Source organism: Pseudomonas sp. SMN5, from assembly GCF_052041925.1.
Taxonomy (GTDB): domain Bacteria; phylum Pseudomonadota; class Gammaproteobacteria; order Pseudomonadales; family Pseudomonadaceae; genus Aquipseudomonas.
This window is the reverse complement of the sequence record NZ_JBKGGX010000003.1, coordinates 287,274-344,483: the sequence shown is the minus strand read 5'-3', so window position 1 is coordinate 344,483 and position 57,210 is coordinate 287,274. Positions and strand designations below refer to the sequence as shown.

49 protein-coding genes (1 of these 49 cut by a window edge) are annotated in these 57,210 nt (G+C 62.3%); 25 read left to right on the top strand and 24 right to left on the bottom strand.

The window, feature by feature from the left end; translation table 11 throughout:
* Positions 1-29: 29 nt before the first annotated feature.
* A complete protein-coding gene (locus ACLEJR_RS04885; protein WP_440812521.1) occupies positions 30-1,121 on the bottom strand; it encodes a calcium:proton antiporter in 1,092 nt (363 codons plus the stop codon).
* A gap of 192 nt (positions 1,122-1,313) precedes the next feature.
* On the opposite strand from ACLEJR_RS04885, the gene ACLEJR_RS04880 reads away from it, so the two are divergent.
* Positions 1,314-2,267: an adenosine deaminase gene (locus ACLEJR_RS04880; protein ID WP_440796616.1), complete on the top strand. Its 954-nt coding sequence runs from the start codon at positions 1,314-1,316 to the stop codon at positions 2,265-2,267.
* Positions 2,268-2,380: 113 nt separating this feature from the next.
* Here ACLEJR_RS04880 and ACLEJR_RS04875 read toward each other — a convergent pair whose 3' ends face one another.
* From ACLEJR_RS04875 to ACLEJR_RS04865, 3 genes are all read right to left on the bottom strand, one after another.
* Complete coding sequence (locus ACLEJR_RS04875; protein ID WP_440812491.1) at positions 2,381-3,763, bottom strand: MFS transporter; 1,383 nt, start codon at positions 3,761-3,763, stop codon at positions 2,381-2,383.
* 110 nt (positions 3,764-3,873) lie between these two features.
* Positions 3,874-4,611: an ArsR/SmtB family transcription factor gene (locus tag ACLEJR_RS04870; RefSeq protein WP_440796614.1), complete on the bottom strand. Its 738-nt coding sequence runs from the start codon at positions 4,609-4,611 to the stop codon at positions 3,874-3,876.
* A 190-nt stretch (positions 4,612-4,801) separates the two neighbouring features.
* Complete coding sequence (locus ACLEJR_RS04865; protein WP_440796613.1) at positions 4,802-5,731, bottom strand: LysR family transcriptional regulator; 930 nt, start codon at positions 5,729-5,731, stop codon at positions 4,802-4,804.
* 111 nt (positions 5,732-5,842) lie between these two features.
* Between ACLEJR_RS04865 and ACLEJR_RS04860 the strand changes: the two genes are divergently transcribed.
* Both ACLEJR_RS04860 and ACLEJR_RS04855 read left to right on the top strand, forming a co-directional pair.
* Complete coding sequence (locus ACLEJR_RS04860; protein ID WP_440812489.1) at positions 5,843-6,856, top strand: zinc-binding alcohol dehydrogenase family protein; 1,014 nt, start codon at positions 5,843-5,845, stop codon at positions 6,854-6,856.
* Between the two features lie 288 nt (positions 6,857-7,144).
* Positions 7,145-7,315 carry a hypothetical protein gene (locus tag ACLEJR_RS04855; RefSeq protein WP_440796611.1) on the top strand — a complete coding sequence of 57 codons (171 nt, stop codon included), beginning with the start codon at positions 7,145-7,147 and terminating at the stop codon, positions 7,313-7,315.
* 1 nt (position 7,316) lies between these two features.
* Here ACLEJR_RS04855 and ACLEJR_RS04850 read toward each other — a convergent pair whose 3' ends face one another.
* Positions 7,317-8,534, bottom strand: a complete 1,218-nt coding sequence (locus ACLEJR_RS04850; protein ID WP_440812488.1) for a multidrug effflux MFS transporter — start codon at positions 8,532-8,534, stop codon at positions 7,317-7,319.
* 96 nt (positions 8,535-8,630) lie between these two features.
* Positions 8,631-8,828, bottom strand: a complete 198-nt coding sequence (locus tag ACLEJR_RS04845) for a heavy-metal-associated domain-containing protein (protein ID WP_440796609.1) — start codon at positions 8,826-8,828, stop codon at positions 8,631-8,633.
* Between the two features lie 147 nt (positions 8,829-8,975).
* On the opposite strand from ACLEJR_RS04845, the gene ACLEJR_RS04840 reads away from it, so the two are divergent.
* The 3 genes from ACLEJR_RS04840 (at position 8,976) to cueR (ending at position 12,358) form a co-directional block, all read left to right on the top strand.
* Positions 8,976-9,359 carry a hypothetical protein gene (locus ACLEJR_RS04840; protein WP_440796608.1) on the top strand — a complete coding sequence of 128 codons (384 nt, stop codon included), beginning with the start codon at positions 8,976-8,978 and terminating at the stop codon, positions 9,357-9,359.
* 195 nt (positions 9,360-9,554) lie between these two features.
* On the top strand, positions 9,555-11,948 hold the full coding sequence (locus tag ACLEJR_RS04835) for a heavy metal translocating P-type ATPase (RefSeq protein WP_440812485.1): 2,394 nt from the start codon (positions 9,555-9,557) through the stop codon (positions 11,946-11,948).
* Complete coding sequence (gene cueR, locus ACLEJR_RS04830; RefSeq protein WP_440796606.1) at positions 11,945-12,358, top strand: Cu(I)-responsive transcriptional regulator; 414 nt, start codon at positions 11,945-11,947, stop codon at positions 12,356-12,358. The genes ACLEJR_RS04835 and cueR overlap by 4 nt, the downstream gene beginning before the upstream one ends.
* 295 nt (positions 12,359-12,653) lie before the next feature.
* Here the strand turns inward: cueR and ACLEJR_RS04825 are convergent, their stop codons facing one another.
* Positions 12,654-13,547, bottom strand: a complete 894-nt coding sequence (locus tag ACLEJR_RS04825) for a PA4780 family RIO1-like protein kinase (protein ID WP_440796605.1) — start codon at positions 13,545-13,547, stop codon at positions 12,654-12,656.
* Positions 13,548-13,797: 250 nt separating this feature from the next.
* Complete coding sequence (locus ACLEJR_RS04820) at positions 13,798-14,589, bottom strand: AraC family transcriptional regulator (protein WP_440812483.1); 792 nt, start codon at positions 14,587-14,589, stop codon at positions 13,798-13,800.
* Between the two features lie 79 nt (positions 14,590-14,668).
* Between ACLEJR_RS04820 and ACLEJR_RS04815 the strand changes: the two genes are divergently transcribed.
* The gene (locus ACLEJR_RS04815) at positions 14,669-15,697 is read left to right on the top strand and encodes a bile acid:sodium symporter family protein (RefSeq protein ID WP_440812480.1); all 1,029 of its coding nucleotides are present in this window, start codon (positions 14,669-14,671) and stop codon (positions 15,695-15,697) included.
* Here the strand turns inward: ACLEJR_RS04815 and ACLEJR_RS04810 are convergent.
* A complete protein-coding gene (locus tag ACLEJR_RS04810; RefSeq protein WP_440812478.1) occupies positions 15,684-16,961 on the bottom strand; it encodes an acetyl-CoA C-acetyltransferase in 1,278 nt (425 codons plus the stop codon). The genes ACLEJR_RS04815 and ACLEJR_RS04810 overlap by 14 nt on opposite strands.
* Positions 16,962-17,105: 144 nt before the next feature.
* Between ACLEJR_RS04810 and ACLEJR_RS04805 the strand changes: the two genes are divergently transcribed.
* Positions 17,106-18,458, top strand: coding sequence for a 3-oxoacyl-ACP reductase (locus ACLEJR_RS04805; RefSeq protein WP_440812475.1), 1,353 nt, complete (start codon positions 17,106-17,108; stop codon positions 18,456-18,458).
* Positions 18,459-18,460: 2 nt separating this feature from the next.
* Positions 18,461-19,315 (top strand): MaoC/PaaZ C-terminal domain-containing protein, encoded by an 855-nt coding sequence (locus ACLEJR_RS04800; protein ID WP_440812472.1) that lies wholly within the window; start codon positions 18,461-18,463, stop codon positions 19,313-19,315.
* A gap of 848 nt (positions 19,316-20,163) precedes the next feature.
* On the opposite strand, the gene ACLEJR_RS04795 is transcribed toward ACLEJR_RS04800, so the two are convergent.
* The 4 genes from ACLEJR_RS04795 to ACLEJR_RS04780 are packed head-to-tail and all read right to left on the bottom strand — an operon-like array spanning position 20,164 to position 22,436.
* Positions 20,164-20,721: a DUF4136 domain-containing protein gene (locus ACLEJR_RS04795; RefSeq protein WP_440812469.1), complete on the bottom strand. Its 558-nt coding sequence runs from the start codon at positions 20,719-20,721 to the stop codon at positions 20,164-20,166.
* Between the two features lie 21 nt (positions 20,722-20,742).
* The gene (locus tag ACLEJR_RS04790; RefSeq protein WP_440796599.1) at positions 20,743-21,360 is read right to left on the bottom strand and encodes a DUF4136 domain-containing protein; all 618 of its coding nucleotides are present in this window, start codon (positions 21,358-21,360) and stop codon (positions 20,743-20,745) included.
* 24 nt (positions 21,361-21,384) lie between these two features.
* Positions 21,385-22,134: a methyltransferase domain-containing protein gene (locus tag ACLEJR_RS04785; RefSeq protein WP_440796598.1), complete on the bottom strand. Its 750-nt coding sequence runs from the start codon at positions 22,132-22,134 to the stop codon at positions 21,385-21,387.
* Positions 22,131-22,436 carry a MazG-like family protein gene (locus tag ACLEJR_RS04780; RefSeq protein ID WP_024780720.1) on the bottom strand — a complete coding sequence of 102 codons (306 nt, stop codon included), beginning with the start codon at positions 22,434-22,436 and terminating at the stop codon, positions 22,131-22,133. Before ACLEJR_RS04780 ends, ACLEJR_RS04785 begins: the two co-directional genes overlap by 4 nt.
* Before the next feature lie 164 nt (positions 22,437-22,600).
* On the opposite strand from ACLEJR_RS04780, the gene ACLEJR_RS04775 reads away from it, so the two are divergent.
* The gene (locus ACLEJR_RS04775; RefSeq protein WP_440796597.1) at positions 22,601-22,894 is read left to right on the top strand and encodes a hypothetical protein; all 294 of its coding nucleotides are present in this window, start codon (positions 22,601-22,603) and stop codon (positions 22,892-22,894) included.
* A 232-nt stretch (positions 22,895-23,126) separates the two neighbouring features.
* Positions 23,127-24,476 carry an MATE family efflux transporter gene (locus ACLEJR_RS04770; protein ID WP_440796595.1) on the top strand — a complete coding sequence of 450 codons (1,350 nt, stop codon included), beginning with the start codon at positions 23,127-23,129 and terminating at the stop codon, positions 24,474-24,476.
* A gap of 4 nt (positions 24,477-24,480) precedes the next feature.
* Here the strand turns inward: ACLEJR_RS04770 and ACLEJR_RS04765 are convergent, their stop codons facing one another.
* The 6 genes from ACLEJR_RS04765 to ACLEJR_RS04740 form a co-directional block, all read right to left on the bottom strand.
* Positions 24,481-25,272, bottom strand: coding sequence for a DUF4123 domain-containing protein (locus ACLEJR_RS04765; RefSeq protein ID WP_440796594.1), 792 nt, complete (start codon positions 25,270-25,272; stop codon positions 24,481-24,483).
* The gene (locus ACLEJR_RS04760) at positions 25,269-26,561 is read right to left on the bottom strand and encodes a contractile injection system protein, VgrG/Pvc8 family (RefSeq protein ID WP_440812467.1); all 1,293 of its coding nucleotides are present in this window, start codon (positions 26,559-26,561) and stop codon (positions 25,269-25,271) included. Before ACLEJR_RS04760 ends, ACLEJR_RS04765 begins: the two co-directional genes overlap by 4 nt.
* A gap of 445 nt (positions 26,562-27,006) precedes the next feature.
* Complete coding sequence (speA, locus tag ACLEJR_RS04755) at positions 27,007-28,920, bottom strand: arginine decarboxylase (protein WP_440812464.1); 1,914 nt, start codon at positions 28,918-28,920, stop codon at positions 27,007-27,009.
* 211 nt (positions 28,921-29,131) lie between these two features.
* A complete protein-coding gene (locus ACLEJR_RS04750; RefSeq protein WP_440796591.1) occupies positions 29,132-29,503 on the bottom strand; it encodes a translation initiation factor Sui1 in 372 nt (123 codons plus the stop codon).
* 168 nt (positions 29,504-29,671) lie between these two features.
* Complete coding sequence (locus tag ACLEJR_RS04745) at positions 29,672-30,229, bottom strand: NUDIX hydrolase (RefSeq protein WP_440812461.1); 558 nt, start codon at positions 30,227-30,229, stop codon at positions 29,672-29,674.
* A 3-nt stretch (positions 30,230-30,232) separates the two neighbouring features.
* Entirely contained in the window at positions 30,233-31,300 is a 1,068-nt protein-coding gene (locus ACLEJR_RS04740; RefSeq protein ID WP_440796589.1) for a DUF2333 family protein, read from the bottom strand.
* A gap of 285 nt (positions 31,301-31,585) precedes the next feature.
* Between ACLEJR_RS04740 and gcbA the strand changes: the two genes are divergently transcribed.
* The 6 genes from gcbA to accC all read left to right on the top strand — a co-directional run bounded on the left by gcbA (position 31,586) and on the right by accC (position 38,627).
* Positions 31,586-33,256 (top strand): diguanylate cyclase GcbA, encoded by a 1,671-nt coding sequence (gcbA, locus tag ACLEJR_RS04735; protein ID WP_440796588.1) that lies wholly within the window; start codon positions 31,586-31,588, stop codon positions 33,254-33,256.
* Positions 33,257-33,308: 52 nt separating this feature from the next.
* Positions 33,309-35,255, top strand: a complete 1,947-nt coding sequence (locus tag ACLEJR_RS04730) for a methyl-accepting chemotaxis protein (RefSeq protein WP_440812458.1) — start codon at positions 33,309-33,311, stop codon at positions 35,253-35,255.
* Positions 35,256-35,597: 342 nt separating this feature from the next.
* Positions 35,598-35,834 (top strand): hypothetical protein, encoded by a 237-nt coding sequence (locus tag ACLEJR_RS04725; protein ID WP_440812456.1) that lies wholly within the window; start codon positions 35,598-35,600, stop codon positions 35,832-35,834.
* 451 nt (positions 35,835-36,285) lie between these two features.
* The gene (aroQ, locus tag ACLEJR_RS04720) at positions 36,286-36,738 is read left to right on the top strand and encodes a type II 3-dehydroquinate dehydratase (protein WP_440812454.1); all 453 of its coding nucleotides are present in this window, start codon (positions 36,286-36,288) and stop codon (positions 36,736-36,738) included.
* A 48-nt stretch (positions 36,739-36,786) separates the two neighbouring features.
* Positions 36,787-37,254, top strand: coding sequence for an acetyl-CoA carboxylase biotin carboxyl carrier protein (accB, locus tag ACLEJR_RS04715; protein WP_440796583.1), 468 nt, complete (start codon positions 36,787-36,789; stop codon positions 37,252-37,254).
* 17 nt (positions 37,255-37,271) lie between these two features.
* Complete coding sequence (accC, locus tag ACLEJR_RS04710; RefSeq protein ID WP_440796582.1) at positions 37,272-38,627, top strand: acetyl-CoA carboxylase biotin carboxylase subunit; 1,356 nt, start codon at positions 37,272-37,274, stop codon at positions 38,625-38,627.
* Positions 38,628-38,691: 64 nt separating this feature from the next.
* On the opposite strand, the gene ACLEJR_RS04705 is transcribed toward accC, so the two are convergent.
* Complete coding sequence (locus ACLEJR_RS04705; RefSeq protein ID WP_440812452.1) at positions 38,692-42,663, bottom strand: type III effector 1; 3,972 nt, start codon at positions 42,661-42,663, stop codon at positions 38,692-38,694.
* 189 nt (positions 42,664-42,852) lie between these two features.
* Between ACLEJR_RS04705 and prmA the strand changes: the two genes are divergently transcribed.
* The 7 genes from prmA (at position 42,853) to ACLEJR_RS04670 (ending at position 52,554) form a co-directional block, all read left to right on the top strand.
* Complete coding sequence (gene prmA, locus ACLEJR_RS04700) at positions 42,853-43,731, top strand: 50S ribosomal protein L11 methyltransferase (protein ID WP_440812449.1); 879 nt, start codon at positions 42,853-42,855, stop codon at positions 43,729-43,731.
* A 30-nt stretch (positions 43,732-43,761) separates the two neighbouring features.
* Positions 43,762-44,994: a DUF3426 domain-containing protein gene (locus ACLEJR_RS04695; RefSeq protein ID WP_440812447.1), complete on the top strand. Its 1,233-nt coding sequence runs from the start codon at positions 43,762-43,764 to the stop codon at positions 44,992-44,994.
* 185 nt (positions 44,995-45,179) lie between these two features.
* A complete protein-coding gene (gene dusB, locus ACLEJR_RS04690) occupies positions 45,180-46,187 on the top strand; it encodes a tRNA dihydrouridine synthase DusB (RefSeq protein ID WP_440812445.1) in 1,008 nt (335 codons plus the stop codon).
* Entirely contained in the window at positions 46,184-46,504 is a 321-nt protein-coding gene (gene fis / locus ACLEJR_RS04685; protein ID WP_003186237.1) for a DNA-binding transcriptional regulator Fis, read from the top strand. The genes dusB and fis overlap by 4 nt, the downstream gene beginning before the upstream one ends.
* Positions 46,505-46,587: 83 nt before the next feature.
* Positions 46,588-48,195 (top strand): bifunctional phosphoribosylaminoimidazolecarboxamide formyltransferase/IMP cyclohydrolase, encoded by a 1,608-nt coding sequence (purH, locus tag ACLEJR_RS04680; RefSeq protein ID WP_440812443.1) that lies wholly within the window; start codon positions 46,588-46,590, stop codon positions 48,193-48,195.
* Between the two features lie 189 nt (positions 48,196-48,384).
* On the top strand, positions 48,385-49,680 hold the full coding sequence (gene purD / locus ACLEJR_RS04675) for a phosphoribosylamine--glycine ligase (protein WP_440812440.1): 1,296 nt from the start codon (positions 48,385-48,387) through the stop codon (positions 49,678-49,680).
* Between the two features lie 99 nt (positions 49,681-49,779).
* Positions 49,780-52,554 carry a response regulator gene (locus tag ACLEJR_RS04670; protein WP_440812439.1) on the top strand — a complete coding sequence of 925 codons (2,775 nt, stop codon included), beginning with the start codon at positions 49,780-49,782 and terminating at the stop codon, positions 52,552-52,554.
* 40 nt (positions 52,555-52,594) lie between these two features.
* Here ACLEJR_RS04670 and ACLEJR_RS04665 read toward each other — a convergent pair whose 3' ends face one another.
* From ACLEJR_RS04665 to ACLEJR_RS04655, 3 genes are read right to left on the bottom strand one after another with little or no spacing between them, the layout of a single operon-like run.
* Complete coding sequence (locus ACLEJR_RS04665) at positions 52,595-53,275, bottom strand: hypothetical protein (RefSeq protein ID WP_440812437.1); 681 nt, start codon at positions 53,273-53,275, stop codon at positions 52,595-52,597.
* Positions 53,272-53,997: a hypothetical protein gene (locus ACLEJR_RS04660; RefSeq protein ID WP_440812434.1), complete on the bottom strand. Its 726-nt coding sequence runs from the start codon at positions 53,995-53,997 to the stop codon at positions 53,272-53,274. Before ACLEJR_RS04660 ends, ACLEJR_RS04665 begins: the two co-directional genes overlap by 4 nt.
* A 59-nt stretch (positions 53,998-54,056) precedes the next feature.
* Positions 54,057-54,866, bottom strand: a complete 810-nt coding sequence (locus tag ACLEJR_RS04655; protein WP_440796572.1) for a hypothetical protein — start codon at positions 54,864-54,866, stop codon at positions 54,057-54,059.
* 243 nt (positions 54,867-55,109) lie between these two features.
* On the opposite strand from ACLEJR_RS04655, the gene ACLEJR_RS04650 reads away from it, so the two are divergent.
* A complete protein-coding gene (locus tag ACLEJR_RS04650) occupies positions 55,110-55,706 on the top strand; it encodes a MarC family protein (protein ID WP_440796571.1) in 597 nt (198 codons plus the stop codon).
* Here the strand turns inward: ACLEJR_RS04650 and ACLEJR_RS04645 are convergent.
* Positions 55,703-57,210, bottom strand: the final stretch of a protein-coding gene (locus tag ACLEJR_RS04645; RefSeq protein WP_440812431.1) for a TcdA/TcdB pore-forming domain-containing protein. The gene runs 5,569 nt beyond the window's last position; only the last 1,508 of its 7,077 coding nucleotides appear in the window; its start codon lies beyond the right edge, outside the window; it ends in the stop codon at positions 55,703-55,705. The two genes, ACLEJR_RS04650 and ACLEJR_RS04645, sit on opposite strands and share 4 nt — an antisense overlap.

Sequence of the window (57,210 nt, the reverse complement as noted above, 5' to 3'; positions counted from 1 at the left end):
CCCGCTCCCACAAGGGTCATTTAACAAATTTAGAGCCCCAGCAACGACAACATGATAAACGTCGCAAACAACACGAAATGAGTCATGCCTTCGATGGCATTGGTTTCGCCATCGTTGAGGTTGATGGCACTGACGATCAGGGTAATGAAGATCATCACCGTCTGCACCGGGGTCATGGCCATCTGGAAGGGTTGGCCGGTATAGAGCGCCATGGCTTCCATCACCGGAACCGTCAGGATAACGGTGGACAACGAAGCCCCCAATGCGATGTTCACCACTGACTGCATGCGGTTCGCCAGGGCGGCACGCAAGGCCGTGAGAATTTCCGGGGCGGCGGAAATGGCCGCCACCAGGATCGCCGTGACCACCGGCGGCGCCCCCGAGCCTTCCAGCCCCAGGTCGATGGCCTTGGACATGACCTCGGCCAGCGCTCCGATCAGCACCACGCCAAACACCAGCGCACCGATGGAAAACGTCAGGCTGATGGGCGCCGGCTCATTCTCCACCGGCTCTTTCTTGCGGCGTTTTTCCGGGTAGCTGTAGCTGAAGAAATAACTGTGGGGCCCCACCTGCATACGCAGGAACAGGGTGTACAGCACGATCATCGCGCCGATGGTAAACGCCGAGTAGGTTTTCCAGCTCTGGGATGGTATGAACTCCGGCACCACCATCGACACGCCCATGGCGGTCAGGATCATCACGCTGTAGGTGCGCGCCGAGTCGTCGTTATAGACCTGCTCGCCATGCTTGATCCCACCCATCAGCGCCGCCAGCCCGAGAATGCCGTTGATGTCTAGCATCACCGCCGAGTAGATCGTGTCCCGCACCAGTGTCGGCGACGCTTCGTTGCTCATCATGATCGCCAGGATCACCACTTCCACCAGCACCGCCGACAGGGTCAGGATCATGGTGCCGTAAGGATCGCCAACCTTTTCCGCCAGCAGTTCGGCATGATGGGCCACGCGCATGGAGGCGGTGACGATGAAGCCGATCAGCGCCAGCCCGCCAACCAACGCCACCATCCGCCCGCTGCCCAACAGCCAGTGTTCCAACGGGTAGGCGACAAACGCGGCGATCAGCGCGAGCAACAGCAATTTTTCTTGCTTGATAAAAGTGAGCATCACGGGCCTGTCACGGTAGACGGGGTCATGAGCTACTAGACTGTGGTGGGCGGCGAACGTTTCGTCGGGCATGTCCCCTCTTCGCCAGCGCAGGCCACCCGAAGTTTAGTGGATCAGCCGGTCAGGTTTTACCAGACATTGCCGCCAGCCCCTGTAGAATGCCCGCCATCGATTCACTGATGAGAACAGACTATGTATGACTGGCTGAACGCCCTGCCCAAGGCTGAACTGCACCTGCACCTGGAGGGTTCGCTGGAACCCGAGCTGCTGTTCGCCCTGGCCGAGCGCAACAAGATCGCCCTGCCCTGGAGCGACGTGGACACCCTGCGCAAGGCCTACGCCTTCAACAACCTGCAGGAGTTTCTCGACCTGTATTACCAGGGCGCCGATGTCTTGCGTACCTCCCAGGATTTCTACGACCTGACCTGGGCGTACCTGTTGCGTTGCAAGGCGCAGAACGTCATTCACACCGAGCCGTTCTTCGATCCGCAGACCCACACCGACCGCGGCATCCCGTTCGAAGTGGTGCTCAACGGCATCGCCGCCGCGCTCAAGGACGGTGAACAGCAGCTGGGCATCACCAGCGGCCTGATCCTGAGCTTCCTGCGCCACCTGAGCGAAGAGCAGGCCCAGCAAACCCTCGACCAGGCCCTGCCGTTCCGTGATGCATTCGTGGCCGTGGGCCTGGACAGTTCGGAGATGGGGCATCCGCCGAGCAAATTCCAGCGAGTCTTCGACCGTGCGCGCAACGAGGGCTTCCTGACCGTCGCCCACGCCGGAGAAGAAGGCCCGCCCGAGTACATCTGGGAAGCCCTGGACCTGCTGAAGATTCAGCGCATCGACCACGGCGTGCGGGCCATCGAAGACGAGCGACTGATGCAGCGGATCATCGACGAGCAGATCCCATTGACGGTGTGTCCGTTGTCCAACACCAAGCTGTGCGTGTTCGACGACATGTCGCAGCACAACATTCTCGACATGCTCGAGCGGGGTGTGAAAGTCACGGTGAACTCCGATGACCCGGCGTACTTCGGCGGCTATGTCACGGAAAACTTCCATGCGCTGCACACCCACCTGGGCATGACCCAGGATCAGGCCAAGCGCCTGGCGCAGAACAGTCTGGATGCGCGGTTGGTGAAGCCGTAGATCAGCTGCCCCCTGTGGGAGCGAGCTTGCTCGCGATGACGGAATGACATTCAACATCGATGTCGATTGATACACCGATATCGCGAGCAAGCTCGCTCCCACAGGTAGAGTGCCTAATCGGCCGCCGTACCCTCACTCAACTCCTCCAACGTCTTGCCCCGCGTCTCCATCCCGAATAACCAGACCACCCCCGCCGCGACGGCAAAACACAGTGCGCCCAAGGCGAACACCCCGCCCTGTCCGGTAATGGGAAACACCAGCCCGGTCACTAAAGGCCCGAGCAGCGAACCGATGCGCCCGACCGCCGAGGCAAAGCCCGAGCCCGTGGCCCGTGCCGAGGTGGGATAAAGCTCTGGCGTGTAGGTGTAGAGCACGGCCCACATGCCGAACAGGAAAAACTGCATCAACAGCCCGGTGCCGACCAGTAGGCCGACGTTGCCACCGAACACCGCGCTCTGGCCATAAAGAAACGCCATCACCCCGCCGCCCAGCAGCGTGATGACGCATACCGGCTTGCGTCCCCAACGCTCCACCAACCAGGCCGCCATCAGGAAACCGGGAATCCCGCCCAGGGAAATCAGCACCGTGTAGTACACCGACTGAGTCACCGCGAAACCCGACTGCTGCAGCAATGCACTGAGCCAGGATGTCAGGCCATAGAAACCGAGCAAGGCAAAGAACCAGACGCTCCAGATCATCATCGTGCGCTGGCGGTACAGCGGCGACCATATCTGGGCCAGAGCGGAAAAGAAGTTGCCCGGCGCACTTGCCAACCTCGGCAAGCGGATCGGTTCCGGCAGATCCTGACGCCCCAGCGAGGCGCGAACCTTGTCCTCGATTCGGCTCAGCACCGCGTTCGCCTCATCTCCCCGCCCGGCCTGTTCCAGCCAGCGCGGCGACTCGGGTATGAAAAAACGGATCACCAGGACAAACACCGCCGGTATCGCCAGCACCAGGAAGATGTCCCGCCAGCCGATCACCGGCAGCAGAAAATACGACAGCACGCCTGCGGCGACGAAACCCAACGGCCAGAAGCCGTCCATCAGGGCAATGTAGCGGCCGCGGCGCCTGGCCGGGATCAGTTCCGAAAGCATCGACTGGGCAATCGGAAACTCCATGCCCATGCCGACGCCCAACAGGATGCGAAACAACGTCAATGTCTGCAGATCCTGGGCCGTGGAACACAAGTAACTGGCGACGCCCCACAACACGATGCTCCACTGGAACACCGGTTTACGCCCGAAGCGATCAGCCAGCATGCCCGACAACGATGCGCCCACCACCATGCCGAAAAAGCTGGAACTGGCCAGCAATCCGGCCTGGGCCGTGCTCAGGCCGAACTCGGCTTTGATCGACCCCAACAGGAACGTCATCATCGCCAGGTCCATGGAATCGAAGAAGAACGCCAGGGCGATGATGATGAAAATGACCCGGTGATACCCGCTGACGGGCAATCGCTCCAGGCGCTCTGCCGCGCTGTAACCGTGAGTGTCCATATCGCCTCCCCCAATCGGATAAATCCCCGGACCGAGTGTGCGCGAACCGCACAGGTGGCGATTGTTGAATGCGACCTGCCGACAGCCCTGGGCGACGCCGCCAGGGATATTTACGGGAGCGCCATCTCCAGGCTTTCCTGCCGGGCGAACCGATGGAGTTCCTGCTGGCCAAGCGCCGTCAACTGCAAGGCTCGCGAATCGCTGGGCAGGCTCAGCCAGCCGGATTGCATGAACAGTTGCAGCAAAGCCGCCCCCAACGCGCCGCCGAGGTGCGGACGACGTTCGCTCCAATCCGGGCAGGCACACGCAATGCGCGCGTTGCGATGAGCCAACGCCTGGATGAACAGACCGTGGCTGGCCAATTCATTGGCCCCTTTGAGGCTGACGACTACGCGCTGCTCGTACTGTTCGATCCAGCCGGCGTCCACCAGACGCTGATACAGGTCGGCGGCCAGGGTGCCTCCCAGGTGATCATCGCAAAGCCTGGCCCGTATCAACGAAGCGGGGGCGGTCGGTGCCTTGGCCCCCATGACTGCGCGCTTGAAGACCTCCGGAATCTGCCGCGGCGCACTGGCGAGCGTTGCACTGGCCAGGGCCTCCACGGCGGCGCCGATCTCGGGGGCTGCAAGGCGGAAAAACCGTTTGCGTCCCCGGGCTTCGACTTTCAACAGGCCACCGGCGGATAGGCGCCCAAGGTGCGCACTGGCCGAGGACGGCGAAAGTCCGGTAAGCAAGGCCAACTCTTCGGCCTGCCGGGCCGTGCCGTCCATCAGCGCCCACATCATTGCGCTGCGCTTGGGGTCAGCCAGCAGCGTGGCGATCTGGCTGATGCAAGGTGCATGTTCCATGTATTCACTCCCTGTTGAATCATTCTTCTACCGCTCTGGCGCATTGACCGGCGATGAGGCCGCCGGAGGCGGTTCGAAGCCGCGCCGACTCAGGCGGCCGCTAGTATAAGCATGACGATCGGGGTTGCCTGTCCTCCGGAAACCTTTGGAGGCGATTGTTCGTGAGGGAAAATTCTCTTTTTACCTGCGACTATTGACCGGCCCCCGGCGAGCGCGGGAATCGAGCCGTCAACTGAGCGCAGCGAACCTGGAGCATTTCCCGGAGCAGGTTGATCGGCTTGCTCAATTGCGCCCGGTGCGCGCAGAGCAGATTGAGCGGCGCGCGCTCGCATTGCAGGTGCGGCAAAAGGATCTTCAGGCGCCCGGCAAGCACATCGGTGGACACATCCAGCCACGACTTATAGGCAATCCCCGCCCCTGCCACGGCCCAGCGCCGCACCACATCGGCATCGTCGCTGAAGCGGTCACCGCTGACGGTCAGGCTCACTTCGCGCTTGCCGTCATGAAAACACCAGCGGTCATGCACCCGGCTACCGAGCATGTACAGCAGGCAATTGTGCTGAGCCAACTGCTCCAGTTGCCGGGGCTCGCCATGGCGGGCCAGGTACTCAGGGGATGCACATAGTACCCGGCGGTTATCGGCGGCGACGGGCAAGGCCACCAGGCTCGAGTCCTCGGGCTCGCCGTAACGCAAGGCAATGTCCACCGGTTGCTTGAACAGGTCGGCAATGCGGTCGCCCAGCAGCAGCCGCACCGTCAGCCCGGGATGCTCGCGCTGAAACTCATCCAGCCAGGGCAGCAGCAGGTTGCGGCCCAGGTCCGAGGGCGCGGACAGCTGCAACACGCCGCTGACCTGGTCCTGGCCGCTGGTCAACAACCGCCGCCCTTCGTCCAGGCTGCTCAATGCAGCCCGGGCATATTCGAGGAAGCTCTCGCCTTCGGCGGTCAGGCGCAGGCTGCGGGTGGAACGAGCGAGCAACCTTGCGCCCAGGTGCTGCTCGATCCGCTTCAAGGCGGCGCTGGCCACCGCCGCCGACAGGTCCATGACCCTGGCGGCGGCCGAGAGACTGCCCAGGTCCGCCGCCCGGACAAACAGTTGCAAGTCATCGAATCGAAGCATGCTCGTTCCATTTTCAAAATAATGTTGAAAGAGCCTGTTCTTTTAGCCGGTTTTATCGCGGCGATAAATAGCTAACCATGGCGCCATTGTATTCACTCACGGAGTCGCTTCATGAAAGCCATCGCCTACTATCATTCGTTGCCCATCAATGACCCACTCTCGCTGCAGGACATCGAACTGCCGGAACCTGTCGCCGGCCCCCGGGACTTGCTGGTGGAGGTGCGGGCCATCTCGGTCAACCCGGTGGATACCAAGGTGCGCCAGAACGTCCAGCCGGAAGATGGCGCCGCCAAGGTCCTGGGCTGGGACGTGGCCGGCGTGGTGAAAGCGGTGGGCAGCGAAGTGACCCTGTTCAAGGCCGGGGACAAGGTCTTCTACGCCGGCTCCATCGCCCGGGCCGGCGGCAATAGCGAACTGCACTTGGTGGACGAGCGCATCGTCGGCCACATGCCCAAGACCCTGGGTTTCGCCGAGGCCGCAGCACTGCCACTGACTGCCATTACCGCCTGGGAGTTGCTGTTCGAACGGCTGGGTATCGAGCAAGGCCACCAAGACCAGGGCCAGAGCCTGTTGATCGTCGGCGCTGCGGGTGGCGTGGGTTCGATCCTGACGCAACTGGCGCGCCAGCTCACCGGCTCGAAAGTGATAGGCAGCGCTTCCCGTCCACAGACCCAGGAGTGGGTGCGGGCGTTGGGCGCCGACCTGGTCATCGACCACAGCCAACCTTTGAGCGACATGCTCAAGGCCGCCGGCCAGCCCCAGGTAACCCACGTCGCCAGCCTGACCCAGACCGACCAGCATCTGGACCAGTTGGTGGAAGCCTTGGCCCCCCAAGGCAAACTGGCATTGATCGACGATCCCAAGATGCTGGACGTGACCAAGCTCAAGCGCAAGAGCCTGTCGCTGCATTGGGAATTCATGTACACCCGCTCGCTGTTCGAAACGCCTGACATGATCGAACAGCACAAGTTGCTCAATCGCGTGGCGCAGTTGATCGACGCCGGTACGTTGAAAACCACCGTCGGCGAGCATTTCGGCACCATCAACGCCGAGAACCTGCGCCGGGCTCATGCGCTGCTGGAAAGCGGCAAGGCCAAGGGCAAAATCGTGCTCGAAGGTTTCTGACCCACGATAAAGGCGTGGCTTCTTGAGATGTCCATTGTGGCGAGGGAGCTTGCTCCCGCTGGGCTGCGTAGCAGCCCCTAATGAGGGCGCTGCGCAGCTATATATGGGCGCTACGCACCCAAGCGGGAGCAAGCTCCCTCGCCACACAAGCGCCTTCATCTACAAGATGGTATTGAGCCGGACGGCCCAACCGTCAGTCCGAGAATTGACCCTTGTCACATTTGCGATCGCATTCGGGTCTACACTCGAGGCCTTTGCAACGCAATCTTTTACGTGAGGAGGTCAGCAATGAAGATCCTGATAAAAGAAGTGGCAAAATCCCAATGGCAAGTGCGCCTTGACCAGCACGTTGTCACGTTCCGCTCTGAGGCCGAGGCCCAAGCCTTTGCCACCACCCTGCAAGCGCGACTTCGCGCGCCCCATCCTATTCCCGAACATCAGCAGCGCGCGGCCGGCTGAATCAACCCTGGGCTGAATCAACCCTGTGAGCGGCCTGGGCCAACGCACGGGCGTTTTGCAGGCGGCGGGTCAGCATAGCCGCGCTCACCACCAGCAAGCCGCACAGGCTGATGACCAACGCCATCGGTACGGCGCTGCCGTCATGCAGCGCCGCCACCAAGGCGGCGGCCCCGGCGGCCACGGAAAATTGCAGGCATCCCATCAGCGCCGACGCACTGCCGGCCCGGGCGCCCTGCCCGTTCATCGCGCAGGCCGAGGCATTGGGAAGGATGCAACCCAAGCTGGCAATGCAGATGAACAGCGGGATCAATAATGGCCACAAATGCATGGGCTTCAGCGAGCAGGCCACCAGCAGACTCAACCCGGCCGCCAGGTAAATCCATACCGCCCGGGTCAACAGGAACGCCGGACCACGCTTGGACAACAACCGGGCATTGACCTGGGCAACCAGGATAAAGCCCGCCGCGTTGGTGCCGAACAACCAGCCAAAGTGCTCCGCCGGTACCCCGTAGAGTTTGATGAAGACGAACGGCGAGCCGGTGATGTAGGCAAACATCCCGGCGATGGCAATGCCCCCCGTCAGGGCATGGCCGAGGAAAACCCAGTCAGTCAACAGGCGACCGTACTGGCGCAGCGCACCGGACAACGGTTGCCGAGGTACATGGTCCGGCAGGCTTTCCGGCAGCCACAAGGCCACGCCCGCCGCTGCCAGTGCGCTGAACAGGGTCAGGGCAATGAAGATCGATTGCCAGCCGTGCAGGTTCACCAGCAACCCGCCCAGCATCGGTGCGAGGATCGGCGCCAGGCCCATCACCAGCATCAGTTGCGAGAAGACCTTGGCCGAACCCACCGCGTCGCATTTGTCGCTGACCACCGCCCGGGAAATCACCATCCCGGCACATCCGCCCAGAGCCTGGACGAAACGCATGCCGATCAGCCACTCCAGGCTCGGTGCGTAAGCGCAAGCCGCAGATGCCACGGTGAACAATCCGACACCGGTCAACAATGGAATACGTCGGCCGAAGCGATCCGCCACCGGCCCGTAGGCCAACTGCCCGATGGACAGTCCGAGAAAGTAGGCCGCCAGGGTCAGTTGGATGTGTTTCTCGTCAGTCCCGAAGGCGCTGGCCATGGCCGGGAAGGCCGGTAGGTAGAAATCGATCGCCAACGGACCGAAAGCGCTCAAGGCGCCGAGAATCAGAATGATACGAAGGTTCATCAGGCGTCCTGGTCAGGCGTCGTTCGACAGCCCGACAGTCTAGCTCTGCCGGACACCCTTGAACATTCCGATAGGTCGCTAACGATCAAAAAAACTTCAAGCCGGGCTGATGTCGTATCCCTCTTCCTTGATGACCTGCATCACGGCCTCGGCCGATAGCGAACTCTGGACCCGGACAGTGTGGGCACCGAGGTCGACCTGTACATCTGCCGCCGGATCCCTGGCCTGCACCGCCTGAGTAATGGCCTTGACGCAGTGACCGCAAGACATGCCCTGAACGTTGTAAGTCTGCATGAGATGACTCCCTGGATTGAGGTTGAAACCAGTTTCAAGCTTGCCCTCATGGCAAGGTCAAGTTCTGGCGAAAACTGCCGGGCTGGCAATCGGCATCGCGCTCAGCCAAGCTGCACACATCAAGGATTTAACACCGGAGGTTCAGCCATGCGCTGGTCAGCGTTCAGCCTGTTTTGCATGCTCGGTTTTTCAGCAGTGGTCCCCCACGCATCGGCCGCCGGCGAAGATTATGGCGTGCTGATCATTTCCCGCGAGCGCCTGGAAGTGGCGACGTCTTGCGAAATCGGCGTCTACATTCAAGACCAGCTCACGGCGCGCCTGTTCCAGGAAGGCAGCACCTCTTTCAACCTGCCGCCGGGGCAGTTTTCCTTGCGCCTGAAACTGCTGCCGGGCCAGGCGCCGGGATGCAACCCGGGCATGCTCGCACCGGGCTCCCAGAACATTACCCTCAGGGCAGGCGATATCCTCAAGTACCGCATCGCCATGAATGAACAAGGGATGTACCTGAAGCAGACTGGGCTGGGGTACTGACACACAACCGGATCCATGTGGGAGCGGGCTTGCTCGCGAAAGCGGTGGATCAGCTTGCATCGATGTCGAATGTGCCGACGCCTTCGCGAGCAAGCTCGCTCCCACAAAGGGTCCGCGCAACCTTTGGATTGGCACTTGACCTTGCCCGCATGGCAAGGTTGATCCTGTAGTCATCCACTACAGGGAGCCTGGCCGATGTCTGAATCCATCACTTTCGATCTGCCGATTGCCGGCATGACCTGCGCCAGCTGCGCCGGGCGGGTCGAGCGGGCGTTGAACAAAGTTACCGGGACCCGCAACGTCAGCGTCAACCTGGCGACCGAACAGGCGCGGGTCCAGGCGCCGGAAGATAGCCTCCCGGCCTTGATGCAGGCGGTCGAACAGGCTGGCTATAGCGTACCGGTGCACACCCTGGATTTGAGCATCCAAGGCATGACCTGCGCCTCGTGCGTCGGTCGGGTCGAACGCGCCCTGGGCAAGATCGGCGGCGTGCGCAGCGTCAACGTCAATCTTGCCAACGAGCGCGCCCACCTGGAGTTGCTCGGTCAGATCGATCCACGAATCCTGATCGATGCGGTCAAGCGGGCCGGCTATGACGCCGAGGTCTGGCAGACTGACCAGCCCCATTCTCCACAAGTCCACCTACTGCACCGCGAACGACTGGTGCCCATGCTAGCGATCCTGCTGTCCATACCGCTGGTGCTGCCCATGCTCCTGCAACCGCTGGGCGTGCACTGGATGTTGCCGGCCTGGGCGCAGTTCGCCCTGGCGACGCCGGTGCAGTTCATCTTCGGCGCACGCTTTTATGTCGCGGCCTTCAAAGCCGTGCGCGCCGGAGCCGGGAACATGGATCTACTGGTGGCCCTGGGCACCAGCGCCGGCTATGGCCTGAGTCTTTATGAATGGGCCATCGCCCGCCCCGGCAGCATGCCGCATTTGTATTTCGAAGCCTCGGCAGTGGTGATCGCCTTGGTGCTGTTGGGCAAATACCTGGAAAGCCGCGCCAAACGGCAGACCGCCGGCGCCATCCGGGCCCTAGAAGCGCTGCGGCCGGAGCGGGCGATCCAGGTGGTCGAAGGTCAAGAGCGGGAGGTTGCCATCAGTGCCTTGCGCTTGAATGACCTGGTGCTGGTCAAACCCGGCGAACGCTTTCCGGTGGATGGTGAAGTACTGGAAGGCCAGAGCCACGCCGACGAGGCGCTGATCAGTGGCGAAAGCCTGCCGATACCCAAGCAACCCGGCGACCGGGTCACCGGAGGCGCCATCAACGGCGAAGGTCGATTGTTGGTGCGCACCCAGGCGCTGGGTGCGGAAACCGTGCTGGCGCGCATCATCCGTCTGGTGGAAGACGCCCAGGCCGCCAAGGCGCCGATTCAGAAACTGGTGGATAAAGTCAGTCAGGTCTTCGTTCCCGTGGTCCTGCTGCTGGCCCTGGCGACGTTGGTGGGTTGGTGGCTATCCGGGGCGCCGCTGGAAAATGCATTGATCAATGCGGTCGCCGTATTGGTAATTGCCTGCCCTTGCGCCTTGGGCCTGGCGACACCCACGGCGATCATGGCCGGTACCGGCGTGGCCGCACGTCACGGCATTCTGATCAAGGATGCCGAGGCATTGGAACGCGCCCATGAAGTCGCGACGGTGGTGTTCGACAAGACCGGCACGCTGACTTCCGGCACGCCACGCATCGCGCACTTGCACGCAACGGACGGTGACGAAGACGCGCTGCTGCAAAAGGCCGGGGCGCTGCAACGCGGCAGTGAACATCCTCTCGCCAAAGCGGTGTCGGACGCCTGTGCCGAGCGCGGTCTGGACGTGCCGGACATCAGCGACAGCCAGTCCCTGACCGGGCGCGGCATAGCAGGCAGTCTCGACGGGCAGCGCCTGGCCCTGGGTAACCGGCGCTTGCTGGATGAACTGGGCTTGAGTCCGGGCCCACTGGACGCATCGGCCCAGGCCTGGGAAACCGAAGGCCGGACACTCTCGTGGCTGATCGAGCAAGACGCCCCGCCTCGGGTATTGGGGTTGTTCGCTTTTGGAGACACCCTCAAGCCCGGCGCCAGCGCCACCATAAAAGCGTTGAGTGAGCGGGATATCGCAAGCCATTTGCTCACCGGCGACAATCGCGGCAGCGCCCGGGTGGTCGCCGAGGCGCTGGGAATCGCCAACGTGCATGCCGAAGTGTTGCCAGCGGACAAGTCGGCCATCGTCCAACAATTGAAGCGCCATTCGGTGGTGGCAATGGTGGGTGACGGCATCAACGACGCCCCAGCCCTGGCCGCTGCGGACATTGGCATCGCCATGGGCGGCGGCACCGACGTGGCGATGCACGCCGCCGGTATTACCCTGATGCGCGGCGACCCGCGACTGGTCCCGGCGGCGCTGGACATCAGCCGCAAGACGTACGCCAAGATCCGCCAGAACCTGTTCTGGGCCTTCGTCTATAACCTGATCGGCATCCCATTGGCCGCCTTCGGCTTGCTCAACCCGGTGTTGGCCGGCGCAGCCATGGCGTTGTCGAGCGTCAGCGTGGTGAGCAATGCGTTATTGTTGAAATTCTGGACACCCGAACATTTGGAGGACAAGCGATGAACATCGGCCAAGCGGCCCGCCAGAGTGGCCTGAGCGCGAAGATGATCCGCTATTACGAATCCATCGGACTGCTCAAGGCCGCCCATCGCACCGAAAGCGGTTATCGGATCTACAGCGCCGATGACCTGCACACCCTGGCTTTCATCAAGCGCTCCAGGGACCTTGGTTTTTCCCTGGAAGAAGTCGGCAAGTTGCTGACCCTCTGGCAAGACCGCCAACGCGCCAGCGCTGACGTCAAGGCCCTGGCCCGACAGCACATCGACGAACTGAACCAGAGAATCCGCGAACTGGCCGAACTGCGCGACACCCTGCAAGACTTGGTGGACCACTGCCACGGCGACCACCGCCCAGACTGCCCGATCCTCAAGGAACTGGCGTCGGGCTGTTGCAAACAAGCCGCGCCAGCCTGACTAGTCAGCCACACCCCGGAAAAACTGTGGGATCGGCGCCGAACATCAAATCCGCCAGCCCCCCCGTAAGGTTGTGGCTCACAAAAACCGGCTTTGGCCGCAATACCGTTCACTCAGGATGTCACCGCCCCGTGGCGAGGGAGCTTGCTCCCGCTGGAGCGCGCAGCGGTCCCGAGCTTTTGGGGCTTCTACGCCCGAACGCGGACCGGCCCAGCGGGAGCAAGCTCCCTCGCCACGACAAGTCATAAACCTTAGAGAACAGCATCAGGCCTTGGCCGGTTTTTTTGTCACTTGATCACTGCATCCAGGGTGGAGGCGGTTCTTCGGTCTTGCCGGGAGGGGCGTCGTCCGCGGCGCGGATGGCCTGGCGGCGTTCCTCGTCCCGGCGGGCCGCTTCGATCTCGCGCATGACCCCGCCGACATCCGCCAGCTCATCGGGCTCGGCAAACTCACCGGTCAGCACGCTGCCCGGGTGCAGAGTCCCGGCCTCATACAGCGCCCACATTTCCTTCGCATAACGGGTGCGCTTGAGCTCTGGCGCAAAGCGGCCAAAGTAAGACGCCATATTGCCCACGTCCCGCTCCAGCATGCTGAAGGCGTGGTTGTTACCCGCCGCATCCACGGCTTGCGGCAGGTCGATGATCACCGGCCCCGTCGGCGTGAGCAAGACGTTGAACTCCGACAGGTCGCCGTGCACCAGACCGGTACACAGCATCAGCACGATCTGGGAAATCAGGAACGCATGATATTCACGGGCCTGCTCCGGCTCCAACACCACGTCATTCAAACGCGGCGCGGCGTCGCCGTACTCATCGGCCACCAGCTCCATCAACAGCACGCCTTCAAGGAAGTCGTACGGCTTGGGCACCCGCACACCGGCGTTGGCCAAGCGAAACAGCGCCGCCACTTCGGCGTTCTGCCAGGCGTCCTCGGCCTCCTTGCGTCCGAACTTCGAGCCCTTGGCCATGGCCCGGGCCTGACGGCTGTTACGCACCTTGCGACCTTCCTGATACTCGGCCGCCTGACGAAAACTTCGCTTGTTCGCCTCCTTGTAGACCTTGGCGCAACGTAGCTCGTTGCCGCAGCGCACCACATAAACAGCTGCTTCTTTACCACTCATGAGTGGGCGCAGCACCTCGTCGACCAGACCGTCCTCGATCAGGGGTTCAATGCGTTTTGGAGTCTTCATCAGCTTTTATTGAGGGTCCTTTATTACCAAACACGCGAATGACAGTCGTTATACGGCAATCCTCGCTCCACGGGGAGGGGTTACCGACCTATGAACCGGTGATGCACACAATGTGCCGGATTAGATCGACCGAGCCGAATCATAGCCGAGACCGGATAGGCCGTTGGTGACTGAATACGCGGGTATTTGCGACAAGAGCTGACAGTCGAGTCAGCCGCTGTCGTAGGCAACTTCGGCGACTGCGCCCAGCTCAAGCCTTGAACAATTCCCCCGGTGTAAAACCGAACATCACCTTGAACGCGGCGATAAAGGCTGACGTCGAGTCGTAGCCGCAGGACAACGCTGCATGAGTGACACTGTTGCCCTGTTCCAGCGGCCCCAGGGAAGACAACAGGCGCATACGCTGACGCCAGGCGCGAAAACTCAGGCCGGTCTCGCGCTGGAACAGACGCATCAAGGTTTTCTCCGAGGTGCCCAGGCGTTCGGCCCAGGCCTGCAACGTGACGTTCTGTTCGGGATGCTCGATCAACTCGTTGCACAGCGCCAGAAGCCGGGCATGCCGCGGCAATGGCAGGGAGAACCCGACTTCCGGCAACGTCGTCAACTGGTCCAACAGCACCTGCACCAAGCGTTCTTCTCGCGTATTGCCCTGTGGATAATCGGCCGGCAACTGGCAGAAGACCTTGATCAGCTCCCGGGCCAGCGGCGTGACTTCAAGCACCCGGCAGCGCTGGTCCGCCCAGGGGCAGGCCTGGCGATGCACGTAAAGGCTGCGCATTTCCGCCCGGGTCGACGTCACGACGTAGTGCTCCAAGTCGGCCGGAATCCAAATGCCCCGCTGCGGCGGCGCAAAAAAACTGCCCTCGGCGGTGTGCACACCCAGGACACCACTGATGGCGTAGGAAAACTGCACCCAGTCATGCCGATGGTTCTGGGTCCAGGAACCGGCACGCAAACTTTCGACACGGGCGTACAACGGCCTGGGCAATTCCGTCAGGTCGGGAATGGAGCGTTCGAGCTGTTGGTGTCCGTTAGTCGGCATTGAATGGCCTTATGTCGCAAGACGACTGTTGGGTACGACGTTAGGCTAAGTCGACTTTCCTGACAACTTGCGGTGCCCTATGCACATTTTCAGACACCTCAAACGCATGGCGACCGACTGGTTTCTCTGCGGCATGCTGCTCGCCACGTTGCTGGCCTATTTCTTCCCGACCTTTGGCGCCAGCGGCGGGGCGATGCATGCCGAGTGGGTGGTCAACATCGGGATCTTCGTGGTGTTCTTCCTGCACGGGGTCAACCTGTCCGGCGAGCAGATCCGCCATGGCCTGAAGAACACCCGACTGCACATGATGGTGCAAGGCTTTACCTTCGGCGTATTCCCGTTGATCTGGGTCTTGAGCAACTGGCTGCTGGCCAGTCATGTACCGGCGCTGCTGATGCTCGGCTTCTTCTACTTGTGCGCCCTGCCCTCGACCATTTCTTCCTCGGTGGCCCTGACCGGCAGCGCCGGTGGCAACGTGCCAGCGGCGATTCTCAACGCCAGCCTGTCCAGCGTGCTGGGGGTGGTCCTGACGCCACTGCTGGTCAGCCTGGTGGTCGGGCGCGGCGCCGGTGGCATCGACCTGGGCTCGACCCTGCTCGACCTGTGCCTGATGTTGCTGTTGCCGCTGGTGCTCGGGCAGTTCCTACGGCGCTGGCTGGCCGGCTTCTTCGGGCGCTACAAACGCTACACGAGCATCATCGACAAACTGGTGATCCTGCTGCTGGTCTACGCCGCGTTCTGCAATTCGATGGTTTCCGGCATCTGGCAACAGCAGGGCAACGGCGTGTTGTTCAGCGCAGTGATCGGCAGTGCGGTACTGCTGGCGATTATCCTGTGGACAACCACCCGCACCGCCCGGGCCTTGCACTTCAACAGCGCCGATGAAGTCGCAGCGGTGTTCTGCGCCAGCAAGAAATCCCTCGCGGCCGGCGTGCCGATGGCCGCGTTGATTTTCGGCAACAACCCAGGTCTTGGCTTGATCCTGCTGCCGATCATGATCTACCACCCGTTGCAGTTGATCGTCTGCTCGATCCTTGCCGAGCGTTACGCGAGCCGCCACCGGGCGCAAGCTGCTCGCCCAAGCGACGCACTGCTCAACGCTCGATAATCGCCGTCACCCCCTGGCCGGCAGCGGCGCAGATGGAAACCAGTCCTCGACCGCGCCCTGCGGCATCGAGCAGCTTGGCCAGGTTAGCGACGATTCGCCCGCCCGTGGCAGCGAACGGATGCCCGGCAGCCAAAGAGCTGCCCTTGATGTTCAAGCGGCTGCGGTCGATCGCTCCCAGCGGTGCATCGAGGCCCAGCCGGGTCCTGCAATAGTCCGGATCTTCCCAGGCCTTGAGGGTGCACAGCACCTGGGCCGCGAAGGCTTCGTGGATCTCGTAGTAATCAAAATCCTGCAAGCTCAGGCCATTGCGCGCCAGCAGCCGCGGCACGGCGTAGGCCGGGGCCATCAGCAGCCCTTCGGCGCCGTTGACGAAATCCACCGCCGCCGTTTCACCGTCGCGCAGATACGCCAGGATCGGCAAACCACGGGCCTGGGCCCATTCTTCGCTGCCCAACAGGACCAGCGAGGCGCCATCGGTCAGTGGCGTAGAGTTTCCAGCCGTCAGCGTGCCCTTGGCGCTTTTTTCGAAAGCGGGTTTGAGGGACGCGAGTTTTTCCAGGGTCAGGTCCGGGCGCAGGTTGTTATCCCGGGTCAGGCCTAGAAACGGAGTCATCAGGTCGTTATGCCAACCTTCGGCGTAGGCCGCGGCCATTTTCTGATGGCTTTCCAGGGCCAACTGATCCTGCTCCTGCCGGGGAATCTGCCAGGTCTGTGCCATCAACTCGCAGTGCTCGCCCATGCTCAGCCCGGTGCGCGGCTCGTTGATGCGCGGCAGGTCTGGCACCAGATGTTGCGGACGCAGTTGCAGGAACACCTTGATCTTCTCGGCGGTGGTCTTGGCGCGATTGGCTTGCAGGAAGATCTTGCGCAGCCCTTCATTGACCCCGATCGGTGCGTCCGAAGTGGTATCTACGCCGCCAGCAATAGCGCTATCGATCTGGCCCAGGGCGATCTTGTTGGCGACCAGCAGCACGGTTTCCAAGCCCGTGCCGCACGCCTGTTGGACGTCATAGGCCGGAGTGCTCGGGGACAGTCGCGAGCCGAGCACGCATTCACGGGTCAGGTTCATGTCACGGGAATGCTTGAGCACCGCGCCGGCCGCGACTTCGCCAATGTGCAGGCCATGCAGGTTGTAGCGCTCGATCAGCCCTTCGAGGGCGGCCGTCAGCATCGCTTTGTTGCTGGCAGTGGCATAAGGCCCGTTGGAGCGGGCGAAGGGAATGCGGTTACCGCCAATGATCGCGACGCGGCGTAGCTGAGCCATGTAGAACTCCTTGAGGGTTGCTGGTGCGCGGATGGGGCCCTAAAAGCGCCGTCCCTGCACAAGCTTAGGCTTTATCTGGTTGATCGAACGACTGATTGCCAATCGTGGTCCACACTTGGGATCTCATCAGCCGGAGTGTGTTCCATGTCTGACCGTTATATCGACTTCGCCAATTCACCCGTTGGCCTGCGCCTGGTCGGAGCCCTTGGCCTGCCCTCGCCGGTGCGCCTGGAGCGTTGGCAGGCCGGGCGGCTGCGTCCGGTGGAGGGCGCGCTACTGCTGGGCGGCGGTGCGCTGATCGAGCAGATTGGCACGTTCGCCAAACGCCTGACCGACGCTATCTACGTGTACGGCGGCGAACCGACTCTGGCGACTGAATGGATCCCCGGCCACGGCCCGAAAATCAAGGCCGTGGTGTACGACGCCAGCCACCTGGCGCAGGTCGATCAGCTCAAGCAGTTGCGCGAGTTCTTCCAGCCCTTGATGAAAAATCTCGACCGCAGCGCCCATGTCGTGATCCTTGGCCGCGCACCGGAACATCTTGCCGACCCGTTCGCGGCCAGTGCCCAGCGGGCGTTGGAGGGTTTCAGTCGATCCCTCGCCAAGGAGCTGCGCCACGGTGGGACATTGCAGTTGTTGTATGTCGGCGATGGCGCCGAAACCCAGCTGGAAGGCGCGCTGCGGTTTTTCCTGTCGCCCAAGAGCGCCTTTGTGTCGGGACAGGTCATTCGTCTCAATGCCTGCGCGACCCAGGTCCATGACTGGACCCGACCACTGACCGGGCTCAAGGCCCTGGTCACCGGCGCTGCACGGGGGATCGGCGCCGCCATCGCTGAAACCCTGGCCCGCGATGGTGCCGACGTGATCCTGCTGGATGTGCCTCAGGCCAAGACTGACCTTGATGCCTTGGCTGCGCGCTTGAGCGGGCGCAGCCTGACCCTGGACATTTGCGCCGAGGACGCGGCGGCGCAGTTGATCGAACATTTGCCCGATGGGGTCGACATCGTGGTGCACAACGCCGGGATCACCCGCGACAAAACCCTGGCCAACATGACGCCGGAGTTCTGGGACGCAGTGTTGGCGGTCAATCTCAATGCGCCGCAGGTGCTGACCAAGGCCCTGCTCGACAGCGGCACCCTGCGAGACAATGGCCGGGTGGTGTTGCTGGCGTCCATCAGCGGCATCGCCGGCAACCGTGGGCAGACCAACTACGCCGCGAGCAAGGCCGGCTTGATCGGGCTGGCCAAGGCCTGGGCTCCCGCTTTGCAGCCTAGAGGCATCAGTATCAATGCGGTGGCGCCGGGCTTCATTGAAACCCGGATGACGGCCGAAATTCCCTTCGCCCTGCGCGAAGCCGGACGGCGCATGAGTTCCCTCGGCCAGGGCGGCCTGCCCCAGGACGTCGCGGAAGCAGTGGCGTGGCTCGCCCAACCGGGCACCGGCGCCGTGACCGGCCAGGCGCTGCGCGTGTGTGGGCAAAGCCTTTTGGGAGCATGACAATGACGATCCAATGGCAAGAGGTCAGCGCCGCGCCTTCCATGTCGGCGCTGTACTCCAAGGCGGCGACTCGGCGCAAGGTCACTGGAAAGGTATTACCGGAGCAGGGATTGCGCCAGGTGCTTCAGGTCGATCAGCAGCGCCTGGCGGCCTATCGCAAGGTTTGTGGCTTCAGCGATAACGGATTGCTGCCCCCGACCTATCCCCACGTCATGGCGTTTGCCTTGCAAATGCAGTTGCTCACCGCTCGGGAATTTCCGTTCCCGCTGCTGGGGTTGATTCACTTGAGTAACCGCATCCGGGTGTTGCGGCCCATGGGCGGTGTCAGTCAGGTCCGGGGCAGTGTTCATGTGGAGAACCTGCAAGCCCACCCCAAAGGGGCGGTGTTCGAGCTGGTGACACGGATTGATGACCAACTGGGATTGCTGTGGGAAGCCAGCAGCCAGATGCTCTGCAAGGGCGTTAAGCTTGACGGTGCGCTGGTGGAAGATGCGCCTGCGGCCAGCCCGGTGTTGGTCGAAGTGGCGCGCTGGGCGGCACCGGCCGACATTGGCCGGCAATATGCCAAGGTGTCGGGGGACTACAACCCGATCCACTTGAGCGGCCTCAGCGCCCGACTGTTCGGCTTCCCCACCGCCATCGCCCATGGCTTGTGGAACAAGGCCAGGACCGTCGCGGCCCTGGACAGCCACCTGCCCGAGGCCAATGTGGAAATCGAGGTGACCTTCAAGAAACCGGTGCGTTTGCCCAGCGAGGTGACATTGCAGGCCAGCGCGGCGGGGTCCAGTGGGGATTTGCGCTTGATCGGGGCGGGGGAGCTTGAACATATGGTGGGGGGCTGGCGACCGGCAGGGTGAGCTGGGATCGGGGGGTCAGCTTGGAGCTATGTAGAATGTGCCGCCCTCATCGCGAGCAGGCTCGCTCCCACAGTCGATCTCGGGTGTCCATTGATTCAGCGCTCACCACCATTCCTCTGTGGGAGCGAGCCTGCTCGCGATAGCGGTGGGTCAGCTTGCCTCTGTGCTGAATGCTCCGCCGTCTTCGCGGGCAAGCCCGCTCCCACATTAGATCTCGGGTGTTCACAGATTCAGCGCTCACCACCATTCCCCTGTGGGAGCGAGCTTGCTCGCGATGGCGGTGGGTCAGCATGCCTCTGTGCTGAATGCGCCGCCGTCTTCGCGGGCAAGCCCGCTCCCACAGTCGATCTCGGGTGTTCATGGATTCAGCGCTCACCAACATTCCCCTGTGGGAGCGAGCTTGCTCGCGATAGCGGTGGGTCAGCTCGCCTCTGTGCTGAATGCGCCGCCGTCTTCGCGGGCAAGCCCGCTCCCACAGTGATCTCGGGTGTTCACAGATTCAGCGCTCACCACCATTCCCCTGTGGGAGCGAGCCTGCTCGCGATAGCGGTGGGTCAGCTTGCCTCTGTGCTGAATGCGCCGCCGTCTTCGCGGGCAAGCCCGCTCCCACAGTCGATCTCGGGTGTTCATGGATTCAGCGCTCACCACCATTCCCCTGTGGGAGCGAGCCTGCTCGCGATAGCGGTGGGTCAGCTTGCCTCTGTGCTGAATGCGCCGCCGTCTTCGCGGGCAAGCCCGCTCCCACAGTCGATCTCGGATGTTCATGGATTCAGCGCTCACCAACATTCCCCTGTGGGAGCGAGCTTGCTCGCGATGGCGGCGCGTCGGCTTGCATCAATGTTGGAGAGTCACCGCGGTGGATAATTGGCCAGGATCCGCCCCACAGTCTCGCGCACGGCGTTGCTGCGGTCGTTGGGGTTGGGGGAGTTGCTGAGCAGTTGTTCATCGCTGCCGCGCCACACCAGTTTGCCGTCCTTGCCGTCGAGCAGGTCGATCTGCACGGTGGCGACTTTGTAGCTGATGTTGCGGGTCTCGTTGTACATGGGCCCGCCCCAATAGCCATTCCAGGGTCCACCCCAACCGCCGCCATAGTTGGTGGTCACTTGCTGTTGGCGGTCCTCGACGATCAGATAGGCCTGGACCTGCACATCCCCTCGCCCGCCAGACGGCGCCGGACGCAGGCCGCGTTGGTCGAGCTGGTCGGCCACGGCCTGGCGGATCCGCTGTTCGGTCAGGTCGCTCTTGATCCGTGGATCATCGGGGCGGTATTGCAGCGCCGGCTCTTTCCAGCTCCAGCTGCGATACGCCGCAAAATCACGAGTGGTGTCGAAGTCATGGTTGAGCTGGTTGGAAGCGCAGGCTCCCAACAGCAGTGTGAAAGCCAGTACAGCAAGCCGGCGAAACATGATTTTTCTCCGTTGCGTTGATCAACTGGGTGGATAAGCCGCCATGGCTTTTTCCACCGCCTCACGAATGGCATCGGTACGCTCGCTCTGGTTGCCGCGCTGGCTGGTCTCGGCGCTGGCGCTCCACACCGGTTGGCCGTTGCGAGCGTCGAACAGATCGACCCGGACCACCACGACCTGCTCCTGATACGTGCGCACCATCGGCACCGTGTGGTACATGCCATAACCCGGGCCGTAGCGGTCATAGCGGTTATAGCCGCCGTAATAGCCGGCATCATAATCATCCCGGACCTGACGCACGCGGGTCTCCAGGCGCAGGTCGGCGCTGACGAACAGGTCGGCCGATCGGTTGTCGTGCAACGGCCGCAGGCCACGCTGGTCCAGGGCCTCGCTCACCGCTTCGGCCACCTGGGCCGAGTCCGCCCAGGCGGTGCCTGGCGGCAGGCGTCCATTGAGCCAGGCCCAACTGCGATAGCGCCCGTAGTCCCGAGGCGGCGCGGGATAGGCGCTGCGGTCGAACACCGTGGCCGCCTCGGGCGGTGCCGGTGGCAGTGGATTGGACGTGGCGACATAAGGGTTGCTGCCCTGACAGGCCGCAAGCCCCAGGCACAGTAGCAACAACCCTGAACGACTGCTCATTCCGCTCTCCCGATTACGCCCTGATCAACGGGGCCGACAGATCCAGTGCAGGTAACGCCCCAGCCCGGCAAACGCTGGATGGCGACGATGGGCCAGCTCCATTTCCAGCAACTGCGCCAGCTCCACGCGGCCCTGGAACTCCACCGGCATGTAGTCATGAAAAACCCGCACGCCACTCTGGCGTTCGACCTGCCACAGGCTTTCAAGTTGCGCCGCCAATTCCCTCGGATCAAGCGGTTGTTGCGGCGTCAGGCTCTGTTTTTCACCGGCCATGTCGTTTTTGCGCAACTTGCGGAAATGCCCCTTGAGCAGATTGCGATACACCAACGCGTCACGATTGTAGAACGCCAGCGACAGCCAGCCGCCAGGCGCCGTGAGCTGATGCAGCACTGGCAGGATCGCGTGGGGCTCGGCCAGCCATTCCAGCACCGCATGACACAGCACCAGGTCGTATGGCTCGGTCAATTGACCCAGCAGATCCTGCCACGGCGCCTGGATGAACGTGGCGTTCTGGCCGGCTTCGGCAAACCGCTGGCGAGCGCCTTCGAGCATCGGCTCGGCGGGCTCGGCCAGGGTCACCTGATGGCCTCGCTCGGCCAGCCACAACGCCATGTGGCCCAGGCCGGCGCCGATGTCGAGCACGCGCAACGGTCGGTCCGGCAAGGCTTCCAGCAGATCGGCCTGAAGCACCGCCAGACGGATCGCGCCTTTGGCCCCTCCGTAGATTTTCTCGGCAAAACGCGTGGCGAGCTGATCGAAATGACGGTCACTCATTGGCCGAACCGCCGTTCACTGTCGGCCAGCTTGCTGCGTACCACCGCGTCCATGTCCAGCCCCAACTCACTGCATAACAGCAACAGGTACAGCACGATGTCGCCGACCTCTTGCCCGGCGTGGGCCAGCTTGTCGGCGGGCAGTTGGCGCGACTGGTCCTCGGTCAGCCACTGGAAGATCTCCACCAGCTCGGCCATCTCGACGCTGGCGGCCATGGCGAGGTTTTTCGGGCTATGAAATGGCCGCCAATCGTTACGGTCACGAATGGCATGCAGGCGTTCGGTCAGTTCAACAAGGTTCATCGGGTTCTCCTGAATGCCCATAGCTTCGGGGGGATGACGGGGGAAGGCAAGCGCCTCGGTACGAAGCGGCAATTTGCCCCATAATCGAACGATTGCGACCGCTACAGCTCCTACAATCAGGAGCCAGAAGCTCAACCAAAACCCCCTCTGATCAGGATGCACACATGCAGGTAGAAAGCTTTTTCGAATGGCTCGGCCAGGCGCTCGGTTCGGTGATCCGGTTCATCGTCGACCTGCTCAGCGGCCTCTTCAACACCCTGGCCAATGCCGGCGGCAATTTCGTCGACGGCCTGTCCCGCGCCCTGGGCATGGACACCTCGATCATCAGCATCATCGCCCTGATCCTCGGGCTGATGCTGCTCTACTCGGCGATCCGCGCGTTCATGCGAGCCTCGATCATCCTGGGCATCATCTGGTTGGTGCTGGGGCTTTGGTTGTTGAGTTGGATTATTCACTAAGCTCACCACCATCCTCCTGTGGCGAGGGAGCTTGCTCCCGCTGGGCTGCATGGCAGCCCCCAAATGAGCTGACGCAATCCTCCAGGCAGACCGCACCAGCCGGTTTTACGACGGCTGCGCCGCCGAGCGGGAGCAAGCTCCCTCGCCACAGGTTTTGAGTGTCTCGTAAGTCACGTATTGGAAACGATAACCCCGGGAACCGGCTACAATCGCGCTCCACCCAGGAGCCTTCATGTCCAAGCTGATCGCCGACTGGCGCGACCGCCTGACCCATCGCCGGGTCTGGGCGTTGGCTGCGCCGATGATTCTTTCGAACATTTCCGTGCCGCTGGTGGCGTTGGTGGACAGTACCGTCATCGGCCATCTGCCCCATGCCCATCAGTTGGGCGCGGTGGCAGTTGGCGCGAGCCTGTATACGGTGCTGGCGTGGGCCATGGGGTTCTTGCGCATGGGCTCCACCGGGTTCGCCGCCCAGGCCGCCGGGCGCGGTGACGGCGCGGCGCTGCGGCAGGTGCTGGCGCAAGGTCTGCTGCTGGCGATGGGGTTGGCGGTGGTGCTCGGTGTCGTCGGTGTGCCGTTGAGTGGCGTGGCGTTGCACTTCATGCAGCCTTCGGCCGAACTCGAGCAATTGACCCGGGATTTTTTCCATACCCGACTGTTCGGCCTGCCAGCGGCGCTGGCCAGTTATGCGCTGGTGGGCTGGTTTCTCGGTGCGCAGAATGCCCGGGCGCCGCTGGCGATCCTGCTGGTGACCAACCTGGTGAACATCGTCTTGAACGTGTGGTTCGTGATCGGCCTGGACTGGGGCGTGATCGGCTCGGCCCGGGCCTCGGTGGTGGCCGAATGGACCGGCGCGCTGGTAGGCCTGGCACTGGCCCACAAAACCCTGCGCGCCTGGCCGGGGCCGATTGCCTGGGCGGCGCTCGGCTTATGGCAGAACTGGCGCCCGCTGCTGGCGGTGAACCGGGACATTTTCATTCGCAGCCTGGCGCTGCAAGCGGTGTTTTTCCTGATCACGGTGCAAGGCGCGCGCCTGGGTGATGCGACGGTGGCGGCCAATGCGTTGCTGCTCAACGGGCTGCTGTTGACCGCCCATGCCCTGGACGGCCTGGCCCATGCGGTCGAAGCGCTGTGCGGCCACGCCATTGGCGCCCGCGACCGGCTGGCCCTGCGCCGCGCGCTGGTGGTGTCCAGCGGCTGGTCATTGATTGCCAGCATCGGCTTTGCGCTGCTGTTCCTGCTCGCCGGCCATTTGTTCATCGACCTGCAGACCAGCATCGCCGAGGTGCGCGACACCGCTTACCGCTACCTGCCTTACCTGGCGGCCCTGCCGCTGATTGCGGTGTCGAGCTACCTGCTCGACGGGCTGTTCATTGGCGCGACCCGCGCCCGGGAAATGCGCAACGGCATGCTGTTGACCCTGCTGCTGACGTTGCCCATCGCCTGGGCATTGCAAGGGTTGGGCAACCACGGGCTGTGGATCACCTTCCTGTTGTTCATGGCCCTGCGCAGCCTGACCCTCGGCACGATCGCCTGGCAGTTGCAGCGACACGACCGCTGGCTTGCATACAGCGGGCAATAACCGCTCAACCCTGTCCGCCCTGCCAATGTCGGCGCAGTTGATCCAGACGCTCGCGTTGCGAACCGTGCACCGGTCCCGGCTGCGCATCGGGGTATTGCAGGCGTAGCCACAGCCAGTCGTCGAGCACCGGCCGCTCGGTGAACCCCAACGCCAAGCCCTGCTGCAAGTCGTCCCAAAGCCGACGATAATCCTGCCCGGTGGAACGGGACCACTGCCAGGCATGCCGCTCCAGCAGGCACAACTGCAGCTGGCTCTGCTGGTGGTCGCTGAGGCTGTGTTCATTTTCCAATGCCGCCACCGGTAATCCCGGATTGGACAACTGCTGCCAACCCTGGCTGCCGATCGCCCGGTCGGCCCAGGTGCCGCCAAACCAGCGCAGCAGGCGGATCGGACCCAGCCAGCAGCTGAGCGATTGCGGGTCGCAACCGTCGAAGAAATAGCTGGCGGTGTGCGGGTTGTAGTAGTTCAGCAGCGCTTTGTGATGCAGACCCAGCGTCACCGTCAGCATGCGCCGCAGATGCACCAGCAGTTGTCTGGCTGGCGCCGGGCTGATCAACAGCAGCCCAGGCCAGGACCGTGGATCCAGATGGCAGAGACTGAGCAGCGCCGGCGACTGGCGCAGATCCACCAACAGCGGGCCATGCTCCCTGACCCCATGCAACTCGGTGCCTTCGAACAAGGCAAAGCGCCGGGCCTCGGCGAACTGCTCTTGCAGCAGCCGTGCGGCCGTGGGTGCGCCCGGTACGTCGAGCAGCAACCATTGAGGCGTCGCCCCCGACATGGCCGCAGCGCTCACGGAGCCACTCGCGTGAGCATCCGACAGGTACACAATGGCTGGGCGCAAGGACTGAAACAGCCACCACCAGGCAACAGGCACAGCAACACCAGCGGCTCGGCACTGCGAATGGCGGACAACAGCTTCGGATCGACCGCCGATGGCAGAGGATCGGGAGACGTCGCGCCAGCGCTGGACTCATCCGGCCGGCCTGAATCGAGGAAGGCGCTGACCAGCGGCCGATCCGGGTCACCTTCGATAAAACTCACCAACACCTCGGTGCCGTCGAGCAGCCTCCCCAGCCCGTCGGCGGCCAGCTCCGGCGCCAGCGGCAGCCAGCAATGGCTGGGACTGGCGCCCTCGCCCTGATAGGCCCAATCGAACTGCACCGCTACCCGTCCCGCCTCCTGCAGCGCCGGCTCGTCCACTTCAACCACCCAGCCGCGCTGCCGGCTCATCATCCGCGGCTTTGCAGGGACCCGCTCGACCACAAACGGAACACCCCATTCAATGGCCTGGAAATGATTGCCATACAGGCCCGCCTGGGCGCGATGCTCGACCTTGGTCAGCAACCAGCGCCGGTTCCAGCCTGCAAAGGAATACCCCTCGAGCGTCAACACCTGGGCGCAATGCAGGGCCGGCAAGTCACTGCGGCCCTGGGCGGCCAGCGCCGATGCCGTATCGGTCTGCACACTGAATGTCCGCACTGCGGGGGCATCCGCATCGCCACCGTAAATCACCTCGCCGGTAGGTGGAAAGCTTGCGCGATGATCAGCGAAAACCAGGGAATGTCCCTGCCGGGTATGTTCGAAATGAAAGTGGATACCCGCCTCGGCGCAGACGCGTTGGAGAAACTGCAGGTCCGACTCCCGGTATTGGGTGCAGACGTCTCGTAACGGATAGTCACCCGTCAAGTCCAGGCACAGGCTGCGTCCGCTGATGCCGTGGGCCTTGAGCACCTGGCGGATGATCTGCGGCACTGAACGGGCGCTGAAAACCCGCTGGCTGAAGCGCTGCGCCAGGCAGGCCAGTTTCGGCCCGATGCGCACCTGGCAGGCGCCTCCTTGGCGAGGTTGGACCAACTGGTGCAATTGGCCGTGGATGCCCTGGCCCCCGCGCCCGAAACTCAACCAGACGCTGCGGTACATCAGGCTTTGCAGATCCAGTGCCGGATCGCCAAGCAACACCTGCGCCTCGAAGACGAAGGGTTCGCTGATGGCTTCGTTGCCAGTAAAGGCCAGGACGACGAAGGGTTCAGGCAGACCGGCAATCTCCAGTCGGAATGATGACTCGCTGGCTGGGTCGGACATCGGCGTTTCTCTACAGGAGGGGCGGCCGGGGATTCTCGCCGAGAGCCAGGGCGGAGTAGAGAGCCGAAGTACAAGTTCGGAAAGGGACTACACGAAATAAGGACAGCACTGCTTAAAAACACCGAGTTACGGAATTAGCAGCAGCACAAATGAGAATGCCCTCCGGGACTATCGGAAAAATCCCGCAACATGCGGGATCGTTTCTGACAGATCGGAGGGCATTGCTGATCCGTTGAAGATGGCGCTGGACTCATCCTGTGGCGAGGGAGCTTGCTCCCGCTGGGCTGCGCAGCAGCCCCAAAACAGGCTGACGCAATCTCTCAGGCAGACCGCACCAGCCGGTTTTACGACGGCTGCGCCGCCGAGCGGGAGCAAGCTCCCTCGCCACAAGGAATCCCGCCACCCTCAAGTGGACAACCCCCTGGCATAGAGGGTTGCAGCATCCTCAGGACGACAGATAAGAAGAACGCGTCAACCCCAGGCGCAAGGCATCCAGGAACTGGGTGCGTTCGGCGGCGCTGATGCGGGCGCTGGCGCACTTGTCGCGGTAATGAGTCATCAGCTCCTCCGGCGATAGGTGCACGTAGCGCAGCATGTCTTCGATGGTGTCGTGGGTCTCGATACCGGCGTGGTACACGCTGCCGTCGGCGTTCTGGTAGATGTTCACCGAGTCGGTGTCACCGAACAGGTTGTGCATGTCGCCGAGGATTTCCTGGTAGGCGCCCACCAGGAAGATGCCCAGCAGGTAGTCTTCGCCAGGGTTGAGGGCATGCACCGGCAGGCTGGTCTCGATGCTCTGCTCGTCGACGTACTGCTTGATCTTGCCGTCGGAGTCGCAGGTCAGGTCTTGCAGTACGGCACGGCGCAGCGGCTCTTCGTCAAGGCGATGCAGCGGCAGGATCGGCAGCACCTGGCCGATGGCCCAGGTGTCCGGCAGGCTCTGGAACACCGAGAAGTTGCAGATGTACTTGTCGGCGAGCTTGTCGTTGAGTTCGTCCAGCACCTGGCGGTGAGAGCGTTGGCGGGCCTTGAGCGAGTTGTGCAGGCGGCGGCACACGGCGAAGTAGCACTGCTCGGCCAGGGCTTTTTCCGCCAGGGTCAGCTTGCCGTCGGCGTACTGGGCGGCTACGTCGCTCATGTAGTGAGTGGCGCGCCAGTAGGTCTCGGTGACCATCTCGATGTCAGTCGGGCCCAGCAGGTCAACCAGCCACTGCACGGTCTCCGGCAGTTGCTCCTTGTTCTCGATCACCGGCACGTCATCGTTGTGTTTCTCGACGTCGGTCACCTGTACCACCAGCATCGCGTGGTGAGCCGTCAGCGACCGACCGCTTTCCGAGAAGATGTGCGGATGCGGCAAGCCCTGGGCGTCGCAGAATTCCTTGAGCATGCCGACCACGACGCCGGCGTAGTCGTCCATGTCGTAGTTGATCGAGCTGGCATTGCGCGAGTGAGTACCGTCGTAGTCCACCCCCAGGCCGCCGCCAACATCGATGTGATCCACCGGCAGGCCGAGGTTGCGCAGCTCGCCGTAGTAACGGATCGCTTCCTTGAAACCGTGCTGGTAGTCGGCCAGGTTGGCGATCTGCGAGCCCATGTGGAAGTGCAACAGGCGGATGCCCTGGTCCAGGCCAGCGGCGCGGAAACGCTCGACCACAGACAGCAATTGCGCGGCCGACAAGCCGAACTTGGACTTCTCGCCACCGGTGTCGGCCCACTTGCTCGACGCCAGGGACGACAGGCGCACCCGCAGGCCCACCTGTGGCTTGACCTTGAGGGAGGTGGCTTCTTCGATTACCAGGCCGACTTCGGACTCTTTTTCGATGACGATGAATACATTGTGGCCCAGCTTCTGGCCCATCAGCGCCAGCCGGATGAACTCACGGTCCTTGTAGCCGTTGCAGACGATGGTCCCGCCCTTCGGTGCCAGGGCCAGCACCGCCAGCAGCTCCGGCTTGGAACCGGCTTCCAGACCGATGGAAACGTTCTGGGTGGCGATAATGTTCTCGATCACCGCCTCCTGCTGGTTGACCTTGATCGGGTAGAGCGCGGTGTATTTGCTCTGGTATTCCAGGCGCGCGATATTGCTGTCGAACGCGCCGGTGAGCTGGCGCACGCGGTCTTGCAAAATGTCCGGGAAGCGCACCAGCAAAGGCAGCGACAGGCCACTCTGGCGCAACTGGTCGACCTGCTCGAACAGGTCGATGGGCGAGCTGCCGGGACCGTTCGGACGGACTTCGACGCGACCGGCTTCATTGATCGCGAAATAACCGGCCCCCCAATGGCGAATCCCGTAAACACTGCGGCTGTCCGCAACTGTCCATTGGCTGCCATCGTCTTTGCGTGTGCGTCGTACGGACATCGAAGTCCCCTATAAAGAAGTCAAAATGCACCATCCGGTCGGAGGCTGGGGCAGTCTAGAGAGTGAAAATGACGAATTGTCTGTCAGCAGGGTAGACCCTGCTGTCAGCGATGAGTTTAGAAACCCGTTCAGAACAGGCTCTGTGAAAACCATGCGGGCGATCCCGTACGCAGGGTCCGGATCCAGCCGAGGGTGGTTTTCACAGAGGCTGCTAGCCGCCGGATTTCTTGGCCTTGAAACCGTGCTTGACCAACTCCGCGAGCAACAGCTCGACGTGGTCACCCTGGATCTCGATGACGCCGTCCTTCAACGCGCCACCGGTGCCGCAGCGTTTCTTCAACGTCGTCGCCAGTTCCTTGAGCGCGTCTTCGGCCAGTGGCACGCCGGTGATCGTGGTCACCGTCTTGCCGCCACGGCCTTTGCTTTCACGGCGCACGCGGGCGATGCCATCACCTTGGGGGATGACGGTCTGTTTGCAGATGCAGGCATCCACCGGTTGACGGCAATCAGGGCAATGACGACCGGCGTCGGTAGAAAATACCAGGCCGCCCAGGGCGGCGAAGGATGCGGCTTTTTTGGCCACCGGCAATCCTCTCGGGAGGACAAAGACTGGTCGAAGGGCAACCTGCCCCGACCGCGAAGCCCCACTCAGGCAGGGGCAGCGCTACTGGACCGCAGACGCGGTACAGCTTGAAAAGTCGCGCAGTGTAACGGCAAAAAGCCGACTTGCTAAGGGCCTATCGGCGCCAATTTATAGCTTCTTTGCGACGCGTTCCCCATGGACCCGCAAATAGCGCTCGAGTGCCGCCAGGGAGTCCGGGCAGTAAGGCTTGCGCTGGATTTCGTCGAGCACTTGTTCGATGGGCAAAAAACGCGCTTCGAGCACTTCTTCAGGTTGCAGGACCAGCGGACCGTCCCACACCGCCGAGAAGGCCGAGCACCATAGGCGGCTGCCGGGATCCTCGAAGTAGAAATGGTCGTGGGCCGTCAGCTCGACGTCGCTCACGCCCAGCTCTTCCGCCAGTTCACGGGCAGCCGACTCGGCGTAGGTCTCGTTCGCCTGGACCATGCCCCCCGCCGCAACATCCCAGAACCCCGGGTAGATCGCCTTGCTCAGGGTGCGCCGGTGCACGCACAGTTCACCGGCGGAGTTGAACAGCATGATGTAGGTGCCGCGGCCGATCAGCCCTCGCTCACGCAGGTCCGAACGCACCAGGCTGCCGAGCAGGTTGTCGTGCTCATCGACCCAAGCGATCAGCTCGGCATCCGAGGCCGCTCGGTGAGCGACCTCCCGGCTGCTGTCATTCATGGATCAGCCCTGGTTGAGTAACTGCCGCAAGTCGATGACCGCCGCGTTGGCCCGGGAAATGTAGTTGGCCATTACCAGCGAGTGATTCGCCAGGACACCGAAGCCGCTGCCGTTGAGGATCATCGGGCTCCAGACCGGTTCCTGGGAGGCTTCCAGCTCACGAATGATCTGCCGCACGCTGACCGTGGCGTTCTTTTTCGCCAGCACGTCGGCGAAATCCACTTCGATGGCGCGCAACAGGTGCGACAGCGCCCAGGCCTGGCCACGAGCTTCATAGAACACGTTATCGATCTGCAACCATGGGGTCTCGACCACCTCTTCATCCACCTGCGGCACCTGGCCCGGCGCCGGGATCTCGGTTTTCAGCGCGGTGTTGAGCTTGACCCGACCGACGCTGGCCGACAGGCGCTGGGACAGCGAACCCAGGCGCGTTCCCACATCCCCCAGCCAGTTGTTCAGGTTGTCGGCCCGGGCGTAGAACAGCGCGCTTTTCTGGCCAGGATCGGACAGGCGTGCCTGGTAGCGGCTCAGGGAATTGATGCCTTCCTGGTACTCCGACTCACTGGAAGGCAGCACCCAGCTGCGGTTATCGAAGTTGAAGCGCGGCTCGGCCTTGGCCAGGTCGGCATCTTCGGCGGACTGGGACTGGGAGCGGGCGAAATCCTTGCGCAAAGCGCGGCTCAAGTCGCGGACCTGCACCAGCACGCCGTATTCCCAGCTCGGCATGTTGTCCATCCACAGGCCCGGCGGGAAGCGGTCGTTGGAAATGTAGCCGCCCGGCTTGGTCAGCAGGGTCCCGGCCACGTTCTTGAGGGTTTCGACGGTGGTGTAGCCCACCACCATTTGCCGGCCATCCTTTTCAGCGGCGGCCTGGGCCGTCTGCTGCACCGGGAACAACGCGGGTTCCTGGCTCCAGTACCAGCCGATGGCGATGGTGACCAGCAGGTACAAGCCGATCAGCGTGGCCAGCGCCCGGCTGAAAAACAGCCCACCCAGGTAGCTGCGGGTGTCCGATTTCGGTTCGGCGGCACGTTCGGGCGCGCTGCCCGCGCGGTTTTTCCAGTCCAGCATGGTGATGTCCCTTCAATCACTTGAGTTCACGGTTCGACCACAACCCTACGTCATCGTGCCTGCCCTGGCGCGCGATAATGCGGCGCCCATCATGCCGGTCGCGACAGGAGAATCGGACAGCCACTATAAAGGAAGCGTTGCCATCGGCCTATGAGACTGGCGGGTCACAAACTGAATTTCACGCCAGGGCAGATTATTGACGTATGACACTCATGGAAATGAAAAGAGGTGCTAGCATAGAGCCACCAGTCGATCTCAGCATGCACCCTAACTAGTAGTCAGGATATGACCGAGCCAGAAGACCCCAGCCGTGAGCGCCTCAAGCACCACTTTGCCCAGCGGGTAATTCATCAGGCTCGTCAGATCCTGGAGATCTGGCAGCGCCTGCAACGCAGTGAATGGTCAAGCACCGACCTGTCGGAGCTCAGCGAAGCCAATTTGCGTCTGCTGCGCTTTGCCGAACGCTTTGAACAACCCGAGCATTCGCAGCTTGCCCAGGGCATCAGCCAGTCGCTGCAAGCGGTGGATGCCAACCGCGGGCGCCTGAGCAGCCAGCTGATCACTGAAATCAATCGACTGATGCAACGCTTGTCCCGCACCGGCCTGCGCCACGGCGACCAGCTCGAACAGACCTTCCTGCCACCGCTGCGCAAACCCATCTACGTGCTGTTGCAAGACCACGACCGCGCCGAGCGCCTGGCCAAACAGCTGGAATTTTTCGGTCTCAGTGCCCAGGCGTTGAACAGTGTCGCAGCCTTCCGAGCCTCAATGGTCGAGCGCCTGCCCGCGGCGATTGTCATGGACGTGGACTTCAGCGGCCCCGGCGCGGGCCTGAAACTGGCGGCCGAAGCCCAGGAAGGCCTGGAACAGCCGTTGCCATTGTTGTTTTTCAGCCTGCTGGAAACCGACACGCCGACGCGTCTTGCAGCCGTACGCGCTGGCGGGCAGGAGTTCCTCACCGGCACCCTCGAAGCGTCGAGCCTGCTGGAAAAGATCGAAGTGCTGACCTGCGTTGCCCAGTACGAACCTTACAAAGTGCTGATCATCGACGACTCCCGCGCCCAGGCCTTGCACACCGAACGCCTGCTAAACAGTGCCGGCATCGTCACCCGTACGCTGATCGAGCCGATCCAGGCCATGGCCGAGCTGGCGGATTTCCAGCCGGACCTGATCATCCTCGATATGTACATGCCGGCCTGCACCGGCACCGAGCTGGCCAAAGTCATCCGCCACAACGACCGCTACGTCAGTGTGCCGATCATTTACCTGTCCGCCGAAGACGACCTGGACAAACAGCTCGACGCCATGAGCGAAGGCGGCGATGACTTCCTGACCAAACCGATCAAGCCCCGCCACCTGATCACCACCGTGCGCAACCGCGCGGCGCGGGCCCGCAACCTCAAGGCGCGAATGGTGCGCGACAGCCTGACCGGTCTGTACAACCACACCCACATCCTGCAACTGCTGGAAGATTGCAGCTTCCGTGCGCGCCGCGAGGGCAAGCCGCTGAGCTTTGCCATGCTCGACATCGACCATTTCAAACGGGTCAATGACAGCCACGGCCACCCCATGGGCGACCGGGTGATCAAGAGCCTGGCGCTGTTTCTCAAGCAGCGCCTGCGCAAGACCGATTTCATCGGCCGTTATGGGGGCGAGGAATTCGCCATCGTCATGCCCGACACCGATATCGAGGCGGCCTGCAAGGTGCTGGATGAAATCCGCCAACGCTTTGCCGAGATCCACTATCCGGCCCAGCCCCACGACTTGTGGTGCACCTTCAGCGCCGGCGTGGTGGAAATGAGCGAGGACAGCGACAGCCTGATGATGGCCAGCCAGGCGGACGAAGCCTTGTACCGCGCCAAGCACGCCGGACGTAACCGCGTGCAGAGCGCCCGGCAATCAAAGCAAAGTGCCACTTTTTCATCGGAATCAACCGATTCGGTCATAAACCTGTAACCCAAGCGCAATAAATTCAGGCACTTACGATTCTGCCCGTGGTAGACACTCGATGCGCCTGAAGCTGCTGACCAATCTCAATACCCTCCTTCTAGTCGCCGTGTGCCTGGGCCTGGGAGCCACGCTGTGGTGGTCGCAGGTCGCCCTGGAGCGGCCTTATCTGCTGATGGAGCGCTACCTGGGTCTGTCGCGGCAGTTCCAGGGCGAGGTGGCGCGCAACATCGAGGACTACCTGGGCAGCGGCGATGCCTTGCGACTGAGCGCGGCCACCCAGACCCTGGAAACCCTGCAAAAGGAACTCGACCAGTTCCCGCCGGAGCTGGCCAAGACCCTGCGCCCGAGCCTGTCCAACCTGGACGAATTCAGCAAAACCGATCTGTTGGCTGCCGGCAAATTGGCCGGTGACCCCCAGGCCTTGCTCTTACAGGCCGAACGCGAGTTGAGCGCCAGCCTCGACCAGCTTGCTCGCTACGCCAACGGTGCCCAGGCTTACCTGCCGCCGTTGTTCGAAGCGTCGCAACACCTGGGCCGGTTGTCCCTGGCGCGAGACAAACTGGTCAGCAGCGGTCGCAGCGAACTGGCCGCCGATGTGGAGCGGGAACTGGCCAGTATCCGCACCCAGGCCGAACACATCGACGGCCTGCCGCTGCTCGGCGTTACGGCCAGCAGCGAAACCGCCGGCGATGATTTTGCCGCGCTGATGGGTCTGCAAACCGAGGAAAAGGCCGTCGCCGAAGACGCCGGTGTCGCACTCAAGCGCGAGCTCAGCAGCCTGCTGGGACGCTACCCCGCCGAGCTGGCGCGCACCCGCATCCTGATCCAGAAGCGCACCGAACTGAGCAACGCCACGCACCTGAAGACTGCTGATGTACAACAGGCGATCGATGCCATGGAACCGGCGGTACGGGCCCAGCATGGACAGATCCAGGCAGAGGTCCGGTTGATCCAGGGCCTGATGATCGGCCTGATCCTGCTAATCGCGCTGCTGATCGACACCTTGCAGCGGCGCCTGGCCCGCACCCTGACGCACCTGGCGCCGGCCCTGTCGACCTGGGCCGAAGGCGACTTCAGCCATGACATCCACGTCGGCGCCAGCAACCGCGAGCTGCAAGATATCCAGGCCTCGCTCAATCGGCTGAGGGCTTACCTGGTGGACCTGGTGGGCACCATCCGGGTGAACGCCGAACAGGTCGCCGACAGCAGCCGGACCCTGGCCGACCTCAGCGGCGAATTGCACGGTGGTGCAGAGGATCAGGCCAGCGACACGGCGCTGATCCGTGACTCTCTCAGCGAACTGGAGGCGACTATCCAACAGGTCGCCGGCGATGCCAGCCAGGCCGCCGACGCCAGCCGCAGCGCCGGCCAGGCCGTGGAACAAGGGCAGAAAGTCATCGGTCTGAGCCTGACCGGCCTGCATGCCCTGGTGGGAGAAGTGCAAGGCAACGCGCAAATGATCGAACAACTGGCCGAAGAGTCGGCCACCATCGGCGGCGTGCTGACGGTGATCCGCTCGATTGCCGACCAGACCAACCTGCTGGCCCTGAACGCCGCCATCGAAGCCGCCCGTGCCGGGGAAATGGGCCGGGGTTTCGCGGTGGTAGCCGAAGAAGTCCGCTCCCTGGCCCAACGCACCGCCGGCGCCACCGCCGAGATCCAAGCCCTGATCGCCCGCCTGCAACTGGCCGCCCGCCAATCGGTAGACGGCATGCGCGCCCAGGTCGAACACGCCGAAGCCACCGCCAGCCAGGCACAAGCGGCCGACGGCGCATTGGACGAAATCGTCGGCGCCATCCAGACCATCGCCGACACCGCAGTACGCATCGCCGACGTCACCGCGCAACAAAGCGGCGCCGTCAGCGAAATCCGTGATCACAGCGAACGGATCCACCAACTGGGCGGGGACAACCTGCTGCGCATCGGCAAGGGCCGGGAACAGGGCGACAACCTGCTGGTGCTCGGTGGCAGGTTGCATAAGGCGGTGCAGGCGTTTCGGGTGTGAGCATTGGTTGTTTATTGAAACGCCTGAAGCTGCCGGAAATACCTACATGTAGATGAAGGACATCTCTGAGATGTGCATGGGAAAAATCCCTGACGCTCTTGAACGGTTATCCAGGTGCTAGGTTGCTTATCCCGAGCGCAAACGTTATGGGAGCCACCGATACAACCGGCCACATCGCGAGCAGGCTCGCTCCCACAATTGGATCGGGTACGACCGGGAGCGATAGGGCGTCTGTCGGGCAGTATCGCGAGCAAGCTTTGCCCCCCACATTTGGAACGAGGTACAACCGAAACAAACAGGCCAGCCGTGAGGCCGCCTTCGCGAGCAAGCCCGCTCCCACAATTGAATTGTGTCACGACCGGAAGAGTCAAGCCGGCCACCAGACCGCCTCGCTTTGGCTTTGGCTTTGGCTTTGGCTTTGGCTTTGGCTTTGGCTTCGGCTTTGGCTTTGGCTTTGGCTTCGGCTTTGGCTTTGGCTTTGGCTTTGGCTTTGGCTTTGGCTTCGGCTTTGGCTTTGGCTTTGGCTTTGGCTTTGGCTTCGGCTTTGGCTTTGGCTTTGGCTTTGGCTTTGGCTTTTGATCTTGGACGCCCCATTAACCACAAGGGCCGAACGCAGGCATTGCGCAGTGGGCATCCCGGCATGGATGCCGGGATAGCCGCGCTGGACCATGGATGGTCCTTCGCGGCGGGCCCACGGAGCAATGCCGGAGTGAGGGAACACCGAGCCTTGGCGAGGTGCCCAGTGGTGGGGCGAGGCGCTTTTGGTTACTTTTGGCGCCTTTTCAAAAGTGACCCGCTGTAAGAGCGGAACCATAAGTAGCCGTTACCGCAGCAATGGATATGTACTCGGCCAACAAATCCCAGGGTCAGCTATACAGGACTGGGTGACCGGATCTGGAACCATAGTCACAAATTTTTCGCAAACATCGCTCATCGTGCTGGCTATTGCCGAGAACTGGACAGTCATCAAGCCTTTGCGGCATAGTCGCCGGGCTCTGACACCTGCTCACAGATAACAAAGGAACAGCAGATGGCGACCCTATTGGTCCTGCACGGACCTAACCTGAACCTGCTCGGCACCCGTGAACCGGGCGTCTACGGCGCCGTGACGCTGGCGCAGATCAATCAGGACCTGGAGCAGCGGGCCCGCGCCGCCGGCCATCACCTGCTCTATCTGCAAAGCAACGCCGAGTACGAATTGATCGACCGCATCCATGCCGCGCGTGGCGAAGGCGTGGACTTCATTCTGATCAATCCCGCAGCTTTTACACATACAAGTGTCGCATTACGTGACGCGCTGCTGGCGGTGAGCATCCCATTCATCGAAGTGCATTTGTCCAACGTGCACAAGCGCGAACCTTTCCGCCATCACTCCTACTTCTCCGACGTAGCGGTGGGAGTGATCTGCGGCCTTGGCGCCAGCGGTTACCGACTGGCCCTGGAGGCCGCCCTGGAGCAGCTTGAAAGACCGGCAACAGCTTGAACAACAAGCGTTGAACGCCCCTGACCGACCCTTGGGAGTTGATGATTCATGGATATCCGTAAAGTTAAGAAATTGATCGAATTGCTGGAAGAGTCCGGCATCGACGAACTCGAGATCAAGGAAGGCGAAGAGTCCGTACGTATCAGCCGCCACAGCAAAGCCCCGGCTCAGCAGTTCTATGCACCGGCTCCGATGCAGGCCCCGGCTGCCGCACCGGCTCCCGCCGCACCTGTGGCTGCCGCTGCAGCGGCTCCAGCCGCAGCCGCCGCACCAGCGCTCAATGGCACCGTCGCTCGCTCGCCTATGGTCGGTACCTTCTATCGCAAATCTTCCCCGTCCTCGCCGTCCTTCGTTGAAGTGGGCCAGACCGTGAAGAAAGGCGACACCCTGTGCATCGTCGAAGCCATGAAGATGATGAACCACATCGAAGCTGAAACCAGCGGTGTGATCGAGTCCATCCTCGTTGAAGACGGCCAGCCGGTTGAGTTCGACCAACCGCTGTTCACCATCGTTTGAACCGCGGAGAGCCTTCGATGACTGCGAAGCTGGAAAAAGTCCTGATCGCTAACCGCGGTGAGATCGCCCTGCGAATCCTGCGTGCGTGCAAAGAGATGGGCATCAAGACCGTCGCCGTTTACTCCAAGGCCGACAAGGAATTGATGCACCTGGGCCTGGCAGACGAGTCCGTCTGCATTGGTCCGGCCTCGGCTGCGCACTCTTACCTGCATATCCCGGCGATCATCGCCGCTGCCGAAGTGACCGGCGCTACCGCCATTCACCCGGGCTACGGCTTCCTGGCGGAAAACGCCGACTTCGCCGAACAGGTCGAGAACTCCGGTTTTGCCTTCATCGGCCCGAAAGCCGAAACCATCCGCCTGATGGGCGACAAGGTTTCGGCCAAGCACGCCATGATCGCCGCCGGCGTACCGACCGTTCCGGGCTCCGACGGCCCGCTGCCTGAAGACGAGGAAACCGCCCTGCGCATCGGTCGCGAAGTCGGTTATCCGGTGATCATCAAGGCCGCCGGCGGCGGCGGTGGTCGCGGCATGCGCGTGGTGCACAAGGAAGAAGACCTGATTTCCTCGGCGAAACTGACCCGCTCCGAAGCAGGTGCGGCGTTCGGCAACCCGATGGTCTACCTGGAAAAATTCCTCACCAACCCACGTCACGTCGAAGTGCAGGTGCTGTCCGACGGCCAGGGCCACGCCATTCACCTGGGCGACCGCGACTGCTCGCTGCAACGTCGTCACCAGAAGGTCCTCGAAGAAGCACCGGCCCCGGGCATCGACGAGAAGGCTCGCCAGGAAGTCCTGGCACGCTGCGTCAAGGCCTGTATCGACATCGGCTACCGTGGCGCCGGCACCTTCGAGTTCCTCTACGAGAACGGTCGTTTCTACTTCATCGAAATGAACACCCGTGTTCAGGTGGAGCACCCGGTTTCGGAGATGGTCACCGGTATCGACATCGTCAAGGAGATGCTCAGCATCGCCGCCGGCAACAAGCTGTCGTTCACCCAGGATGACGTGGTCATCCGCGGTCACGCGCTGGAATGCCGGATCAACGCCGAAGACCCGAAAACCTTCATGCCAAGTCCAGGCACGGTCAAGCATTTCCATGCCCCGGGCGGCAATGGCGTTCGCGTCGATTCGCATCTGTACAGCGGTTATGCAGTCCCGCCGAACTACGACTCGTTGATCGGCAAGCTGATCACCTACGGGGCAACCCGTGACGAAGCCATGGCGCGCATGCGCAATGCGCTGGACGAAATCGTGGTGGACGGGATCAAGACCAACATCCCGCTACACCGCGACCTGACCCGCGACAAAGGCTTCTGCGAAGGCGGCGTCAACATCCATTACCTGGAACACAAGCTGGCTGAGCAGGCTTGATCTCCAAGTGATGTAAAAAGACCCCGTCCATTGGCCGGGGTCTTTTTTTGCCTGGCATTCAGGTTCAGCTCAACGCCACCGTCGGCAGCGCCTGCGCTTCGATTTGCGCCGCCGTTGCCGGCCTGCCCTGGGAGGTGTGGACGACACCATGGGCATCGGCAATCAGCGGTTCGCCGCGCACCCGCGCCATGAAACCACGCGCCCGCACCGACACCGGGTCAGTGCTGTTCTTGGCCCTCGCCAGCACCGGAATGTAATAGCGCTCCACCTGACCGCGCGACGTCTTGAACACCGAAGTGACGCCACTGCGCAGGTCCAGCGCAACGCCATAGGTGTTACCGAAGCAGGACGAGTACGACCAATGGTCCCAGACCGGCTCCAGTCCCTGGCGCCTCATTATCGAACGGACTCGCCCGCCGATGTCGGCGCCCGTGAGCCAGTCCCCGCCCACCAGAGTGACGCGAATGTCCTTGCCCGCACCTCCCAGGCGTTGCGTCACGTCCCGGACACTGCGCTCGATGAGCGGCCGGATGTTGTGATCGAAATGGATGACCGCTCCGACCCGGGTGGTCGGGTTGTACAAGGAAGCAATCACACAGGTCTGTGCATTCAGCGAGAACAGATAGTTGTCGGACACCGCCTCGCTGAACCTGGCTACCACCGCCTCACCCTGCAGCGCGCCCCTGGCCACGTCCGGAAAAACATGCCCGGGAAAAGCCTCCCTCAGGTCGCTCAACCGCCCGAGGTTGAGCATCTGCCCATTGCCACCGGGCAGGCCGACCACATTGTGCGTCCATTTGCCATTCGCCATCCTGCGTATGGGCAATTTGTACAAGGCGTCGGGGCGGCGCGCATCCACCAGGCACAAGCCGCCGAAGTAAGGATCCTTCCTGACCTGATAATACCGACCGTTACTGCGCAGATAGTAAAGGTTGCGCGGCTGCGTGGCGCTGGCCGGGCTGAGGAAGGTACCGTGGAAAATGCCGTCTCCGGTCACCGGCTGCAGGTGCTCGGGGGGGGTGCGGACCGCCTGTTTCGGATTGAACCGCAAGGGCTGAATCGATGGCCCCGCTTCTTTCGCCGTCGTCGAGGCCCCGGCCCGCAAATGCCGGGCAGACAATGACGAGGGGCGCACCACACGCTTCAAGCGTCTGACGGCTCCTCCCAGCAAACCGGCGATACCCGCTGCACCGAGCACTGCGAACAGAGCGCCCCAGGATCCCATCAGCCAATGGGCGAGTGCACGATCAGTGTCGCCCTGCACATGGGCCTCGCTCGCCTGCCCGGCGCTGACGGCAATAACGGCCACATCCAACAGCAAGGCAAACGGCGGGTACACCATGCACACAGGCACGGCCACGAACAGCAGGCCCTTGATGACTTGATTCTGTATCACTTCGACCTGACTCTGGGTGATGTCCTGTACATCGGCGACAGCGCGCTCGATGCTGGCATCGAACTCAGCCCGGATATCGCTCACACGATTGGACTCCCGCAAGGTATCGACACGCGTGGACGCCGTTGCCAGCGCGGCCAACGAACGGGTCACTGCGGCACGGGCCGAGAGTGCGACTCGGCCCAGCACATAGTCGCGCAGCCGGGCTGCAACGGCCCCTGAAAAATCCTGGTATCTGCGGAACACAACGCCGTCCGGAGCGTCGGGGCTGTACAGCCAATAGAAGGCCTTCGGTTCGAAGTAGCTGAACACATAGACGCCCGTTACGACATGCCCGCCGACGGTAAATCGGACCAATCCTTCGCGCTGCACCACCGCGTCGGGATAGCCCGGCCCCCTCGCCAGTAGCGTATCGCCCGGGAGCGAATCGCCCAGCAGCGAGACTTGCCGGGTCAGCCACCAGAAGGCCTGGTCATCCACCTGCGAGCGGGCCTTGGCAATACGCAAATCGCGGTCCATCCGAGCCAGCAACAGATTGCGCAAGGCGAGGCGGCGCTTGGGGTAATCCGGCGCCTGGGTATCCAGGAATTGCGCGCGAACCCGCCGGACATACGCCTCGCCCAGGAAAGCACGACGAATGTACAGCGCCAGATCGGCACTGCGGACATCCCCCAAATCCTGGCCAACCGATGAGCGCACACCTTTCCCCGGATGCTCGATTCCCCAGTTGTCATCGTAGCCATGGATCGCCAGCTCCAGCAGATTGGCCATCCTGGACGTACCCCCGGCCAGCCCCGGCGTGTAGTCGATCAGCACCGTGGCGGGATCGACCGGCTCCGCCACGCCCTTGCTCAGCATGTACGGCGCGATGGCCTGGGCGACCGTACGCTTGGCAAAGTCCATGAACACTTCGTAGCCGCCCATGCGCTCATCGAAAACGTGCTGATGAACCTGGATTTCCTGATTCAGGCTACTGATGATCTGTCGCGATTCGAGCGGCAGCGCCGCATACCAGCGAGGCGATTGCTCGCGCTCGACCAGGGCCAGGTTATTGGCCAGGCCCATCGCCACGGCGGTTTCAAGGACGGCTCGCAGGTCCGGCGCGGTGCTGCGCAAATCCTGCTCCAGGTCCCATGAAGTCGGCTTCTGCGCAACGCCGGCAAAATACTCCAGAGCCACCGAGCGATCGGCGGGAGAAAGCTGCTGCAGCAAATACTCGCGACCGGCTTCGTCCTCGACCCATGCCCCCAACTGCGCACTGACCGCCCTCAGCGAGGGCAGCTCGACCCACTCCTGGCCATCAGGTTTGTCCGGTGCGTACAGCAATAGATCGCCTTGCAGGTCTTCGCGGTAGAACAGCAACAACTCGGCACACCTGAGGCTGTTGGGAAGGAGCAGCCCGGCGACTTTCAGAACGGCTGACGCTTGCGGGTCCCACAGGGTCGTGAGCGCATCATGGTTGCTCGTCTTCAGATGACCGGCACAGCGGGCAATGAACGCACTCTGCCGCAACCGCGCCGCGAACCAGTCAAGCAAGGCGTCCCTCAGATCCGCCCGCTCATAGCGTTCGAACAGCGCCGACCGGTACCCGGCAGGAGCATCGACCTGCGCCAGCGTCGTGGAGATGAAATCCGCCGACAAGGGCTGGTTGCGCAACATGGCGCCGTTTTCCACCAGGAACACCGACACCGCGTCCGGGCGCAACGGCCCGGATGCAAGCAACTCGCTCAAGCTATACGTTCGCAGCGGCTGCCCAGATACGCTGAGCCACTTCACCTGCACGCGAATGGCGTCGGGTTCCACTTCCATGTCCAGCTCACGCCTGACGTAATCCTTGCCCAGGCTTCGGGCAAAGGCCTGCAACGAACCGAGGCCGTCGAGCAACCCGTCCAGTAGCGCCTGTGCCTGGGCGGTCTCGCCTTGATACGCCTTCAGCGATCGAAGCTGCGCTTCATCCAGGTGCCGTAGCCATTCAGGCAGTTGCTTGCGCGCCGTCGCCTCCAGGTCCTGTCGCTCCTGAGGGGATGCCAATGCAGTCAATGAACCCATCCGGCGCCAGGCATCCTGGAAAGACTCGATTCGTTCCCGCAGTTCCTCGACCTCGAGCCCGGCCAGCTGCTGGGGCAGGAACAGCCTGTCGAGCCGCGCCTGATGATCACCGAGCCGCTGGCTGATGACCCCCTCGAGGGCAGGATCGGGCTCGGCCAGTGCCCAATAGCGGCGCAAGTAGTCTTTGTAGTGATTGATGAAGCCGGCGGCGGCACCCTCCACCACCTGAGCGATGGTGTCCTGGCGCTCGGTCGGAAAACCCCGATCCGCCCCTTCCGGCCAGCGGTAAGGCGCGTCCAGCTCTTCGTCGGCGACCGGCAGTTGCTGGTGGATCATCCGGCTCAGCACCGTGTCGACCAGGGTGTCGATAAAATGCAGGTCGATGTTGCCCTGCAAATAGCGGGTCCGCAGCTCGACCAACAGGTATTCTTCCAGCACTTGCAGCAAGGTCATCTGGGCTTGCAGTCGCGTGTCGATGAACGTTTGCCATCGATCCAGTCGCTCCAGGACTGCCTGTGTCGTTGTTCCCTGCGCAAACGGGACCGGTGGCCCGTCATTCCTATTGCTTTGCCGTTCGGCAGTGTTGTCCATCACATTGCTCCGTGTGGTTTGGACCCGCACCTTATTCGCCGCCCGACATGCCCTTGCCATACATATATATATCGAAACACCCGCCCGCACGGCCGAGACTCGCTTATCCACATTGACCTCGACCTGGCGTACACTGCGCGCCTTCGCAGCCGTGCGCTGCCCCCTGTATTTTTTCCAAAGGTGCCCGCCATGCCTTGGCTGCAAGTACGCCTGGCCATCAGCCCGGAACAAGCCGAAACCTATGAAGACGCGTTTCTTGAAGTAGGCGCCGTATCGGTAACCTTCATGGACGCCGAAGACCAGCCGATCTTCGAGCCGGAACTCAACACCACGCCGTTGTGGTCGCACACCCACCTGCTGGCGTTGTTCGAAGGCGGCACCGAGGCGGCCAGCGTGCTCGCCCACCTTGAGCTGCTGACCGGCAGCCCGCTGCCAGAGCATCACAGCGAAGTGATCGAAGACCAGGATTGGGAACGCAGCTGGATGGATAACTTCCAGCCGATGCGCTTCGGCCAGCGCCTGTGGATCGTCCCCAGCTGGCACGCTGCGCCACAGCCGGACGCGGTAAACCTGCTGCTCGATCCGGGCCTGGCGTTCGGCACCGGCACCCACCCGACCACCGCACTGTGCCTGGAGTGGCTCGACAGCCAGGACCTGGAGGGCTGCAACGTCCTGGATTTCGGCTGTGGCTCGGGGATCCTGGCGATTGCCGCGTTGCTGCTGGGTGCCAAGGAAGCGGTCGGCACCGACATCGATGTCCAGGCCCTGGAGGCGTCCCGCGACAACGCCGGGCGCAACAATATCGCCGCGCAACTGTTCCCGCTCTACCTGCCGCAGGATCTGCCACAGGTCCAGGCCGACGTGCTGGTGGCCAATATCCTGGCCGGCCCGCTGGTCTCCCTGGCGCCGCAGCTGTCGAGCCTGGTCAAGCCGGGCGGACGCCTGGCGTTGTCGGGCATCCTCGCCGAACAGGGCGAAGAGGTCGCCGCCGCCTATGCTGCAGACTTTGACCTGGACCCAATTGCCAATCGCGATGGCTGGGTGCGCATCACCGGGCGTCGGCGCTAGAATGGCCGCCTGTCTAGACCGGATTGCCGCATGACCGACAGCTTCGTCACCCAGTGTCCGCATTGCCACACCAGTTTTCGCGTCAGCCATGCCCAATTGAGCGTGGCCCGCGGGGTGGTTCGTTGCGGCTCGTGCCTGCAGGTGTTCAACGCCGCACGCCAACTGCTGGAAAAACGCACCGCCAATCAGGCCGTGGTCCCAGTGGCGCCCCCCCCCAAGCCAGCCGCCGACGCGCCGCCTCGGGCGATCAGCCAGAAACAATGGTCGGCCGCCGAACTGGACCTCGATGACTTGGACATGGAACTGGCTCGCCTGGAACGGCGCGACCAGCGTGCGCCGGGCAATACCGGCCGGCGCCGCGAAGACAACCTGAGCGCGCAACGCGATGCGCATACCGAGGAGCAACAGGTCTGGCCCGATAGCCTGTACAGCGAGTCCCCCAGCGAGCGCGCCGAAGCCGCACTGCAAATCCCGGACGAACCGTTCGAGCCCCATGAGCCGGCCCGGCCACCACGAACCGAACCGTCCGTGTCCCTGGCCCTCGAGCCGCTGGAGCCGGAGGACGAACCGGTCGCCCCGCTACACTTGGAGCCGGACGAAGAGCCCGAGGAACACCTCGAACGACTGTCCGCGACCGACGACCTGGATCGCGACGACGAACCCGCCCCTGTGGCGCCGTTGCGCAAGGCACGGGAACGGCAGGAACCAGGGATCCGCGCCGAAGCCCTTCACGACCTGGACGACGACCCGCTGCAACTGGACTGGCGCAAACGCCGCTCGCCATGGGGCCGGCGCCTGCTGTGGGGACTGCTGGTACTGCTCGCCGCGGCGGCCCTGGGCGGTCAATATATTGCCTATCACTTTGAAGAACTGGCGCGCCAGGACCAGTACCGTCCCTGGTTCCTGCAAATCTGCCCGACCCTGGGTTGCGACGTGCCGTCCAAGGTCGAGATCAGCAAGATCAAGAGCAGCAACCTGGTGGTGCGCAGCCATCCGGAGTTCAGCGGGGCGTTGGTAGTGGATGCGATCATCTACAACCGGGCGCCCTTCTCCCAACCCTTTCCGCTGCTGGAACTGCGCTTTGCCGACCTCAACGGCCACCTGATCGCCAGCCGTCGCTTCAAGCCAGGGGAATACCTGGGGGGCGACCTCGAAGGGCGCGGCGAAATGCCGCCCCAGACCCCGATCCACATTGCGCTGGATATCCTGGATCCCGGTCCCAAGGCCGTCAACTACAGCCTGAGCTTCCATTCCCCCGAATGAAGCCCGCCAGGGCCGGCCGATTGGCGGCAACTTTCTGGCTCGACCCAGCCAGACCAAACCGCTGGCGATAACAAAATAGCTGTTCAGATTTTATCCAATTCGACCTTTATCCAGTCATCGAGAGCGGGTATCATGCCAACCCTTTTTCGAAGTCTCATGATCCGGCCCCACTTCAGGGAAGTCCTATGTCGGCGGTACGCATCGGCCCATACACATTGCACAACGGTCTGGTTCTCGCCCCGATGGCGGGCGTCACCGACCAGCCCTTTCGTCAGCTTTGCAAGCGACTGGGCGCCGGGCTCGTGGTTTCGGAAATGGTCACCAGCGACATGAGATTGTGGAACACCCGCAAATCGCGTCTGCGCATGATCCACGAAGGCGATCCCGAGCCGCGCTCGGTGCAGATCGCCGGTGGTGACGCGCAGATGCTGGCGGAGGCGGCCCGGGCCAACGTGGCGTTGGGCGCGCAGATTATCGACATCAACATGGGCTGCCCGGCGAAGAAGGTCTGCAACAAAGCCGCAGGCTCGGCACTGTTGAAGGATGAAGCACTGGTTACCGAGATCCTGCAGGCGGTCGTCGCCGCGGTCGATGTGCCGGTGACCCTGAAGATCCGCACCGGGTGGGACCGGGAGAACAAGAACGGCCTGACGGTGGCAAAGATCGCCGAACAGGCAGGCATCACGGCGTTGGCGGTGCACGGCCGCACCCGTGCCGACCTGTACACCGGCGAAGCCGAGTACGACACCATCGCCGCGATCAAGCAGGCGGTGTCGATTCCAGTCTTTGCCAACGGCGACGTCGACTCGCCTGAGAAAGCCCGGTACGTCCTGGACGCGACCGGTGCCGATGGCCTGTTGATCGGCCGGGCCGCCCAGGGGCGGCCATGGATTTTTCGTGAGATCGAACACTTCCTGCGCACCGGCGAAAAGCTCGCTGCGCCGCAATTGTCCGAGGTGGAACGAATTCTGCTGGAGCATCTGGCCGCGCTGCATGCCTTCTACGGAGAAGTCATGGGTGTACGCATCGCTCGCAAGCATGTGGGCTGGTATCTCGCAACCCTGCCGGGCGCCAGGGAGTTTCGCGCCCGTTTCAATCGTTTGGATGGTACACAAGCACAATGCGCCGACGTTCAGGCCTTTTTCGCTGAACGTTACAAGAGCCTGACAGGGGACGAAGGGGTGGCCGCATGACGATGATGACCGAGACTTTAGTGAGTGGAACAACACCCGTGAGCGACAACGTGAATTTGAAACAGCACCTCAATACGCCCAGCGAAGAAGGTCAGACCCTTCGCGGGAGCGTCGAGAAGGCGCTGCACAATTATTTCGCCCACCTTGAGGGCGCTGCCGTCACGGATGTGTACAACCTGGTGCTTTCGGAAGTCGAGGCGCCTCTGCTCGAAAGCGTGATGAACTACGTCAAGGGCAACCAGACCAAGGCCAGTGAGCTGCTGGGCCTGAACCGCGGCACCCTGCGCAAGAAACTCAAGCAGTACGATCTGCTGTAAGCATTCAATCAAACCAGAAAGGCGCCCGCGTAAAAAACGGTCGCCTTTTTTGCTGACTTCCCTTGCTTTTGATGGAAATTGAAATGACCGACCAGACCACCCGCCTGCCGATCCGCCGCGCCCTGATCAGCGTCTCCGACAAGACCGGGATCCTCGAATTCGCCCGCGAGCTGCAACAGCTGGGCGTCGAGATCCTCTCCACCGGCGGGACCTTCAAGCTGCTGCAGGACAACGGCGTCGCCGCGGTGGAAGTCGCGGACTACACCGGTTTTGCGGAAATGATGGACGGTCGGGTCAAGACCCTGCACCCGAAAATCCATGGCGGGATCCTCGGTCGTCGCGGCATCGACGACGCGATCATGAATGAGCACGACATCAAGCCGATCGACCTGGTGGCGGTCAACCTCTACCCGTTCGAAGCCACCATCAGCAAGCCAGGCTGCGACCTGCCGACCGCCATCGAAAACATCGACATCGGTGGCCCGACCATGGTCCGCTCGGCGGCCAAGAACCACAAGGACGTGGCCATCGTGGTCAACGCCAGCGACTACGCCAGCGTCCTGGAAAACCTCAAGGCCGGCGGCCTGACCTACGCCCAGCGTTTCGACCTGATGCTCAAGGCCTTCGAACACACCGCCGCCTACGACGGCATGATTGCCAACTACATGGGCACCGTGAACCAGGCTGCCGATACCCTGAGCACCGAAGGCCGCAGCGAGTTCCCGCGTACCTTCAACACCCAGTTCATCAAGGCCCAGGAAATGCGCTACGGCGAGAACCCGCACCAGAGCGCGGCGTTCTACGTGGAAGCCAAGCCGGCCGAAGTCGGCATCGCCACCGCCACTCAGCTGCAAGGCAAGGAACTGTCGTTCAACAACGTCGCCGACACCGACGCCGCGCTGGAATGCGTCAAGAGCTTCGTCAAGCCAGCCTGCGTGATCGTCAAGCACGCCAACCCGTGCGGCGTGGCCGTGAGCCCGGACGCCGAGGGCGGCATCCGCCAGGCCTACGAACTGGCCTACGCCACCGACACCGAATCGGCATTCGGCGGCATCATTGCCTTCAACCGCGAACTGGACGCCGAGACCGCCAAGGCCATCGTCGAGCGTCAGTTCGTCGAAGTCATCATCGCCCCTTCGGTCAGCGAAGAAGCCCGCGCCGTCGTCGCCGCCAAAGCCAACGTGCGCCTGCTGGCCTGCGGCCAATGGTCGGCTGACCGTGCGCCGGCCTGGGACTACAAGCGTGTCAATGGCGGCCTGCTGGTCCAGAGCCGTGATATCGGCATGATCGGCAGTGCTGATCTGAAAGTGGTGACCCAGCGCGCCCCGAGCGAGCAGGAAATCAACGACCTGATCTTCGCCTGGAAAGTCGCCAAGTACGTCAAGTCCAACGCCATCGTCTACGCCAGGAACCGCCAGACCATCGGAGTCGGCGCCGGCCAGATGAGCCGCGTGAACTCGGCCCGTATCGCCGCGATCAAGGCCGAACATGCCGGCTTGCAGGTCCAGGGCGCGGTCATGGCTTCCGATGCGTTCTTCCCGTTCCGCGACGGCATCGACAACGCAGCCAAGGTCGGCATCACCGCCGTGATCCAGCCGGGTGGCTCGATGCGTGACAACGAAGTGATCGCCGCCGCCGACGAAGCCGGCATCGCCATGGTATTTACTGGCATGCGCCACTTCCGTCACTAACAGGACAACGGCCGCACTGAAGCCGGCATCTGCTGCGTTGGAGCCGACCTCGATGATGCTCATTGCCAAAAGGCAACTCCGCTCATCGAGGTCGACTCCGCCTTGCATCTACCGACTTCATTGCGACCTCCTACAGCGTGAAGCGCTTTAGGTTCCAGAACAGAATCAGCGTCATCCGAGGTTTTTGAAATGAATGTTTTGATCATTGGCAGCGGTGGCCGTGAACACGCCCTGGCCTGGAAAGTGGCTCAGGATCCTCGCGTGCAGAAGGTTTTTGTCGCGCCGGGCAATGCCGGTACCGCCATCGAAGCCAAGTGCGAGAACGTGGCTATCGACGTGCTGGCCCTGGAGCAACTGGCCGACTTCGCCGAGCAGAACGTCGCGCTGACCATCGTCGGTCCGGAAGTGCCGTTGGTCGCCGGTGTCGTCGACCTGTTCCGTTCCCGTGGCCTGGACTGCTTCGGCCCGACCGCCGGCGCCGCGCAACTGGAAGGCTCGAAAGCCTTCACCAAGGATTTCCTGGCGCGCCACAAGATTCCAACCGCCGACTACCAGAATTTCACCGAAATCGAACCGGCCCTGGCGTACCTGCGCGAGAAAGGCGCGCCGATCGTGATCAAGGCCGACGGCCTGGCCGCCGGTAAAGGCGTGATCGTGGCCATGACCCTGGCCGAAGCCGAGGACGCCGTGCGCGACATGTTGGCCGGCAATACTTTCGGCGACGCCGGATCGCGCGTGGTGATCGAAGAGTTTCTCGACGGCGAAGAAGCCAGCTTCATTGTCATGGTCGATGGCAAGAACGTCTTGCCGATGGCCACCAGCCAGGACCACAAGCGCGTCGGCGACGGCGACAGCGGCCCGAATACCGGTGGCATGGGTGCATACTCTCCTGCCCCGGTGGTCACCGCCCAAGTTCACCAGCGCGTCATGGACCAGGTGATCTGGCCGACCGTGCGCGGCATGGCCGAAGAAGGCAATGTCTACACCGGTTTCCTCTATGCTGGTCTGATGATCGACAAGGCTGGTAACCCAAAAGTCATCGAATTCAACTGCCGTTTCGGCGATCCTGAGACCCAACCGGTGATGCTGCGCCTGCAATCGAGCCTGGTGTTGCTGGTCGAAGCCGCGCTGGCCCAGGCCCTGGACAAGGTCGAAGCCCAGTGGGATCCGAGTCCGAGCGTCGGGGTTGTCCTGGCCGCCGGTGGTTACCCGGGCGACTACGCCAAAGGCAGCGCTATCCGGGGCCTGGATGCCGCCGCTGGACTCGAAGGCAAGGTGTTCCATGCGGGCACCGCGCTGAAAGACGGTCAGGTAGTTACCGCAGGCGGCCGTGTGCTTTGCGCCACTGCCATGGGCAGCAGTGTTGACACCGCTCAGCAACAGGCCTACAAGCTTGCCGCCGAGATCGACTGGGAAGGTTGCTTCTACCGCAAGGACATTGGCTACCGCGCCATTGCCCGTGAGCGTGGCGAAAATCTGGAATAACCCGGCCATTCAGCCAGGCAAGGGTCTGTGGCCCTTGCCTGACTGTTCCGGCGCCGCGCATAGTTATAATCTGGCATCAACCTACGAAGGGATTTCGCCGTGCGCTGGCTCAGGATTGCCATAGGCTTAACCGTCACCCTGCTGACGCTGCTCTGCATGCTCCCGGCCCAGGCCGCGCCAGGCAGTGGCTGGGCGGTATTGCTCGACGAACAGGGCGACCTGAAGCTGAGCGACATCCGTTCTGCCCGCTACACCAATCAATTCAGCCCCATCGATCTTGACCGTCTCCAGCCAGCCGAACCTGGCGGGGCGCTGTGGTTGCGTTTTCGCCTGGCCCCCGACGAACATGAACAGATCCTGCGCGTCTTCGCCCCCGACCTGTCACGCCTGAACCTCTACGTGCTGGACGGCGACACCCTGGTCGACCAGCAAATCAGCGGTAACGCACTGCCACGCTCCGAACATCCCGTGCCCAGCAGCGACTTCATGCTGGCGCTACCGCGCAGCGATAAAACCCTGGACGTCTATGTCCGACTGGCATCGCGTCACGAACTGCGCCCTTACGTCACCCTGCAACCGGCGATCATGGCGGCGGCCGATCAGAACCAGACGCTGATCTACGGCCTGCTGTTCGGCTGCATCGCCATGCTGATCCTGCACAACCTCACCCGCTATGCCTACACCCGTTCGCGCAGTTGCCTGTGGCTGGCGGCCTGCGAAGGGCTGCTGATGCTCAGCCTGATCCTGCTCTTGAACCTTGCCGGGCCCTGGCTACCCGACTGGCCGGCGGTCCAGACTCCGGGCGCATACCTGGCCTTGCTGCTTACGGCGCCCTGCGGCCTGATGTTCGCCTATCGCTTCTTCGCGCCACTGGGGCCACACCCATTGAACCGGCTGCTGCTGGGGGACATTGTCCTGGTGATGCTGTGCAGCCTGTTGCTGTTGTTCGTCAACACGCTGCCATTGAACATCATGACCTACGCTCTGGTGGCCCTGGCTGGCTTGAGCATGCTGTTCGTCAGCGCCTGGCATTGGCAGAAAGGTTACCGCCCGGCGCGGCTGTTCGTCGCCGCCATGGTGGTGTTCAACCTGGGCACACTGATCATTCTTCCGGCACTGCAAGGGCTCACGGAGGTCCCGCCCCAGGGCTTGATCATCACCCTGCTGGTGTTCATCTGCATCAGTGGCCTGTTGATGAGTGTCGCCCTGGGCGAGCGCCAGCGCTCGATCAACGAAAGCCGTTTCAGCATCAGCCGCGACCTGGCGGCGAGCAACGCCGAGATCAACGCCAAGGCTGAATTCCTGGCCAAGATCAGCCACGAGATCCGCACCCCGATGAACGGCGTACTGGGCATGACCGAGCTGTTGCTGGGCACCCCGCTGTCGGTCAAGCAACGTGACTATGTGCAAACCATCCACAGCGCCGGCAACGAGCTGCTGACGCTGATCAATGAGATTCTCGACATTTCCCGGCTCGAGTCAGGGCAGATCGAACTGGACGACGTGCAGTTCGATCTCAACGCACTGATCGAGGATTGCCTGAGCATCTTCCGCGCCAAGGCCGAACAACAGAACGTCGAGTTGATCAGCTTCATCCAGCCCCAGGTGCCACGGGTGATCAGCGGCGACCCGACGCGTCTGCGCCAGGCGCTGCTGAGCCTGCTGGAAAACGCCCTGAAAAAGACCGACGAGGGCGAAGTGCTGATTGTGGTCGCCCTCGACGAGCGCAGCACCCAGCCGCGCCTGCGCATTGCCGTGCAGGACAGTGGAACGCCCATGGATGCGGAAGAACGCGACACGCTGATGCACGCCGAGCTGCACAGTAAGAACTTCCTCTCTGCCACCCGCCTGGGCGGCAACCTGGGCCTGGTGATCGCTCGTCAGTTGATCATCCTGATGCACGGCGAGTTCGGCATCAAAAGCGGCAGCAGCCAGGGCAGCACCCTCTGGTTGACCCTGCCGCTGGACCCGGACCGCCTCGAACATCCGACTGCCGATCTCGATGGACCGCTGCAAGGCGCACGGGTACTGATCGTCGATGACAACGACACCTGCCGCAAGGTGCTGGTGCAGCAATGCAGCGCCTGGGGCCTGAACGTCAGCGCCGTGCCATCGGGCAAGGAAGCCCTGGCGCTGCTGCGCACCAAGGCGCACCTTCGGGATTATTTCGATGTGGTGCTGTTGGACCAGAACATGCCGGGTATGACTGGCATGCAACTGGCGGCCAAGATCAAGGAAGACCCGAGCCTGAACCACGACATCCTGTTGATCATGCTGACCGGCATCAGCAACGCGCCGAGCAAGATCGTGGCGCGCAACAGCGGAGTCAAGCGCATCCTCGCCAAGCCGGTGGCCGGCTACACCCTCAAGACCACCCTGGCGGACGAACTGAACCAGCGCAACAAAGGCCAGGCGACGAGCGCGCCGGTCAATCCAGGGCCTCCCGCCCCGGTGAAAGTGCCCAGCGATTTCCGCATCCTGGTGGCCGAGGACAACAGCATTTCCACCAAGGTCATCCGCGGCATGCTCGGCAAACTCAACCTGCAACCCGATACCGCCAGCAATGGTGAAGAAGCCCTCAAGGCCATGAAGGAACGGCGTTACGACCTGGTCCTGATGGACTGCGAGATGCCGATCCTCGATGGATTCTCCGCGACCCAGCAGTTGCGTGCCTGGGAAGTCGGGAACCAGCGTACCCGTACGCCGGTAGTAGCACTCACTGCGCACATCCTTGCCGAGCACAAGGAGCGCGCCCGCCAGGCAGGTATGGACGGGCACATGGCCAAGCCGGTAGAGCTGTCGCAGTTACGTGAATTGATCGAGCACTGGGTGGCCCAGCGCGAACAGCAGAACAGAACGGTGCACACGCCCTGAACACCTGCACAGGGTAATCAGCGACCATCCGGAGCGCCGTTCAGATTTCCAGCTCATGCAGGTGACGAGTCGTTTCGGCGATCACCGCGGCCGCGACTTTTCGCCGGAACGTTGCGTAATGCAGTGTGCTGAATGTCACGACGGCCATTTGCTCTACGCTGCTTTCCACCACTTCCTCCATAGGCCGGAACAGAAATCCCGAGACCGCCCGGCGGGTGCGGAACTGCTTGTGATACAGGACGATCTCTACTTTCCCGGGGGATTTGGCCACACAAGGGATCATCTGAAAGAGTCCCGTATCGCGCTGCAGGCTCGTTCGTTCAAACAATTGGAGCGCATCAGGGCTTCGCCCAAGTGATGCCATCGCCTGGCTGGCCTGCCGCGAATAGCCGGCACCAACGGACCGGGAGATCTGTTGCGAAACGCTATCGGCCATCAGCCCTCGCCCGGCCTGCTCCGGAGTGACCGGACGCGCCGAGTCCCACCCCAGGTACCTGAGCTTGTTCTTGTAATAGTCGAACCAGTTACCGACCAGACCGTCCTCATACGCCGAGCGGGTTGCCAACTGCGCGTACAAGTTGCTCAGGTAGATATCCTCCCGATCCTGAAGGGTCAAACCCTCGTTGAATGAGACAACACTTGCGCCCACGACCGCCGCCCTCGATGCCTCATCCAGGCGCAACCGCTGCCCACCGACCGATAGAAGTCCATGATCCGTCATAACGCCCCCACATCCGGTTGCGCTTGCTGGACCGCATCGGAAATATCGATGATGTTCCTGGCGGCTTTATCCCCCAACTTGTGGACGATCGCATCGCGAAAAGGCGCATAGAGCGCCTGGGACAGATTGGCCTTGAAGCAGCGCAATTGAATGTTGCCCACCACGGGATCGGTGGAGAACAGTTGCCCGAGAGGATTGGACGTCACGTGCTCGGGTTCGAACTCCAGGCAGACGCTACTCAACACAGGCCCTTGTTGGGCCAGGATGACTTGCAGCCTTATTCTGTCGGGTGCCTTATGACTCACCTCGGCCGAATCCGGGCTTTTTGGCCTGTGGGCATGTTCACGCAGCAATTGAATAGCGGGCAAGGTGCTGGACAATTGAGCGACACGCTTCAATACATCAGTTACCTGCGCGATCAAAGTTCTCTCGACATATTCTTCCAGCCGTTCTTCGATGCACGCCATCAGGTTGTTTTTCGATGAAGCAGCGAGTGAAAAATCATCCCAACTGACGGCCTTTTGCATCCAGCCATTATTCAGCACTTCCCGGTACGCTGAGTACCAGTCGCCGGACCGGGCAAGAGTGGGATATTTTTTACTGGCTACCAGCTGGGCAAACAATACCGAGTTCAATACGTCGAGCCGGTTCTGCCCAGTCAGGTCAGTGGGCAACAGGACAACAGCGCCGGCATCAATAAAAACCGAACAATGATCTTTCATGACAATTACCTTATTCCATTAACGGATGGCGACTACCGCGGTAGTCGCCAGGAGATCAATCAGATCTCATACTCGTCGATTTTCTGTTTCGCGCGATCACCCAGTTTTGCAACGATAGTCTCTCGGGTCGCATTGATGATTGTCGGCACCATGGTCATATGGCATTCACCGCGATACAGATCGACCGAGCTGCTATCCCAATCCACAAACAGGACCTTGGTCTGGTTTGTCCGCTTGATGAAGCGTACGGCGCCCAAGGCCATGAGGATTTCACCGTGCGGGGTTTCGTGACAGCTCGCCACACCAAAGCCTCCGGTACCGGACTCCTGGATATTCTGATCAAAGAGCCGCAGCGACTTGTCATTGGTCTGCAATGCGGCGATCGCATCACCGGCCACTTTAAGCATCAGCAATGAGGTGGGACCCGGGACGGCAGCCGCCGCCACGGCCGAACCGAGGATTTTCAATACCAGTTGATCCATCTTGAAACTCTTGCCGGACGCGGCAACCTTATCGTAGTAACGCTGCACAATGGTCCAACCACAACTCTGCATGACCTCAAGGAAGGTTCTATACCATTCTTCGCCTTCGTCATCGCGCGGAAACTTCTTGTTGGCCACCAACGATGCAAACAGATAGGAATGCTGGATATCCGCTTGATTTTGCGCCGTCATGCCTGAAACGAACGACAGGATAGCGTCGCCGACAATCGAAGCGCGGTCCGGCTTTTCGATTTCATTGACAAAGCCCGCCGATCCATATTGTGCAGTTCGAGGAGAAACAACGACATCGGTGGGCGTTACATCGTAGGCGTTCAGACGCGCCAGTCGGTCCGCCAAGGTTAAGATCGAATCAGATTTAGCGTTCATTTAATATATCCCTTATTTAATTAAGGCCCTCCATGGGCCCGAGCGCCATACTTACTCATCCACCTTCAGAGCAACAAGTGCAGAACTGTAACCACACTTAATTCCAGACAACAACCGGCAACTAACAGGAAAAACAAACCCAGGTTTTACCGCATAAAAAAGCCTCGAACCCACGGCCAGCCGACAGACACCCCGGCGCCTGATAGACTCCACGCCAATTGTCATTCTTCGTGAGTTCCGACCATGCTCCACGTGCTGTTCAGCGTTTACCTGAAAATGTTGGTCCTCTATAGCCCGTTCTTCGTGTTGTCATGTTTCATCGGCCTGACTCGCGGCTATTCGCGAAAAGAGCAACGCCGCCTGGCCTGGAAGGTCGCGACCGCGACCCTGGTCTCCAGCGTCCTGCTGTACCTCTTCGGGCGGGTGATTTTCAGTGTGTTCGGCATCACCGTGGATGCGTTCCGGATCGGTGCCGGCAGTGTGCTGTTCATCTCCGCGCTGGGCATGGCCCAAGGCAAGTCGGCGGTACAGACCGACAACGTCCAGCAGGACGTAACCATCGTGCCGCTGACGATTCCGCTGACCGTAGGCCCCGGCACCATCGGCGCCCTGCTGGTAATGGGCGTAAGCCAGCCGCACTGGGACGACAAACTCATGGCTATCATCAGCATCGCCCTGGCCAGCTTTACCGTCGGCGTGGTGCTGTACCTGTCCAGCCGCATCGAGCGGATACTGGGCGACCAGGGCCTGCAAATCGTCAGCCGCCTGATGGGGCTGTTCGTCTGCGCGCTGGCCGCCCAGATCATTTTTACCGGCGTACGAGGGTATCTGCTGCCTTAGACGCCGACCACGCTGTTCTGCCGCGCTGGCGACGGGGCGTTGAACGCTTTCAGCGACACGCCGTTCCGGGCGCCTGGCTGGCCGTCCAGCCAGCGGACCAACGCCGAGACAGCGTAGTGCTGGTCCTTGCCGAAGCTGAGCAACACCTCGCCACGCAGTTTGACGTCCGTGGCATGCACTTCGCGGAAAATCACGCTGTGCCCGCTGTCCGGATCAATGATCACCAGGTGCTCCAGCACCAGGCTGAGCAATAACGAGTCAGGCGCCTCCAGCTCCCAGATCAACTTGCCGGGAACTGTCACCGCATCGCCCAGTGGAGGTCGGCAGTCAAGGATCACCAAGCGGGCCCTTAGCCAGGCCGCCTTGGACAATCGGTAACTCACCGTGCCTTGGCCCATGCGCAATACCAGCGTGGTGACGTCGTCCGGCATCAGCGGCAACAGATCGTCGATCTTCATCTCATGCCCTTCGACTACCAGCACTTCACCTTCGCGCTGGACATAACTGAGTTGCCCCACCGGCCCTTTGCCCGGCAGGGTCAGCAGCTTTCCACTGCCGCTCTCATGCAGCAATACGCGGGTCTGGTGTTGAGTGCCGAGCAGTTCGAAGGCCTCGGGAAGCGCCGCTCTGGAGACCTGGATCAGCCGTTCGGTCTCGGCCACGAACCACTTCAGGCTCGAAGGATCCTCCACCGCCAACAGGGGGCTGTGCGAGGGCTGGGTCGCCAGGCGCCTGAGTCCCTCTTGCAACTGATCGCCCTGGGCAATGACCCATTGATGAGTGACCCCGGTGATCAACGGCGACTCCCGGTCACGCAACGCAACCACCACACCCTCGAACGTCACGCCACGCAGCCCGACGCCCTCGACCGTCAGCTCGGCAAACTGCCAGGGCGCCCATTCGGGCTGGGGAACAGGCAGTACGTCGTCCAGCAGCAACTGGGAACCTTGGCCAAAGGCAGCGTCCAGCCGTTGCGGATCGATGAATGCCTGGCGATGGACTTGGCCCATTTGCACATCGAACAGCCAGGCAGCCTCGCCATCCGGCGTGGCGCCCAGCAGGCGGATTTCCTTTCCGGGCGTGGCTGAGGCGAGCAACAGGCGATTGCCGATGTACCAGCCACACAAGCGCGCCTCAGCGTTGACGTTGCCCAAGCCAATCAGGACCAGGCTTGCGCTGGGGGTTCGTCGGGCCAGGGCGTCCAGGTCCGACCACCACTGCGCCCGGCCCTTGAACCAGGGTTCGTTGACGCCACTGAGCTTCAGCTCGCCATCATCGGTCAGGTCGTAGATCAGGCCCCCCGATGTCAGCGCGACGTAGCCAGCGTCAACGGCGACCACATTTTCCAACCGGTCGGAACTTGCCCATTTGCTGGACCAACGCCCTTTGCCCGCGATCACACTACGTCGCCTGAAACACAGCGTCTGCTTGAGCCGGTCATAGACGATAAACACATCGTCGTCACTCAGCGGCGGCAACAGCGTCAGATCAGCCATGTCCTTGA

Excerpts from the sequence above, each read along its gene's own strand:
- dusB (WP_440812445.1), top strand. The coding sequence starts at position 45,180 with ATGTCGGCGGTACGCATCGGCCCATACACATTGCACAACGGTCTGGTT.
- ACLEJR_RS04865 (WP_440796613.1), bottom strand. The coding sequence starts at position 5,731 with ATGCTTCGATTCGATGACTTGCAACTGTTTGTCCGGGCGGCGGACCTG.
- ACLEJR_RS04810 (WP_440812478.1), bottom strand. The coding sequence starts at position 16,961 with ATGGCTCAGCTACGCCGCGTCGCGATCATTGGCGGTAACCGCATTCCC.
- ACLEJR_RS04780 (WP_024780720.1), bottom strand. The coding sequence starts at position 22,436 with ATGAACCTTGTTGAACTGACCGAACGCCTGCATGCCATTCGTGACCGT.
- ACLEJR_RS04705 (WP_440812452.1), bottom strand. The coding sequence starts at position 42,663 with ATGGACAACACTGCCGAACGGCAAAGCAATAGGAATGACGGGCCACCG.
- prmA (WP_440812449.1), top strand. The coding sequence starts at position 42,853 with ATGCCTTGGCTGCAAGTACGCCTGGCCATCAGCCCGGAACAAGCCGAA.
- ACLEJR_RS04770 (WP_440796595.1), top strand. The coding sequence starts at position 23,127 with ATGTCCAAGCTGATCGCCGACTGGCGCGACCGCCTGACCCATCGCCGG.
- ACLEJR_RS04820 (WP_440812483.1), bottom strand. The coding sequence starts at position 14,589 with ATGCCGACTAACGGACACCAACAGCTCGAACGCTCCATTCCCGACCTG.
- ACLEJR_RS04795 (WP_440812469.1), bottom strand. The coding sequence starts at position 20,721 with ATGTTTCGCCGGCTTGCTGTACTGGCTTTCACACTGCTGTTGGGAGCC.
- ACLEJR_RS04660 (WP_440812434.1), bottom strand. The coding sequence starts at position 53,997 with ATGAAAGATCATTGTTCGGTTTTTATTGATGCCGGCGCTGTTGTCCTG.
- ACLEJR_RS04800 (WP_440812472.1), top strand. The coding sequence starts at position 18,461 with ATGACGATCCAATGGCAAGAGGTCAGCGCCGCGCCTTCCATGTCGGCG.
- ACLEJR_RS04805 (WP_440812475.1), top strand. The coding sequence starts at position 17,106 with ATGTCTGACCGTTATATCGACTTCGCCAATTCACCCGTTGGCCTGCGC.
- ACLEJR_RS04875 (WP_440812491.1), bottom strand. The coding sequence starts at position 3,763 with ATGGACACTCACGGTTACAGCGCGGCAGAGCGCCTGGAGCGATTGCCC.
- ACLEJR_RS04740 (WP_440796589.1), bottom strand. The coding sequence starts at position 31,300 with ATGCTGGACTGGAAAAACCGCGCGGGCAGCGCGCCCGAACGTGCCGCC.
- ACLEJR_RS04695 (WP_440812447.1), top strand. The coding sequence starts at position 43,762 with ATGACCGACAGCTTCGTCACCCAGTGTCCGCATTGCCACACCAGTTTT.
- ACLEJR_RS04655 (WP_440796572.1), bottom strand. The coding sequence starts at position 54,866 with ATGAACGCTAAATCTGATTCGATCTTAACCTTGGCGGACCGACTGGCG.
- ACLEJR_RS04815 (WP_440812480.1), top strand. The coding sequence starts at position 14,669 with ATGCACATTTTCAGACACCTCAAACGCATGGCGACCGACTGGTTTCTC.
- purH (WP_440812443.1), top strand. The coding sequence starts at position 46,588 with ATGACCGACCAGACCACCCGCCTGCCGATCCGCCGCGCCCTGATCAGC.
- ACLEJR_RS04760 (WP_440812467.1), bottom strand. The coding sequence starts at position 26,561 with ATGTCCGACCCAGCCAGCGAGTCATCATTCCGACTGGAGATTGCCGGT.
- ACLEJR_RS04745 (WP_440812461.1), bottom strand. The coding sequence starts at position 30,229 with ATGAATGACAGCAGCCGGGAGGTCGCTCACCGAGCGGCCTCGGATGCC.
- cueR (WP_440796606.1), top strand. The coding sequence starts at position 11,945 with ATGAACATCGGCCAAGCGGCCCGCCAGAGTGGCCTGAGCGCGAAGATG.
- ACLEJR_RS04775 (WP_440796597.1), top strand. The coding sequence starts at position 22,601 with ATGCAGGTAGAAAGCTTTTTCGAATGGCTCGGCCAGGCGCTCGGTTCG.
- ACLEJR_RS04860 (WP_440812489.1), top strand. The coding sequence starts at position 5,843 with ATGAAAGCCATCGCCTACTATCATTCGTTGCCCATCAATGACCCACTC.
- ACLEJR_RS04730 (WP_440812458.1), top strand. The coding sequence starts at position 33,309 with ATGCGCCTGAAGCTGCTGACCAATCTCAATACCCTCCTTCTAGTCGCC.
- aroQ (WP_440812454.1), top strand. The coding sequence starts at position 36,286 with ATGGCGACCCTATTGGTCCTGCACGGACCTAACCTGAACCTGCTCGGC.
- ACLEJR_RS04885 (WP_440812521.1), bottom strand. The coding sequence starts at position 1,121 with ATGCTCACTTTTATCAAGCAAGAAAAATTGCTGTTGCTCGCGCTGATC.
- ACLEJR_RS04870 (WP_440796614.1), bottom strand. The coding sequence starts at position 4,611 with ATGGAACATGCACCTTGCATCAGCCAGATCGCCACGCTGCTGGCTGAC.
- ACLEJR_RS04825 (WP_440796605.1), bottom strand. The coding sequence starts at position 13,547 with ATGAAGACTCCAAAACGCATTGAACCCCTGATCGAGGACGGTCTGGTC.
- gcbA (WP_440796588.1), top strand. The coding sequence starts at position 31,586 with ATGACCGAGCCAGAAGACCCCAGCCGTGAGCGCCTCAAGCACCACTTT.
- fis (WP_003186237.1), top strand. The coding sequence starts at position 46,184 with ATGACGATGATGACCGAGACTTTAGTGAGTGGAACAACACCCGTGAGC.
- ACLEJR_RS04845 (WP_440796609.1), bottom strand. The coding sequence starts at position 8,828 with ATGCAGACTTACAACGTTCAGGGCATGTCTTGCGGTCACTGCGTCAAG.
- accB (WP_440796583.1), top strand. The coding sequence starts at position 36,787 with ATGGATATCCGTAAAGTTAAGAAATTGATCGAATTGCTGGAAGAGTCC.
- ACLEJR_RS04855 (WP_440796611.1), top strand. The coding sequence starts at position 7,145 with ATGAAGATCCTGATAAAAGAAGTGGCAAAATCCCAATGGCAAGTGCGC.
- speA (WP_440812464.1), bottom strand. The coding sequence starts at position 28,920 with ATGTCCGTACGACGCACACGCAAAGACGATGGCAGCCAATGGACAGTT.
- purD (WP_440812440.1), top strand. The coding sequence starts at position 48,385 with ATGAATGTTTTGATCATTGGCAGCGGTGGCCGTGAACACGCCCTGGCC.
- ACLEJR_RS04880 (WP_440796616.1), top strand. The coding sequence starts at position 1,314 with ATGTATGACTGGCTGAACGCCCTGCCCAAGGCTGAACTGCACCTGCAC.
- accC (WP_440796582.1), top strand. The coding sequence starts at position 37,272 with ATGACTGCGAAGCTGGAAAAAGTCCTGATCGCTAACCGCGGTGAGATC.
- ACLEJR_RS04850 (WP_440812488.1), bottom strand. The coding sequence starts at position 8,534 with ATGAACCTTCGTATCATTCTGATTCTCGGCGCCTTGAGCGCTTTCGGT.
- ACLEJR_RS04790 (WP_440796599.1), bottom strand. The coding sequence starts at position 21,360 with ATGAGCAGTCGTTCAGGGTTGTTGCTACTGTGCCTGGGGCTTGCGGCC.
- ACLEJR_RS04650 (WP_440796571.1), top strand. The coding sequence starts at position 55,110 with ATGCTCCACGTGCTGTTCAGCGTTTACCTGAAAATGTTGGTCCTCTAT.
- ACLEJR_RS04665 (WP_440812437.1), bottom strand. The coding sequence starts at position 53,275 with ATGACGGATCATGGACTTCTATCGGTCGGTGGGCAGCGGTTGCGCCTG.
- ACLEJR_RS04835 (WP_440812485.1), top strand. The coding sequence starts at position 9,555 with ATGTCTGAATCCATCACTTTCGATCTGCCGATTGCCGGCATGACCTGC.
- ACLEJR_RS04785 (WP_440796598.1), bottom strand. The coding sequence starts at position 22,134 with ATGAGTGACCGTCATTTCGATCAGCTCGCCACGCGTTTTGCCGAGAAA.
- ACLEJR_RS04840 (WP_440796608.1), top strand. The coding sequence starts at position 8,976 with ATGCGCTGGTCAGCGTTCAGCCTGTTTTGCATGCTCGGTTTTTCAGCA.